The following is a 55,063-nucleotide window of genomic DNA, read 5'->3' as shown; positions in this document are numbered from 1 at the left end:
TCGGCCAGGCCTGCTTCGAGCCCGGCATGCTGAAATCCACCTATGGCACCGGCTGCTTCGCGCTTTTGAATACCGGCTCCGACATGGTGCGCTCGAGGAACCGGCTGTTGACGACGATCGCCTATCGGCTGGATGGCGAGACGACCTATGCCTTGGAAGGTTCGATCTTCATCGCCGGGGCGGCCGTCCAGTGGCTGCGCGACGGTCTCGGCATCATCGACACGGCCGGCGAGACCGGCAAGCTTGCCGAAAGTGCCGATCCCTCGCAGGAGGTCTATCTGGTGCCTGCTTTCACGGGTCTCGGCGCTCCGCACTGGGACCCGAAGGCGCGCGGGGCGATCTTCGGCCTGACACGCAACAGCGGCCCGGCGGAGTTCGCCCGCGCCGCGCTGGAAGCCGTCTGCTACCAGACCCGCGATCTTCTCGATGCGATGCAGAAGGACTGGAAGAACGGCAGCGACGACACGGTGCTGCGCGTCGATGGCGGCATGGTCGCCTCGGACTGGACGATGCAGCGGCTCTCCGACCTGCTCGACGCACCCGTCGACCGGCCGGTGATCCTGGAGACGACGGCGCTCGGAGCTGCCTGGCTTGCCGGCAGCCGCGCCGGTGTCTGGCCGGACCGGAAGAGTTTCTCGGCCAAGTGGAAGCGCAACCGCCGCTTCGAGCCCGACATGGATGAGAAGACCCGTTCCGCCAAGCTCAAGGGGTGGAAGAATGCGGTTAAGCGGACGCTGAGCGATGCCTGATCAGGCCGCCGCCACCGCCCGCTCGCGCCTGACCGGCGGGCTGTAGAGCCAGCTGGCGCCGGAGCGGTCGGCGGCTGCCTTTATTGCCAGCGACAGCGTGATGGCGGTGACGCAGATCAGCGGTGCCGCGAGATAGCCGATCGATGGTGAGGGCTCGACCAGGGTGGCGATCAGGCCGGCTATGCCGGCGACGATCATCACATGGGTGACGTAGACCGGCAGCGTGTTGCGGCCGAAATAGGAAAAGACGTCGCGCAGGGCCTTCAGCCGCGACATCAGCACGGCCATGCCGCACAGCCATGAGAGACCTGCGATCGACGAAGCGAAGGCCCAGAGGCCGGGCTCGATCGGCTGCAGGCGGCTGCGCAGCGCAAGCAGCAGGATGAAGGCGGAAAAGCCACCGGCTGCGAAGGGGAGAGGGCGCTCTGTCAGCGTTTCGGCGATCAGCCTGCCATACCAGCAGCCGAAGGCGAAGAAGACGAAGTATTGCAGCACATTGCGGTGGGTGAAGAGATCGATCGGCAGATAGCCGCCGAAGGTGAGGATCGAGAGAATCGTGCCGATCGCAATGACCGGGATGCGCGGCGCCGAGGAGAGCAGCTTGGTGACGGTCATGAAGATCGCCAGCGCCCAGATGAACCAGATGCCGGTATTCGGCGCCCACCACATTTCGATGAGCTGATAGGAATCCGACCCCTCCGAGGGCACGAGGCCGTTGGTGTGGACATAGCGGAAATAAAGCCAGCGCGCCGTGCTCCAGACGCCGAAGAGCCAGACGAAGGTCCAGATCTTCTTCCTAAAGAAATCCGGCCATGTGGCCCGCATCGCCGAAGCGGCCAGGAAACCCGATACCGAGAAGAACAGCGGCATGCGGATCGGCGCCATGATGTTGCTGATCTTGGTGTAGAGGGCCGGGGCCATCTCGTGGAAGTTCAGGTAGAGCAGGGTGTGGTAGACGACCACGAGGATGATCGAAAGGCCCTTGGCGATATCCAGCCATTCGATGCGGGTCTTCTGCTGGTGCATGGTTTCCCCTTCCGATTGTGCGCTGCGGCAGGAACAAACCGTCCAATTGCGTCAGAAACGTGGGCGCGACGGCATTCTTCTATCCGTGCGCGAATGCCGCAGGCGCGTCCCTTGCTTCTTTTGTACTGATTGGTACAATGCATTCCTATTGGTACAGGAGATATGACAATGACTGCACTTATCCCCCCATTCACGCTTGAAACCGCCACCCAGAAGGTCCGCCTTGCCGAGGACGGCTGGAACAGCCGCAACCCGGAAAAGGTGTCGCTCGCCTACACGCCCGACAGCGCCTGGAGAAATCGCGCCGAGTTTGTCAACGGCCGGCCGGAGATCGTCGCCTTCCTGAGCCGCAAGTGGGCCAAGGAGCTGGATTACCGGCTGATCAAGGAGCTCTGGGCGTTCCGCGAAAACCGCATCGCCGTTCGCTATGCCTATGAATGGCACGACGACAGCGGCAACTGGTTCCGCTCCTATGGCAACGAGAACTGGGAATATGATGCCGATGGCTTGATGCAGCGCCGTTTCGCCTGCATCAACGACATGCCGATCAAGGAATCGGACCGCAAGTTCCACTGGCCGCTCGGCCGCCGTCCGGATGACCATCCGGGGCTGTCAGAGCTCGGCCTCTAAGGACGCAAGGCTCTGAAAACCGTCTACGAACGCCACGATGTCGTGCCCCTGCTTGCCGAGATCTTCCGGGAACTCGGCTATGAGGGCGCGACGCTCAGCCGGATCACCGAACGCACCGGGATCGGCAAGGGCAGCCTCTATCATTTCTTCCCCGGCGGGAAGGAAGAGATGGCGGCTGCCGTACTCTCCGAGGTCGATCGCTGGTTCGAGGATTTCATCTACGAGCCGCTGCGCCGCGATGAGCCCTCGGCTGCGATCGAGGCGATGTGGCGGGGCGCCGACGATTATTTCCGCTCCGGAGGGCGCATCTGCCTCGTCGGTGCCTTTGCGCTCGATGGTACGCGGGAGCGTTTCAGCGAGGCGATCAACGGCTATTTCCGGCGGTGGGTGGATGCGCTGGTCAGCGCTCTTCTCCGCAGCGGGGTAGAGCAGGGTACTGCACAGCAGGAGGCGGAGGCTGCGGTTCTCGGTATCCAGGGCGCGCTGGTTCTGTCGCGCGCCCTCGACGATCATGATGTCTTCCGCCGGGCTATTGCCGGGATGAAGGCGAGGCTTTCGGCTACTTCTTGAGCCAGGGGCTCTTCGTGCTCCAAAAGATGACGCTTGCGCCGAGATAGTCGTTGGCGAAAGCGGTGAATTCTTCCTTGGTGAAGGGCTTCTTGGTCTGCGGGTTCCTGTAGGTCAGCGTCGGCTCCTGCACGGCCATGCCGACATAGGCGAGCTTGCCCTTGTACTGGTTGAAGAACGGATAGGAGTTCTTCATCTGCGCCTTGCGGTTCGGCACGATATCCGGGCCGCCGAGGCCGATATTGTTCTTCGCGGCGAAGTCGAAGAGACGGCTCATGTATTTGTGGTCGTTTTCCCATTCGCAGGGCCAGAAGTTGACGTACTGGACGACCATCGACTTGGCGAAGGCCTTGCGCGCGAAGCCGAGATTTTCCATCTCGCCAGCGAAATAGGCATCGCAGGAGAAATCCTTCGGCTCGTTCTTCGGATCGAGATCGATCGAGGTCTCCGGCAGGTTGATGCCGTAGACGCGGCCATCGAACTTGGCTGCGAGCGCCGAGATCAGCGCCTGATAGCGCTCCCGCACCGCCGGGTTCCACTGCTGTGCCACCCAGCCGGAGCCGATGCCCTTGTTCTCGCCGGGATTGTCGAACTGGGGCGCGAGACCGCCGCCATATTCGGCGCCTTCAAGCATGTAATCGGGGATGTTGCGGGCCTTGGGGCTGAAGAAGCGGTCCTGCACCTGGATGAACAGCTTCTTGTTCAGGCTCTCGGCGATCGCCAGGTCCTTCTCGATCGGCGAGAAGTCGTATTCGCCCTTGGCCTTCTCCAGCATCTTCCAGTTATAGACCACCTGCGCGCCGCCGATATCGGCGCGCGACAGCAGCTCCTTGAGGCCGTCGAGCTCACCGGCGCCGGTATAGATGAAATTCTGGGGCGCTGCGGAGGCGGCAGTGGCTGCGCCGGCAAGTGCGGCAGCCAGGAACAGGCGTTTGAAAAGATGCATGTTTCGTCCTGAAATATGATGTTGGAAATCCAGCCGCGCGAGAAATCGGAGCCGAAGGTGGCAACTCGATGGCGAAGAGCGGAGCGGCCGATACAATCCCCAATGCTAATTTTGCCCCACGGCTCATTTGTGAAGCGTAATTTTTTGCTGCGCCCTGTCGGATGGCGGGTTACTCCTTCGTCATTGAGGAAGAGGAGTAACAGATGCTTTATGCGATCCTTTGCTATGCCAACGAAGAAACCGTCTTCTCCTGGTCGAAGGAGGAGGAGGATGCCGTCATGGCGAAGCTCTACGCCGTGCAGGAGCCGCTCGCCAAGTCCGGCAAACTCGGCCCGACCGGGCGGCTGATGCCGACGACGTCGGCGACGACGCTGCGCAAGGGCAAGGAAGAGCCGCTGGTGCTCGACGGCCCCTTTGCCGAGACCAAGGAAGCGCTGCTCGGCTTCTATTGCATCGATTTCGACACGCTGGACGAGGCGATCGCCTTCGCCAAGGAGCTGTCGGCCGTCAATCCGGGCTCGACCTCCTACGAGATCCGGCCCTTCTACGTTTTCCATCCGGGAGATAAAGCCAAATGACCGACATTGCCTGGATCGACGTGACGCTGGCTTCTGCCCGGCCGAAGGCGCTGGGCGCGCTGCTTCGCTATTTCCGCGATCTCGATATCGCGGAAGAGGCCTTTCAGGAGGCCTGCCTGCGCGCCATCCGCACCTGGCCGGACAAGGGTCCGCCACGCGATCCGACGGCATGGCTGATCTTCGTCGGCCGCAACAGCGGCATCGACGCGGTGCGCAAGCAGAAGAAGACGCAGGCGCTGCCGGACGAGGAACTGATTTCCGATAGAGAGGATGCCGAGAGCGATATCGCCGAGCGGCTGGATGAATCCAACTACCGCGACGACATCCTGCGCCTGCTGTTCATCTGCTGCCATCCGGATCTGCCGGCAACGCAGCAGATCGCGCTCGCCCTGCGCATCGTCTCCGGTCTTTCGGTGCAACAGATCGCCAGGGCGTTTCTCGTCGGCGAAAGCGCCATGGAGCAGCGCATCACCCGCGCCAAGGCCCGCGTCGCCAAGGCTGGCGTTCCCTTCGAAACGCCAGGGCCGGAGGAGAGGGCGGAGCGGCTGACCATCGTCTCGACGATGATCTATCTGGTCTTCAACGAGGGCTATTCGCAGGGCGACCCGAAACGCGATGCGGCCGCCTTCGCCGACGAGGCGATCCGCCTCGGGCGGCTGATGCTGCGGATCTTTCCGGCCGAGCCTGAGATCATGGGCCTGCTGGCGCTGATGCTGCTGCAGATCTCGCGGCGCGATGCGCGCTTCGACGGCAATGGCGAGCTGGTTCTTCTCGAGGATCAGGACCGGACGCGCTGGAACCATGCGCTGATCAACGAGGCGCTGAACCTGCTCGACAAGGCGATCCGTCACCGCCAGCCGGGGCCTTATCAGCTGCAGGCGGCGATCGCCGCCATCCATTCCCGCGCCAAGCGCGCCGAGGATACCGATTGGGAAGAGATCGAGATCCTCTATCGTGTGCTGGAGCGGGTGCAGCCATCGCCGGTCATCACGCTCAACCGTGCCGTTGCCGTTTCGAAGCTCAAGGGGCCGGAGGAGGCCTTGGCGCTGGTCGATACGCTTGCCGAAAAGCTCGACGGCTATTTCTATTTTCATGGACTGCGCGGCGGATTGCTGAAGCAGATGGGCGAGGTGCGCCGTGCCCGCGAAGCCTTCGACCGGGCGATCGCGCTCGCCAATTCGGCGGCGGAAGCGGCCCATATCCGCCTGCAGCTCGACAAGCTGCAGAACGAGCAAGCGATGCCCGCCGTCAGATAATTTTCGGAAAATCATCAGGCGATGTCGGAACGGAGGATGCTGCGGCGTCCTTGTAACAGCCTGAGGATAAACAGCTTTGGCTTCAACAGGAGGAATGCCGAAATGACCGCCACGACGCAACACGAACTGGTTCTCGTCCGCGAAATGGATGTGCCGCGCGAGAAGATCTACAAGGCCTGGACCGACGAGAATTCGATCAAGGAATGGTTCGTGCCGCGGCCCTGGACGATTGCCGAAGCGAAGCTCGACGCGCGCCCGGGCGGCTCCAGCTACATCGTCATGCAGGATCCCGACGGTAACAAGTATCCGAATTCCGGCGTCTATCTGGAGCTCGTCGAAAACGAGAAGATCGTCTTCACCGACGCTTATACCAGCGCCTGGGTACCCTCGGAAAAGCCCTTCTTCACCGGCGTTATCCTGCTCGAAGATCTCGGCAACGGCCGCACCAAGTACACCGCCAAGGCGCTGCACTGGCGCGCCGAGGACAAGGAAGCGCACGAGAAGATGGGTTTTCACGAAGGCTGGGGCACGGTCGCCGGACAGCTTGAGGAGTATCTGAAGCGCGGCTGACGCACTTCAAGCGGGCGCTGAAGCGGCTTCGATTCCGATTCCGCCGGCGCCCGCAAGCCGTTGAATTTGGATTCGGATTGATGGACGGTTATATATGTAGTAACGTATCTACATTGAGGTGTTTGCCGTGACAGTTATGACCAGCAGGGAATTCAATCAGGATAGCAGCGGCGCTAAGAAGGCAGCAGCCGACGGGCCTGTTTTTATAACTGACCGCGGAAAGCCCTCGCATGTCCTGCTGACCATCGAAGAGTATACGGCTCTAAAAAAGACAAAGCCGAGCATTGTCGATTTGCTGTCCATGCATGATGTTGCCGACATCGAGTTCGATCCGCCAAAGCTCGATGAGCTGGGCGCCAAACCTGTCGACTTTTCCTGATGTATCTTCTCGATACCAATGTTGTTTCCGAGATAAAGAAAGCCGGAAGCGGAAGAGAGAATATCGATGTCGTCAATTGGGTTCGCGGTGTTGCGGATGAGCTGCTCTATCTGTCTGCAATAACTCTTTTCGAACTCGAGGTTGGCGCTTTGCAGGTCGCACGCCGGGATCCTCGCCAGGGGCAGGCGCTTCGAGCGTGGATCGATGGCGGCGTTCGCCAAGCTTTCAGGGGGCGAATACTTTCGGCAGGCGAGGGAGTGGCGTTGCGGGCGGCGGCATTCAACGTCCCCAACCCAAAGCCGATGCATGATGCATTCATTGGTGCCACTGCCGCAGAGCATGGATTGTCGCTTGTGACCCGCAATGTCCGCGATTTCCAGGGCATGGGAGTCCAGATCATCAATCCCTGGGATCTCACGGCCTAACTCACCCATCAACTTTATCGAACGATCCGTTCCAGAATTTCCGTTTGCCCGGGGGCTTGCCGATCCTTATCTGAGAGGCAAGTTCAATAGGATGCCGATGATGGAACTGGGCCTTTATACTTTTGCCGACGTCAATCCCAACCCGGGCCGCAGCAAGGGCGCGGAAGGGGCGGAGCGGTTGAAGCATCTGATCGAGGAAATCGAGCTCGCCGATCAGGTCGGCCTCGATGTCTTCGGGCTTGGCGAGCATCACCGGCCTGACTATGCCGCTTCGGTTCCGGCCATGGCGCTTGCCGCGGCCGCGGTGAAGACCAAGAACATCCGGCTGACGAGCGCCGTGACGGTCTTGTCGTCGGAAGATCCGGTCCGTGTCTTCCAGCAATTTGCGACGCTCGATCTCATCTCCAACGGCCGTGCCGAGATCATGGCCGGGCGCGGCTCCTTCATCGAGTCCTTCCCGCTGTTTGGCTACAACCTCGAAGATTACGATCAGCTGTTCGAAGAGAAGCTCGATCTCCTGATGGCGTTGCGCGAGAGCGAGGTCGTCAGCTGGAAGGGCGAGCTTCGGGCGCCGATCAATGGCCGCGGCGTCTATCCGCGCCCGCTGCAGGATCCGCTGCCGCTGTGGATCGCCGTCGGCGGCACGCCGCAATCGGTGGCGCGGGCGGGTGCGATGGGCCTGCCGGTGGCGCTGGCGATCATCGGCGGGGAATATCCGCGCTTTGCGCCGCTTCTTGAACTCTATCGCGAAGCAGCGCGCCGGGCAGGGCAGGATGCGTCGAAGCTGAAGACCAGCATCAACGTCCACGGCTTCATTGCCGATACGACGGAAGCGGCCGCCGACCAGTTCTACGGGCCGCAGGCCGAAGTGATGAACCGCATTGGCCGCGAGCGCGGCTGGGGACCGACGAACCGGGCGCATTTCGACATGGCGCGCGGGCCGACCGGCAATCTCTTCCTCGGCGATCCGGAACTCGTGGCCGAGAAGATCGTTGCGGCTCACAAGGTCTTCAGGAACGACCGTTTCCTGCTGCAGATGGCGATCGGCCTGATGCCGCACGATCAGATCATGCGCGGCATCGAGCTTTACGGCACGAAAGTCGCGCCGCTTGTCAGAAAGGCATTGACTGGGGGGGGCGAAGGGGCGAAAGCCACGGCCTGAACCCACAAGGCCAGCCGCCTTGGCGGCAGCCGGGATGAACGATGGTAATCGAGAACGACGACGAACTGGAAAAGCTGAAGGAAATCGGACGGATTTGCGCCAACGCGATCCAGGTGATGTCTGCAGCGCTGGAGCCGGGGATCACCACCCTCGAGCTCGATCAGATCGGCCGCAAGGTGCTTGAGGATGCCGGTGCGCGTTCGGCGCCGGAATTCTGCTACCAGTTTCCGGGTGCGACCTGCATCAGCGTCAACGAGGAAATCGCCCACGGCATTCCCGGTCCGCGGGTGATCCGCCCCGGCGATCTCGTCAATATCGATGTCTCCGCCGAGAAGAACGGCTTCTTTGCCGATACCGGCGCCTCCTTCACCGTGCCGCCCGTCAAGCCGAAGATCGAGCGGCTCTGCCGCGATGGCAAGCGGGCGCTGTTCGTCGGTCTCAACCAGATCAAGGCGGGCGAGCCGCTCGCCAAGATCGGCAATGCCGTCGGCGCCTTTGCGGCGAAGAACCGCTATACGCTGGTTGCCAATCTGGCGAGCCACGGCGTCGGCCGTTCGCTTCATGAGGAACCTGGCGAGCTTTCGACCTGGCCGGATCCTTCCGAAAAGCGGATCATGACCGAAGGCCTGGTCTTCACCGTCGAGCCCTTCCTGTCGCTTGGGGCCACCTGGGCCGAAGGCGGCGACGATGCCTGGACGCTCTATGCCGATCCGCAGGCGCCGACCGTGCAATACGAACATACCGTCGTTGCGACGCGCAACGGACCGCTGATCCTGACGCTGCCGGATCTGGCAGCTTAAGAGCTTCATCCTTTCGGCGGCCGGGCTCCGCCTCTACCCGTCCTTTCGTCCGAATATCCGGCGGCCTACCGCCTATGGCCAGTTAGCGGGCGCAGCAATTCCGGGTTACCGCTTGGTATCCGGCTCCATTCTCTTGTCCGCCGGTCTTCATGGAGGTCGGCGGAATGCTCGAGAGGGATCGCAGCAGTGCCAAGGCGATGCAGCACAATTACCGGCCGGATATCGACGGATTGCGGGCGGTTGCGGTTCTCTCCGTGGTGATCTTCCATGCCTTTCCGACCTGGCTGCCCGGCGGCCTTGTCGGCGTCGATATCTTCTTCGTCATCTCCGGCTACCTGATCAGCGGCCATATCCTGCAGCAGCTGCACGACAACAAGTTCTCGATCTTCGATTTCTACAGCCGCCGCATCCGCCGCATCTTTCCGGCTTTGATCCTGGTGCTGCTCTTCTGTCTGGCGGTCGGCGCGGTGGCGCTCTCGGCGGCCGATAACAGGGAGCTCGGCGAGCATGTTGCCGGTGGTGCGGGCTTTGTTGCCAATCTGCTCTTCTGGTTCGAGGTCGGAAGCACCAAGGATGGCGGCATTTCCAATCCGCTTCTGCATCTCTGGTCGCTCGGCGTCGAGGAGCAGTTCTACATCGTCTGGCCGCTCGCCGCCTGGATTGCCTGGCGGCGCGGCATAAGCGTCATCAAGACGATCGCGGCGGTGGCGCTGGTGTCGATGATCTTCAATCTCGTCATCGTCTATATCGACCGGACGACGGCCTTTTATCTGCCGGTGACGCGCTTCTGGGAGCTGCTGGCCGGTGCTGCGCTCGCCGAGCTGGAGCGCTCCTACGGCGGGCTGTCGCGGCCGGCGGCGAACCTTGCGGCAATCGCCGGTATCGTGCTGCTGGTGCTGAGCTTTGCGCTGATCCGGGAAAAGCAGGCCTTTCCGGGTATTATCGCGGCGGCGCCGGTTCTCGGTGCGGTGCTGGTCATCGCTGCGGGGCGGACGGCGGTATTCAAGACCCTGATCTTCAGCAACCGGATTGCTGTGGCGATCGGGCTGATCAGCTATCCGCTCTATCTCTGGCACTGGCCGCTTCTGTCCTTCGGCTACATCATCGGCCACGATACGCCCGCCAAGGAGGTGCGTTTCGCATTGCTGGCGGCGAGCGTGGTGCTGGCGGGGCTGACCTATATGATCATCGAGAAGCCGATCCGTTTTGGGCGCTTCCGGAAATCGGCGGTGGCCGTGCCGCTGTTTGCGATCATGACTTTCATCGGCGCGGCAGGCTTTTGGGTGTCGGAGCACGCGCTGCCGCGCGATGTGGCGCAGGTGGGCGTGCCGGTCGCCGAAAATGCCGCGCCGCTGCAAAAAGAAGGCCGCCACGTGATACGTGACGGCCGTTCGCTCTGACGGTTGCGGATCATCAGATCTGGGGCTTGCCGCCCTGCAGGATCTCCATCGCGGCGCGCTCCAGGATGCCGGAGATACGGGCGGCTTCCTCAGCCGACCAGGGATGACGCATGCGCAGGGCCGAGCGCAGCAGCTGGCGGGCGGCGCGCACGTCGCGGTCGTCGCGCATGAATTCTTCGTCTTCCTCTTCACGGCGGCGGCCGTGCTGTTCGGGATCGAACATGCGGTTGACGAAGGCCATCTTCTCGCCGACGCGCTCGAGCTTGCTGAAAATGCCGTCGATCATGGCGCGGTTCTCCTCGACCTTGCGCTTGCCGCTTTCGGTGATCTTGTAGAGCTTCTTGGTGCCCTCGGCCTCGACTTCGGCCAGGCCGGTTTCTTCGAGATAGGTGAGCGCCGGATAGATGACGCCCGGGCTCGGCACGTAGAAGCCGCCGGAGCGCTCTTCCAGAACCTTGATCAGTTCGTAGCCGTGGCGCGGCTGTTCGTTCAGCAGTGCCAGAAGCACGATCTGCAGATCGCCGGCCGAAAACTTCCGGCCCATTCCCATGCGGATCGCGTCGCCGAACATGCCGCCGCCACCGCCTCTAAAGCCTCTCATAGCTTCTTCCTTTCATCGTTAATCATATCGAATGCTATGTCGTAAAACATATATCGTAAGATATTACGTTTCAAGGGGAGCCCAAGAATTTCCGGAATTGAACCGATCGATCAGAATTTCTTGTTTGCGGTGCAGCAGGGGGCGGGCGATAAGCGCATCATGTTGGCACGCAATGAGAATGAGCCAGTCAATCTGGTCCGCACGGCCCTTGCCGGGATGATCGCCATGGCCGCTGCGATGGGCTTCGGGCGCTTCTCCTACACACCGATCCTGCCGAGCATGATGAGCGGCGTTCCGCTCTCCGCCTCCGATGCCGGGTTCATCGCCTCGGCGAATTTCGTCGGCTATCTCGCAGGCGCCGTGCTGGCTGCCTATGGCTGGGCGGCCGGGCGGGAGAGGGCGGTGGCGCTTGCGGCACTCGCCGCCAACGCGCTGCTTCTCGCGGCGATGGCGGCGACCACATCCGTTCCCGTCTTTGCGGTGATCCGCTTCCTCGCCGGGCTCGCAAGCGCCTTTTCGATGGTCTTCACCTCGTCGATCGTGCTCAGCCATGGGGCGGCGGCCGGCAACGACCATGTCCAGTCGGCGCATTTCGGCGGACCGGGCGCAGGTATCGCGCTGTCGTCGCTGATGGTGCTGCTGATCGGCATCGCCTTTCCCGATGCGGGCGGCTGGCGGGCGGACTGGATCGGCGGCGCGCTGTTCTCCGCACTCGGTCTTGCCGCGGCCTGGGCTTTGCTGCCGGCGGGACCCGCAGCGGCGGCGCGCAAGGGGCCGGAACCGGCCATCGCCTGGACACCGCCGATGCTGCTCGTGACGCTCTCCTACGGCATTTTCGGCTTCGGCTATGTCATCACCGCCACCTTCCTCGTGGCGATCGCCCGCATGGATGCGGCGGGCGCTTTCGTCGAGTTCCTCTGCTGGTTCATTGCGGGCGTCACCGCCGCGGTGGCGCTCTTTGCCTGGAAGCCGTTCGTGCGCGCTCTCGGGCTCGGCGGCGTCTATGTCGCGGCTGTTGTCATCGAGGTGGCCGGTGTGCTGGCGACCGTCATGCTGCCGCATTCGCTGGCGCCGTTAATCGGCGGGGCGCTGTTCGGCGCCACCTTCCTGGCGATCACCGCCTACGGCCTGCAGATCGGCCGCAAGCTTTCGCCCGAAAGCCCGAGGCGCGTCATGGCGCTGATGACGGCGGCCTTCGGTCTCGGCCAGATCGTCGGGCCGCTGGTGGCGGGCTGGGTGGCGGAGGGTACCGGAAGCTTCACGCTGCCCACCTATATTGCCGCCGCCGCCCTCGGCATTTGCGCGCTCCTCGTGCTGCCGGTCATCAAGAAACTGGGATAAGCCGTTACAAATACGTAAGAATGGCCCCCGGCCATTGCTGCCTTCTTCGAACTGCCTTAATTTCCCGCACAATCAGTGTTTGCTGATGCTCCCGAGATTCCAGTTCAGGAAAGCGCCTCCCAGTGTTTCATTCCTTCTTTCCGCAGCCGAAGCTGTTTTTCCCTTCGATTGTCATTTGGACGCTCATCGCCATCGCGGTCTGGTATCTGTTTGCCGCAGATCTCGGCCTGTCGCTGGGGTTTACACCAGTGCCGGAAGAGCAGCAGCCCATCGACCTGTCATTCTTCCTGCTGCCTGAGAACATGTGGTTCTACGGATACTTTTTCCTTACAGCGATGCTGTTCTGCGGTTTCTGGCATCTCAAGGCTGCAGATCATCCTTGGAAGGTATGGTCCGTCTGGGGTTCGGCGCTTATCATTTTCGTCACATACTTTGGCGTGCAGATCAGCGTCGTGATCAATAACTGGCGCCGACCTTTTGGCGACCTTCTGGTGAATGCGCTAAACAAGAAACCCGGCATCACGGTCGAAAACTTCTACGACCTATTCCTAATCTTCGCGCAAATCGCGTTCCTGAGCATGTTCGTCTCGATCCTGACGGACTTTTTCACCAGCCATTATATTTTCCGCTGGCGGACAGCGATGAACAATTTCTACATGGCAAACTGGGAAAAACTTCGGCATATCGAAGGCGCGTCCCAGCGCGTGCAGGAAGACACAATGCGGTTCTCCAGCACACTAGAAAGCCTAGGTATTAGCCTGATCAACTCCGTTATGACGTTGGTGGTGTTTCTGCCGATTATGCTGGCGCTGTCGCACTATGTTACCAGCATACCGATATTCGGAGAGGTGGCTAACTCTCTGTTCTGGCTCGCTATTTTCTGGTCGGTGTTTGGTACGGTCCTGCTCGCCTTTGCAGGTATCAAGCTGCCGGGATTGAATTTCAAGAACCAGCGCGTGGAAGCAGCGTATCGCAAGGAACTGGTTTACGGGGAAGACCACGCCGACCGTGCGCAGCCGTTGACTGTACAGGAACTGTTCTCACGGGTTCGCAAAAACTACTTCACGCTGTATTTCCACTATATGTACTTCAACGTGGCGCGCTCATTCTACTTGCAGGCAGATAACCTGTTTGTCTACTTTTTCATGACGCCGACGTTCGTCGCAGGGGCTATCACGTACGGCATCTTTCAGCAGATATCGACGGCTTTCGGGCAGGTCAGCAACTCGTTCCAGTATCTCATCAATTCTTGGACGACGATCATTGAATTGCTTTCTATTCACAAGCGCTTGAAGGCGTTCGAAGCAGCAATTGACGATGAGCCTTTGCCAAGCATCGATCAGCGCTATCTGGAGCAAGAGGGCAGCGTCGCCCATCCCGATGGTTAGTGGCGGATTGTAGATGGCTTCAAGCGAGCGGCCCCCTCATCCGGCTGCCGCCACCTTCTCCCCGCTGGGAAGAAGGGAACGAGCCTTAAACGCTCGCTTCCACGCGACTTTAGTTGTGGGGAATGACGGTGCCCAACATCCCTTCTCCCCAGCGGGGAGAAGGTGGCGGCAGCCGGATGAGGGGCCGCTAGCGCTGATCTAGCCGACGCTACAGCGCCGAATTATCCTGCGCCTTCAGCTTGCCCCTGGCCTCGATCATCGGGATCGCCTCCGAATAGCTGACGCAGGCGACGTCGGCCCGGTGGCAGACGTCGCTGACCAGCCGGTCGAGCGCCCGCCAGTAGGCGCCGCCGTTCATTTCGACGAAGTGGAAGCCGAGCTGAAGGGGGATGCGGTCGCCCGCATATTGCTTGTCGAAGGCTTCCTTGAAGGCGGCGTAGGAGCGCTCCTCGAAGGTCTTGCTGTCGGCGGCGTCTTCCTCGCCCTTGGAGTGGCGCACGAAGAGATTGTAGTCCATGCCGATGATCGGGCGGTCCTTGGGTCCCTCGGGGATCAGCGGCAGGCCGAAGCGGATGACGCCGTCTTCGACGACGGGCATGGCCGGTCCCTTCGTCACCAGGCTGGCGTCATAGGTGAAGCCGGCCTTTTTCTCCGCGGCGATCATGTCGCTGCCTTCGCTCGCCGAAAGGTAGGGGGCGCGAAAACCCTTGATGCCGTGCTCGACGAGATCCTGCCAGCCATCGGGCTCGGCGAGGCCGACGCCTTTCCAGGCGTTCTTCAGCGTCGCCTTGAAGGTCGCATATTCTTCAGACCAGTCGGCCGTACTCCACTGCCGGCCGTCGAAATGGCCGCAGGCATGGCTCGAGATATCGTGGCCCTCGAGATGCGCATGCCAGATATTGCCGAGGCGCTCGCGGATCTCGTCGTCGCTCTGGGCGAAGCCGACATTGGATTTTCCGCGTTTCTGATGAGGCGCTTGATAGGCTTTCTTCGCATCCTGATTCATCAGGAAGGTGCAGGAGAGGAAATAGGTGAAATGCGCGCCGTTCTTCGCCGCCATCTCGCGGCTCTTCTGCCAGAGCGCGTTGTCATGGGCGCCGTCGAAGGAAATGATGACGAGCTGCTTCGGCTGGTCGGCCGCCGAGGCGGCGGCGGGCAGGGCAACGGAAAGGGCGAGACAGGCAGAGGAAATGGAACGAAACATGGGCACCGCGACAATTTGTTTGCGGCTTTCCTGTTACAGAATTGCGGCGAAGCTGCGGTGTCGCTGGCATTTTTCCCGCCCAGCCGGTATCGAACATTGTTAGTTATCGATCAGGAATATCATCATGGCTTTGCTTGCCTTAAGTCTTGTTCTCTTTCTCGGCCTTCATCTTATCCGCGTCGTCGTTCCCGGTTTCCGGCTGGCGATGATCGACAAGCTCGGCAAGCCGGTCTGGATCGCGTTCCATTCGATCGCCAGCATCCTGACGCTCGTCTTCGTTGCCTATGCCTTCGCCGCCGCCCGCAGCGAGCCGATCGGCATGCTCTACAATCCGCCTGCCGGCATGGCGCATCTGACGGTGACGCTGATGCTGATCGCCGTCATCTGTTTCGTCGCCGGCTTCCTGCCGGCAGGCCATATCCGGGCAAAGACCAAGCATCCGGTGGTGCTGTCGGTGAAGATCTGGGCGCTCGCCCATCTGCTGTCGAATGGCGAGGCCTATTCGGTCCTGCTGTTTGCGGCGTTTCTTGCCTGGGGCGTCATCCTGCGCATCTCGCTGAAGCGGCGCCTGCGCCGCGGCGAGATCACGCTGCCGGTCTTCGTTTCGGCGAAATACGACCTCTATGCCGTCGTCATCGGCGTCATCGTCTGGGCACTAATGATCTGGCGCGTGCATGAATGGCTGATCGGCGTCGCGCCGCTGCCGATGCTCGCTTCCTGAGGAATCTCAGATATCCCCCTTACATCGGCCGCAAAATGGAGTAGAAGGCCCAACAATATGCGAAAACGCATGAATTGGGCTTTCCCTGCCGGAGACGAGAATGGCATTCAACGACGACAGCTTCATTCGTGAAGTCAATGAGGAACTGCGTTCCGACCAGATGAAGGGCGCATGGCGCCGCTTTGGCCGCTACCTGATCGCGCTCGCCGTCCTGATCGTTCTCGGCACCGTCGGCTTCAAGGTCTACCAGTACTGGGATGACAATGCGTCTTCCAGCACCGGCGACCAGTTCCTGGCGGCGATGAAGCTCGCCGACGAGAACAAGAATGACGAGGCGCTCGCCGCTCTCGACAAGCTGGAAAAGGAAGGCCACGGCGCCTATCCGGTTCTCGCCCGCATGCGCGCAGCCACGGTGCTCGCCGCCAAGGGCGACAATGCAGGTGCCGTTGCCGCTTTCCAGACGATCGGCAAGGACCAGTCGGTTCCGGAAGCCGTCCGCAATGCTGCCAAGCTGCGCGCCGGCTGGATGCTGATCGATACCGGCACCTATGACCAGGTCGTTGCCGAGCTGGAAGAGATGGCGATCCCCGCCAACGCCTTCCGTCATTCGGCCCGCGAAGCGCTCGGCATTGCCGCCTACAAGGCCGGGAATATGGCGCAGGCCCGCACCTGGTTCACCCAGATCACCGAAGATGCCGCGAGCCCGCGCAATGTTGCCAACCGCGCGCAGATGATGCTTGATAACATCACTGCGTCTGGCAAGGCGCCTGCCGCACAGGGCTGAGTTTAAGGAAACCTGATGAGTTTTACGGTCGCCATCGTCGGTCGCCCGAATGTCGGCAAGTCGACGCTTTTCAACCGCCTGGTTGGGAAGAAGCTGGCGCTTGTCGATGACACGCCAGGCGTTACCCGCGACCGTCGTCCGGGCGACGCGCGGCTGATGGGCCTGAATTTCACGATCATCGATACCGCCGGTCTCGAGGAGGCCGACGAGGAGAGCCTGCAGGGCCGCATGCGCGCGCAGACGGAAGCAGCGATTGACGAGGCGGATCTTTCGCTCTTCGTCGTCGACGCCAAAACCGGCCTAACGCCCGTCGACAAGGACCTGGCGGAGATGCTGCGCCGTCGCGGCAAGCCGGTCGTGCTCGTCGCCAACAAGTCCGAAGCGCGCGGTTCCGACGGCGGCTTCTATGACGCCTTCACGCTCGGCCTCGGTGAACCGACGCCGATCTCGGCCGAACACGGGCAGGGCATGCTCGATCTGCGCGACGCCATCGTCGAGGCGATCGGCAAGGACCGCGCCTATCCGCCGAAGGAAGACGTGGCCGAAACCAATGTCGACATCCGCCACGAGCTGGAAGAAGACGAGGATTACGAGCCGGAATATGACGACACGAAGCCGCTGCGCGTGGCGATCGTCGGCCGTCCGAATGCCGGCAAGTCGACGCTGATCAACCGCTTTCTCGGCGAAGACCGTCTCCTGACCGGGCCGGAAGCAGGCATCACCCGCGATTCCATCTCGGTCGAGTGGGACTGGCGCGGCCGCACCATCAAGATGTTCGATACGGCGGGCATGCGCCGCAAGGCGAAGGTCATCGAGAAGCTGGAGAAGCTTTCGGTTGCCGATACGCTGCGCGCCATCCGCTTTGCCGAACTCGTGGTCATCGTCTTCGATGCGACGATCCCCTTCGAGAAGCAGGACCTGCACATCGTCGATCTGGTGCTGCGCGAGGGACGCGCCGCCGTTCTCGCCTTCAACAAGTGGGACATGATCGAGGATCAGCAGGCCGTGCTCGCCGACCTGCGCGAAAAGACCGACCGGCTGCTGCCGCAGGCCCGTGGAATCCGCGCCGTGCCGATTTCCGGCCAGACCGGCCGCGGCCTCGACAAGCTGATGCAGTCGATCATCGACACCGACAAGGTGTGGAACAAGCGCATCTCGACCGCCAAGCTCAATCGCTGGCTCGAGCAGCAGCAGGTGCAGCATCCGCCGCCCGCCGTCTCCGGCCGCCGCCTGAAGCTCAAGTATATGACGCAGGTCAAGGCCCGCCCGCCGGCCTTCATGATCTCCTGCACGCGCTCCGACGCGCTGCCGGAATCCTACACGCGCTACCTGATCAACAGCCTGCGCGTCGACTTCGACATGCCGAGCGTGCCGATCCGCATCCACTACCGCGAGAAGGAAAACCCCTTCGAGGGGAAGAAGCGGCGGACTTAGTTCCTTTGAGGTTGAGCGTGCAGCCCCCTTATCCGGCTGTCGCCACCCACCGGGGTCGAGCCGACGGTCTCGACCCGTCCTTCGGACCCCCGCTGGGAAGAAGGGAACTGCCGCACTCGCTCGCTTCCTCGCAACATCAGAGATGGAATGCGGCAATCGCCGCGAATCCCTTCTTCCCACCGGGGAGAAGGTGCCCGGAGGGCGGATGAGGGGGCTGCTCCCGCCTCGCTCGCCGCTAAGCCGCACTCTTGTTCAGTGCATCCCTCAGCGCAATGATCTCGGCCCGCAGCCGTTTCAGCTGATCGAATTCGCTGCCGGTCGCATCGACGATGCAGTTCGGCACCGTTGCCGCCTTGGTTTTCAAGGCCTTGCCCTCATCGCTGAGCCTGATGACGACGACGCGTTCGTCTTCCTTGCTGCGCTCGCGGCGGATGAGGCCGGCGGCTTCCAGGCGCTTCAACAGCGGCGTCAGCGTGCTCGATTCCAGAAACAGCTTGTCGCCGATGCCGCCGACGGTCTGGCCGTCTTCTTCCCATAGCGCCACCATGACGAGATATTGCGGGTAGGTGAGGCCGAGCTCGTCGAGCAGGGGCTTATAGACGCGGTTCATCGCGTGGTTTGCCGTGTACATGGCAAAGCAGATGAAATTTTCGAGTTTCAGGTCGTCACTCATGTGGGCATCTCCAGAACCGGATGAATTTATATCGCGCGATAACTAATCGCAAGCGCTTATTTCGCATGCCGGCTATGCGTCAATTTTGATTGTGAGATAAATAATCGTGCGCGATATAAAAGCCGTGTTCACGACGAACCGCAACCGAAGAGGACAAGACGATGTCGACCATCAAGACCGCACTTTCCGCAGCAACCATCCTGGCAGCCACGACGCTCGGCGCCGCTGCCGACCCGGTTCTGGAACCGGCGACCCAGAAGTTCATCGATGCACTGGCGGGCTCCAAGCCGATCTACACACTCTCGCCCGCCGATGCCCGCAACGTGCTGGCCGGCGCTCAGAAAGGTGACGTCAAGAAGCTCGCGGCACAGGAAGAGAACCTGACGATCAAGGCTGGTCCGACCGGCGAGATCAAGCTGCGTATCGTGCGTCCTGCCCATGCCAAGGGCACGCTGCCTGTCGTGATGTATTTCCACGGCGGCGGCTGGGTGCTCGGCGACGCCGATACGCATGACCGGCTGGTCCGCGAGATCGCCAATGGCGCCGATGCCGCTGTTGTCTTCGTCGATTACGAGCGGTCGCCCGAGGCCCGCTATCCCATCGCCATCGAACAGGCCTATGCGGCGACCAAATATGTCGCCGAGCATGCCAAGCAGTTCAAGGTTGATGCCAGCCGCCTGGCAGTCGCAGGTGACAGCGTTGGCGGCAACATGACGGCTGCGGTGACGCTGATGGCCAAGGAACGCGGTGGTCCTGCCATCGATCAGCAGGTGATGTTCTATCCGGTGACCGACGCCAATTTCGACACCGGCTCCTACAATCAGTTCGCCAACGGTCCGTGGCTCACCAAGGATGCGATGAAGTGGTTCTGGAACGCTTATCTGCCTGATGAAGCCAAGCGCAAGGAGCCGACCGCTTCGCCGCTGCAGGCTTCGCTCGATCAGCTGAACGGCCTGCCGCCGGCACTGATCATCACCGATGAGAACGACGTGCTGCGCGACGAGGGCGAGGCCTATGGCCGCAAGCTCAGCCAGGCAGGCGTCAGGGTCACGTCAGTCCGCTTCAACGGCACCATCCATGACTTCGTACTGCTGAACGCCATCAGCGAAACACCCGCCGTGCGCGGTGCGATCAAGCTTGCTAGCGATACGCTGCGGGCAGCGCTGCACCAGTAAGCGGCATCAGGCGCCAGATTTCATCGGGCCGGCGGCATCGCCGGCCTTTCTGCGTGGTAGCGTCTTGGCATATTGCCAGGCGCGCTTCCATTTTGGGGCGATGACGCCGTTGGCGGCGCGGATGTTGTTGATGAACTGCTGCGTCGCCGCTTCCCAGGAATAGGTGAGCGCCAGTTCGCGAGCCCTTTCGCGCGAGGCGGAGAGGGCGGCGAGGCAGGCGGCGCGCAGGTCCTCGTCCAATGCGCCAACTTCGCCTTCGTCTCCGATGATGTCGAGCGGGCCGGTGACTGGGTAGGCCGCGACCGGAACGCCGGATGCCAGCGCCTCGAGGATCGTGTTGCCGAAGGTGTCGGTCAGCGATGGGAAGACGAAGACGTCGGCCTGGGCGTAGATATCGGCCAGTTCAGTGCCGAATTTCAAACCGGTGAAGAGCACGTCGGGATAGCGCTTGGAAAGCTCGGCGCGCGCCGGGCCATCGCCGACGACGACCTTGGAGCCGGGGAGATCGAGATCCAGGAAGGCCGGGAGGTTCTTTTCGAGCGCGACGCGGCCGACGGTCATGAAGATGGGGCGCTGCAGGCCGAAGGGCTTTTCCTCGAGTTCGGCCGGATGGAACTGCGAGGCGTCGATGCCGCGGCTCCAGGGCATCAGGTTACGGATGCCTTTCTCCGACAGTTCGCGCGCCAGGCTCGGCGTCGCCACCATGCAGCCGGCGCCGGAATTGTGGAACCATTTGACGAACGCATAGAGCCAGCTTTTCGGCACCGGCAGGCGGGCCGAGACATATTCCGGGAAGCGGGTGTGATAGCTGGTGGAGAAGGGCATGCGGTTCTTCAGGCACCAGCGCCGGGCGGTCAGCCCGAGCGGGCCCTCGGTGGCGATGTGGACATAGGATGGCTTGTGCTTTTCGATCTCGCGGGCGACGCGGCGGTAGCTGGTGATCGACAGGCGAATCTCGGGATAGGTCGGGCAGGGAATGCTGTTGAACCGCTCTGGCGTCACCATCGAGACATCGACGCCCATCCGGGCGAGCTCGCGATTGGTGTTCTCGATCGAGCGCACGACGCCGTTCACCTGCGGATGCCAGGCATCGGTGACGATGACAAGCCGCTCAGGCACCGCGCCCGGGGCGGCATTCGCCCAGCTCTCGCCAGTCAGGCTCTTCGAAGGATGTTGAAGCATATCCCGTTTCCATCCAGGCCGCCGGCTTCGGCGGACACGACCCCAGGCGGGGACAGCAAGCCGATTCCCGCGTGCCTTCTATTTTGAGGCCTCTCCGTGATGGATTTATTACAGGGCTGTGGACGTGCTCTCTCAGAGCCCGAGCTTGTCCTTCGGCACCAGCGCGCCGTGCTCGCTGACGACGCGGGCGGCGACTTTGGCGGCGAAGCGGGCGCTTTGTTCGGCGTCTTTGATTTCCAGGTACTTGGCCAGGAAGGAGCCGTTGAAGCTGTCGCCGGCGCTGGTTGTGTCGACGACGGTCTCGACCTTTTCGGCGGGCACGAGCGAGCGATTGCCTTCGAAATCGAGCGTCGCGCCGTCGGCGCCGTTCTTGACGACGATGTTGGGAGCGCCGAGGGCGCGGTAGCGCTGGATCGTCGCCTCGATCGAATCGTCGCCGAAATGCGAGGCTTCGTCGTCGAAGCTCGGCATCACCAGCGTCGAGGAGCGGGCGCCCTCGCTGATGACGGTATGCATCACGTCATAGCTCGACCAGAGGCGCGGGCGGATGTTCGGATCGAAAACCACGAATTTTCCGGCCGCCTTGGCGCGGCGGGTTTCGGCGAGCAGCGTGTCGACATCCTCGCGCGGCAGGATGGCAAGCGTGATGCCGGAGAAATAGACGACATCGGAGGCTTCGACCGCCTCGCGCAGATAATCGGGATCGGCGGCGAGCTGTTTGGCGGCGGAGCTGTCGCGCCAGTAGCTGAAGGAGCGCTCGCCGTTCCTCAGGTTGATCATGTAGAGGCCGGGCGCCTTGCCCTTGATGCGGCGGATATAGGAGGTGCCGATGCCGTGGCTGTTGAAGAAGGCGGCCATCTCGTCGGACATGGCGTCATCGCCGAGTGCGGTGAAATAATCGACGGTCCAGGAGGAGGGCATGCAGGCGCGGGCATACCAGGCGGTGTTCAGCGTATCGCCGGCAAAGCCCTTTCTCAGCAGGCCGTCGCCAGCCTGCGACAGCTCCACCATGCATTCACCGATCGAAAGAAAGCGTCCGCTCAAATCAGCCTCCCGGAAATCTCAAGCGTCTGCTGCTTACGCGCAGCGGACCGGGGTGGCAAGCCATCCCTGGGGTGGCAAGCGCACAGAACGCGCAAACGGGCTTTGAGCCGGGCCGTCCGTATTCTCTCGCATCTTCTCGGGGCTTAGCCGATTTCCGGGCAACCGCGGCGGTTGGCGAAGGTGATGCGGTCCGGGCCGCTGCGCGTCCAGCCGCGGACGGTGACGCTGCGATCGGTGACGCGGACCACTTCGGCGCGGCGGAAGCCGGCGTCGCGGGCGGCGTAGACGGCCTCGCGCGGGCTGCAGCCGCGGCGGAAATCGCGGTCGCCATAGCGGTCGCGATCCCTGTCACGGTCGTAGATGCGCACACCATCGGGGCCGATGCGGAACTGGACGTCCTGCGCCTGCGCAAAGCTGACGGGCAGCGCGACGCTGCCGAGGGTGAGAGCCAGCGCCAGGCCAGCATTGGAGATGAGTTTCAGCATGTTTTCCTCCATTTCGGAGCCCTACCAAGACCCGGAACATGTCGTTTTACGGAGGAGGAACTGCCCCGGAGCGAAAAATGTTCCGCTCCGGGGCATGCACTGGAGCATGCCGCGTGTTGCGCGCAGCAGCCGCCAGGGCGGACGCGATATCAGCGATCCATGTGGTAGCAGGCGGCCGTCTGGTTCGGCCGGACCTGCTCTGTCGGCGGCATTTCCGTGCGACAGATGTCGGTCGCCTTCCAGCAGCGGGGCGAGAAGACGCAGCCCTTCGGCGGGTTCAGCGGCGAGGGTGGATCGCCCTGCAGCAGAATGCGCTTGCGCTGGCGGGCGAGCTTCGGATCGGGGATCGGGGCTGCCGAGAACAGCGCCTGCGTATAGGGATGCGCCGGGTTTTCGAACACAGTGGCGCAATCGCCGGCTTCGACCACCTTGCCGAGATAGAGCACCAGCACGTCATCGGAGATCAGGCGCACGACCGAGAGGTCGTGGCTGATGAAGATCAGCGTCAGGCCGAATTCCTTGCGCAGTTTGCGCAGGAGGGTGATGACCTGGCCCTGGATCGAGACGTCGAGGGCCGAGACCGGCTCGTCGCAGATGATCAGCTTCGGCTTGGTGACGACAGCGCGGGCAATGCCGATACGCTGCGCCTGGCCGCCCGAGAACTCGTGCGGGTAGCGGTTGATCATTTCCGGCACGAGGCCGACGGCACTCATGATCTCGCGGACGCGCTCCAGGCGCTGGGCCTTGGAGAGCTTCGGCTCGAACACGGTCAGCGGTTCGGCGATGATATCGCCCACCGTCATGCGCGGATCGAGCGAGGCGATCGGATCCTGGAAGATGATCTGCATGTCGCGGCGGGCGGCGCGCATTTCTTCTTCGGAGAGATCGAGCAGGTTGCGGCCCTGCCAGAGGATGCGGCCCTTCTGGGAGGTCAGCAGGCGCAGGATCGAGCGGCCGAGCGTGGACTTGCCACAGCCGGATTCGCCGACGATGCCGAGCGTGCGGCCTTCCTTGAGGTCGAAGCTCACATTGTTGACTGCCGTCAGCATGACCGGCGGCTTGAAGAAGCCCTTGGCGGGCAGTTCGAACTGGGTCGTCAGGTTTTCGACCCGGAGCAGGGAACGGTCAGCCATGGATCATCAGCTCCTCGCGGCGCGGGAAGGGGTGGAAGCAGGCGGCGCAATGGCGCGGCGCCAGCGTTTCGAGCGACGGCGGGCGATCGATGCAATCGTCCTGAACCTGGGAACAGCGCGGCGAAAAATTGCAGCCCTTCGGCAGATGCTGCAGGTTCGGCGGCCGGCCGGGGATGACGACTAGATCGTCGACATCCTGATCCGGACGGGGGATCGAGGCGTGCAGTGCCGCGGTATAGGGATGCGCCGGGTTTTCGAAGAGTTCGTCGACCGGGGCTTCCTCGACGATGCGGCCGGCATACATGACGGCGACGCGATCGGCGAGGCCGGCAACGACGCCGAGATCGTGGGTGATCATCACCAGCGCCGTATTCATCTCCGAGGTCAGATCGTTGAAGAGATCGAGGATCTGCGCCTGGATGGTGACGTCGAGCGCCGTCGTCGGTTCGTCGGCAATCAGGAGCTTCGGCTTGGTCAGCAACGCCATGGCGATGACGATGCGCTGGCGCATGCCGCCGGAGAGCTCGTGCGGATAGAGGTTGAAGCGCCTGGTCGGATCAGGAATGCCGACACGCCTCAGCATATCGAGCGCCTCAGCGGAGGCCGCACGCGCCGTATAGCCGCGATGAACCTCAAGCTGTTCCGTCAGTTGCCGGGAAATCCTCAGAGACGGATTCAAGGCGGTCATCGGGTCCTGGAAGACCATCGCCATGTCCTTGCCACGGACATGATCGAGCTCCTTCGGCTTCAGCGCCAGGACGTCCTTGCCCTCGAGCAGGGCCTGGCCGGTGGTGCGGCCGTTCTTGGCGAGCAGGCCCATGACGCCTAGGAAGGTCTGGCTCTTGCCGGAACCGGACTCGCCGACGATCGCGACGCGTTCGCCACGCTTGATCGTCAGGTTCATGCCGGAGACGGCCTTCACCTGTCCGTCGGGGGTCTCGAAGGTGATCGAATAGTCTTTCAGTTCGAGAAGGGTTTCTTGTGGTTGCTGGGACATGTCAGCGATCCTTCGGGTCGAACGCATCGCGCAGGCCATCGCCGATGAACAGCAGGCTGAGCAGCAGGGCGACGAGGAAGCAGGCCGGGAAGATCAACAGCCATGGCATGCTTTCCATGGCGTCTGTGCCTTCCGCAATCAGCGTGCCGAGCGAGGTCAGCGGCTCCTGAACGCCGAAGCCGAGATAGGAGAGGAAGCTCTCCGTGGCGATGATTTCGGGGACGGTGAGGGCCGCGAAGATCACGACCGGGCCGATCAGGTTCGGGATGATGTGCTTGATGATGATCTTGAGCGGCCGCTGGCCGGAGGCGCGTGCCGCCTCGATGAACTCGCGGTGCTTGATCGACAGCGTCTGGCCGCGAACGATACGGGCCATGGTCAGCCATTCGAGCGCGCCGATCGCTGCAAAGAGCAGGTAGACGTTGCGGCCGAAGATGACCATCAGCAGGATGACGAAGAGGATGTAGGGGAAGGCGTACATGATGTCGACGAAGCGCATCATGATCGAATCCAGCCTGCCGCCGATATAGCCGGAAATGGCGCCATAGAGCACGCCGATGACGACGGAGACCAGCGTGGCGGTGAAGGCGACGGCAAGCGAGATGCGGGTGCCGTAGAGCACGCGGGCCAGCAGGTCGCGGCCGTTCGGATCGGTGCCGAAATAGTGGCCGGTTTCGAAGGACGGCGGGATGCGGAAAGCTGCCCAATCCGGATCCTCGTAGTTGTAGGGAATGAACCACGGGCCGGCGAAGGCGACGAGGATCAAAAGAACGAGGACGACGATCGAGACGACCGCGGCCTTGTTGCGCGACAGGCGGCGCAACGCATCCCTGGTGAGCGAGCGCCCCTCGGGCGCCAGGCCTTCGGCCTCCAGCAGCTCGGCTGCCAGCAATTCGCGTTTGGCAGGATTGAGGATCATCGGTTTCTCACTTTCGGATCGAGCCACGCATAGGCGATGTCGACGAGAAGGTTCAAAAAGACGATCAGCACCATGTAGAAGATGACCGTGCCGAGAACCATGCCGTAGTCGCGATTGAGCGCTGCGTTGATGAAATAGCGGCCGATGCCGGGCAGTCCGAAGACGCTTTCGACGACCAGCGAGCCGGTGAGAAGATAACTGGCCGCCGGGCCGAGATAGGAGACGACGGGCATCATGGCGGGCTTCAGCGCATGGCGCATGATCGTCAGGCGCGGGCCGATGCCCTTGGCCTTGGCGGTGCGGATATAGTTCTGGCCCATCACCTCGATCATCGAGCCGCGGGTGATGCGCGAGATGCGCCCCGCATGTGGCAGCGCCAGCACGACGACGGGCAGGACGAGGAATTTCAGCGAGCCGTCACCCCAGCCGCCGACCGGAAGCCAGGCGAGATGGATGCCGAAGACAAGCTGCAGGATCGGCGCGATCAGGAAGTTCGGCAGAACGACGCCTACCAGGATCAGGGCGCCCAGAATGTAATCCGGCGTCTTGTTCTGATAGAGCGCCCCAAGACAGCCGACGAAGACGCCGACGATGATGGCGAGCAGGAAGGCAGCGGTGCCGATGGTGAAGGTATAGGGCAGGCCGATCATGATCTGCTGCGCGACGGTGAAGTCTTCGCTGGCAAATGACGGGCCGAGGTCGCCTCTCAGGAGGTCGCCCACATAGATGAGGTACTGCTGAACCAGCGGCTTATCCAGATTGTAGTGGACGGCCAGGTTCTTCAGGATCACCGGCGGCAATGGCCTTTCGCCATCGAAGGGGCCGCCGGGAGCAAGGCGCAAAACGAAAAAGCAGGCTGTGACGGCGATCCACAGGACGGGGATCGTCGACAGCAATCGACGGAGTGCATATTTGATCATGATCGTGAACCGGCCCCTTCCGCCAGGAGCGGAAGGGGCCGTTTTCCCTTATTCTTTCATCGACAGCCAGCGGGTGCGGTGGATGTCCTGGACGTTGTCGACGAAGCCCTCGATCTTGGGCGAAACGACGTTCTTGGAAACGTAATAGTAGATCGGCAGCGCGGCGGAATCATCCAGCGCGATCTGCTCGGCCTTCTTGAACATTTCGGCACGCTTGGTGAGATCGGTCTGGGCGTTGCCGTCCTTGATCAGCTTGTCGTATTCCGGGTTCGACCAACGGCCGTAGTTCATCTGGACGCCGGTGACGAGCAGGTTCAGGAAGTTGTCCGGATCGTTATAGTCGGCGAGCCAGCCGGCACGGCCGATCTGCACTTCGCCGCGCTGCAGCTGGTCGTAATGGACCTTGGTTTCGGCATTGACGAGCTCGACATTGACGCCCAGCGGCTTCCACATGGAGGCGATCGCGACGGCGATGCGCTTGTGGTTGTCGTTGGTGTTGTACTTGAGCTCGGCGGTCAGCGGATGATCCGGGCCGAAGCCTGCTTCCTTGAGCAGCTTCTTGGCTTCTTCGACCTTGTCCTTATAGGGCATGTCCTTCCAGGACACGTAGGCCGGATCGCCGTAATTCGCCGTGCCCGGCGGGACCCAGGAATAGGCCGGCAGTTCGCCGGTGCCGAGGATCTGCGGGCCGATGACTTCGCGGTTGATCGCCATGGAAAGAGCCTGGCGGACGCGCTTGTCGCTGAAGGGCGGCTTCTGCGAGTTGATGACGTAGTAGTAGAGACCCGAGAACGGGGCGACATGCGCCTGGCCCGGCAGGTTCTTCTTCATCCACTCGTACTGGTCGGTCGGGAAGTCGGTCAGGATGTCGAATTCGCCGGCGCGGTAGCGCTTCAGCGCGGCTTCCTGGTCTTCGAGAACGAAGAACTTGGCGCCATCGATCTTCAGGTCCTTGGCACCGTAATACTGGTCGTTCTTGACGGTGGTGACGTGCGAACCCGGAACCCATTCGGTCGGCTTATAGGGACCGTTGGTGACGATGTTGCCGATCTTCACCCAGTCGGCGCCCTTGGCTTCCACCACATGCTTCGGCAGCGGATAGGCCGTGTAGTGCATCAGCGCGTTGATGAAATAGGGAGTCGGGTTTTCGAGAGTGATCTCGAGCGTCTTGTCGTCGATTGCCTTGACGCCGAGCTGGTTGAGATCGGTGATCTCGCCCTTGTTGATCTTTTCGGCGTTCTTGATGGTGAACTGCAGATAGGCGTAGTCGGCGGCGTTCTTCGGGTCGACGAGGCGCTGGAAGGCGAAGACGAAGTCTCCGGCCGTTACCGGCTGGCCATCGGACCACTTGATGCCGTCACGAAGCTTGAAGGTGTAGACCTTGCCGTCGTCGGAGACTTTCCAGCTTTCGGCCTGGCCGGGAATCGGATTGTCCTTGGCGTCTTCGGTCACGAGACCTTCAAAAATGTCGCCGGCGATACGGTTTTCCCAGTCGCCGGAGAGCTTCTGCGGGTCGAGCGACGTCGGGTCGCCGCCGTTATGGATGTTGATCGTGGCCGCGTGGGCCGAGAAAGCCAGCAATGTGCCAAACATTGCAGAGGCTAGAATTTTTTTCGTTATATGGTTCATGGTTGGGCCACCTTTCCAGGCTTTGTCGCCTGTTTTTAGTCATTTGTTCCCGGTTTTGACCTGTTACGTGCAGGTCAACGCGCACCTTATCGCAAAGGTTTGGCGTTGCAACCCCCCTTGCAGAGGGGTCGCTAAGGGTGTGGACAAGCCTATATGCGGCGCGAATTTGCCTTTCCGCGTCTACCCCAGAATAGGCTGTTAACGCAGTTGTTTTTTGTTTTCACGGCTTTAGTCTGTCCGCAATCAGACTATTCGGAGAGAGCATTCATGGCAGGCAAGACGGCGGACTGGTGGCGGGGCGCGGTAATCTATCAGGTCTATCCACGCTCTTTTCAGGATACGAATGGCGATGGTCTCGGTGACCTCAAGGGAATAACCCGCCGCCTGCCGCATATTGCCAACCTCGGCGTCGACGCGATCTGGCTGTCGCCCTTCTTCAAGTCGCCGATGGCCGACATGGGCTACGACGTCTCGGATTATTGCGATGTCGATCCGATCTTCGGCACGCTCGAAGATTTCGACGAGATGATGAGGGCGGCGCATGCGCTGGGCCTGAAGATCATCATCGACCAGGTGATCTCGCATACATCCGACCAGCACCCCTGGTTCATCGAGAGCCGGGCGAGCCGGAACAATCCGAAATCCGACTGGTATGTCTGGGCCGATCCGAAGCGCGACGGCACGGCGCCGAACAACTGGCTGTCGATCTTCGGCGGACCGGGCTGGGAATGGGACGGCGTGCGCCGCCAATATTATCAGCACAACTTCCTGACCTCGCAGCCCGACCTCAATTTCCACAGCAAGGAGGTTCAGGACGCGGTGCTGAAGACGGTGAAATTCTGGCTCGACCGTGGCGTCGACGGCTTCCGCCTCGATACGGTCAACTATTACTTCTGCGACAAGCTGTTGCGCGACAACCCTGCGCACGAGCCGGACGAGAGCGACGCCGGGCTTGATGCGCCTGACAGCAATCCCTACGGCATGCAGAATCACCTCTACGACAAGACGCAGCCGGAGAATATCGACTTCCTGAAGCGCTTCCGGGCGCTGCTCGACCAGTACGAGGACCGCACGACGGTTGGCGAAGTGGGCGATGGCGCCCGCTCGCTGAAGACGGTGGCCGCCTATGTCAGCGGCGGCGACAAGCTGCACATGTGCTATACGTTCGACCTGCTCGGACCGGATTTCACCGCCGCCCATATCCGCAATTGCGTCGATACGTTCCAGCGGATGGTGAAGGACGGGTGGGTCTGCTGGGCCTTCTCCAACCACGACGTCAACCGCCATGTCAGCCGCTTCGCCAAGACCGAGGCCGAGCGTCCCGTCATCGCCAAGCTGGCGATCTCCGTTCTGGCGGCGCTGCGCGGCTCGATCTGCCTCTACCAGGGCGAGGAACTCGGCCTTCCCGAGGCGGAACTCGCCTTCGAGGACCTGCGTGACCCCTACGGCATCCGCTTCTGGCCGGCCTTCAAGGGCCGCGACGGATGCCGCACGCCGATGCCCTGGGAGGCCGCCAAGGCGCATGCAGGCTTCACCTCGGCCGAGAAAAGCTGGCTGCCGGTGCCTTATGAGCAGGCAGCGCTATCGGTCGATGCGCAGCAGACGGACAGCAACTCGGTTCTGACGCACTACCGCCAGACGCTCGAATTCCGCAAACAGCATCCGGCCCTGATCGACGGCGACATGGAGTTCATCGGCACCAACCAGGACCTCCTGGCTTTCACCCGCCAGAAGGGCGAGGAGAAGCTGCTCTTCGTCTTCAACCTGACGCGCGAGGCGGCGGAGTTCAAATTGCCTGCGGGCGTGAAGGTCGCCGGTGCGGTCGCCGTGCCGGGGCTGAAGGGCGAGGTGTCGGGTGGGGCGATCAGGCTTGGGCCGCTCAGCGGGTATTGCGGAGCGCTTGGCTGATCAGGCGGCGGACGGGCGCTTGGTCGTCTGGTCTCCGCGGCCGGTGATCAGCCCTTCGATCGAAATGTCCTCGTCGAGTTCATCCCAATGGAGGCCCATCGGGCTGATCTCGATAGCGGCGCGCTGTGCGGCAGTTGCCGATAGCAGGCGCGGAAACCAGGCGAGCGGCACGCCGAGCGTGCGGCCGTCGTCGAGCGCGACCCACATGGTGCTTTCGTCGAAGCTGACCTCAGTTGCTGAAATGCTCATGCCAGGCTCTCTCGATGGCTGGTTTGTTCTTCGCCACTTCTCGAATGATATCAGCTAGCTCCCTCGGATTGAAGCCTTTGCTCTCGGCAATCCCGATTGCCGGCGAAAGCCATACTTTCGCTTCGCCATCCGGTCCGCGGACATGAATGTGGAGCGGCTCGCGCGGATCGCCTTCGTTTGAATAGAAGAAAAACTTCAAGCTTCCGGATCTGAAGACGACAGGCATCGCTCACCCAATCAGCATGAAGCGATCGACATCCACCATGCCCTTATCCGAAATCTTCAGGTGCGGGATGACCGGGAGCGGCAGGAAGGCGACCTGGAGGAAGGGCTCTTCGAGAGTCGTTCCAAGGGCATAGGCCGCTTTTCTCAAGTGATGCAGCGTGTCGCGGACGCTCTCGTAGGGCTCGAGGCTCATCAGGCCGGCGACGGGGAGCGGGATTTCGCCGGTGACCTTGCCGTCCTCGACGACGACGAAGCCGCCCTTGATTTCGCCGAGGCGGTTGGCCGCAAGCGCCATGTCGTCCTCGTTGACGCCGACGACGCAGATATTGTGGCTGTCATGGCCGACGGTGGAGGCGATCGCGCCCTTCTTCAGCCCGAAACCCTGGACGAAGCCGTTGGCGTGGTTGCCGTTCTTGCCGTGGCGCTCGATGACGGCGACCTTGATGATGTCGTTTGCGAGATCGAGGTCGGTCTGGTTGCCCTTGACGGGAAGGCGGTAGCGGCGGTGCTCGGTGATGATCTTGCCGGGCATGACGCCGATGACCGGCGTTTCGCCTTCGGCAACCGGGACGCCGAAATGCATGGCCTGGACGGGGCGGGCCTTGACGCTGTCGAGGCCGACGGGGGCGACCGGTTTGCGGGTGGCAAACAGGGCGTCGGTGACGCGCCGGCCGGCGGCGAAGACCATCTCGGCCTTGCAGTTTTCGAGACTGTCGATGACGGCGAGATCGGCGCGCCAGCCGGGCGCCACGAGGCCGCGGTCTCGCAGACCGAAGGCGCGGGCGGCGGAGATCGAGGCGGCGCGGTAGACGGCGAGGGGCTCGACGCCGTTGGCGATCGCCGTGCGGATCATGTAGTCGAGATGGCCCTGTTCGGCAATATCGAGCGGATTGCGGTCGTCGGTGCAGAGCGCGAGGTAAGGTGAGAGACGTTCGGTAATGATCGGCAGCAGGGCGTGGAGATCCTTCGAAACCGAGCCTTCGCGCACCAGGATATGCATGCCCTTGCGGATCTTTTCGAGCGCTTCCCCGGCGGTGGTGCATTCATGCTCGGTGCGGATGCCGGCCGAGAGATAGCCGTTGAGATTGGTGCCGCTCAGCAGCGGCGCGTGGCCATCGATATGGCCGCCCTGGAACGCTTCGAGCTTGGCGAGGCAGATCGGGTCCTTGTGGATGACGCCTGGGAAATTCATGAATTCGGCAAGACCGATGACCTTCGGGTGATCGCGGAAGGGCAGGAGCTTTTCGATCGGCAGATCGGCGCCGGCGGTTTCCAGATGGGTCGCGGGAACGCAGGAGGAGAGCTGGACGCGGATGTCCATGATCGTCTCGAGCGCGGAATCCAGGAAGAAGCGGATGCCGTCCTCGCCGATGACATTGGCGATCTCGTGCGGATCGCAGATCACCGTCGTGACGCCATAGGGCAGGACGCAGCGGTCGAATTCATGCGGGGTGACGAGCGAGGATTCGATGTGGAGATGCGTGTCGATGAAACCGGGGACGACGATCTTGCCGGAGATGTCGATCTCCTCGACGCCCTGATAATCGGCGCAGGTGCCGACGATGCGGTCACCGGAGATGGCAATGTCGGAGGAGACGAGTTCGCCGGTGACGAGATCGAAGAAGCGGCCGCCCTTCAGGACGATGTCCGCCGGGATGCGGCCGGTGCCCTGGTCGATCATCGTTTCGAGACGTTTGGTCATGGCGGCTTCCTCGTACTGAATCGGTTGCCTAGCCTAAACGTTCTCCGGCGCGACGGGGAGAGGCGTTCACGCGATGTCGGCCCTGACATTGGCGCCGCAGAGGATGGTGGCGACGGTGACGCCTTCCAGCGCCTCACCATGCCGGATGAGGCCGGCGAGACCGGCGGCTCCGGCCTCCTCGACGACGAGGCCGTAGTGCAGGCGGCAGAAATCGCGCGCCGCGCTGATGTCGGCCTCGCTGACCTCCCAGACGTCGTCGACGGTCGCCTCCATGCAGTCGAGCGCATAGGGCACGCATTCGCGCACGGCGATGCCGTCGGCGGCGGTCGCCGCCGTTTCGGTCGAGACGGGATGACCGGTTTCCCAGGAGCGCTTCATCGCCGGGGCATTCGAGGCGACGATGCCGATGACCTTGCATTCCGGCGCATGCGCCCTGATCCAGGTGCCGACGCCCGTCAGGAGCGCGCCGTTGCCGAGCGGCACGACGATGGCATCGAGGCGGACGGCGCTTCGGGCGAGCTGTTCGGTGACCTCCAGCGCGATGGTGCCGGCGCCCTCGGCGATCGTCCTCAACGCGCCGTCTTCCACGAAGGGGCAGTCATGCTCCTCAGCGTAACGGCGGGCGGCGGCCTTGGCGGCGTCGAAATCGGCTCCCTCCAGCCGCACTTCGGCGCCGAGCTTTCGCATCGCGTCGACCTTGCCGGGATTGGCGGTCGTGGCGGAGAAGATGACGACGCGGCGGCCCCGCGCCCGCCCGGCATAGGCGAGGCCCTGGCCGAAATTTCCCGCCGAGGCGGAGACGATCGGGGTGTCGCCCGGCGGCTCGTTGTGCAGCCACCAGCTGGTGCCGCGGCCCTTGAACGAGCGGATCGGATTGAGCGTCTCGATCTTGGCGAAGAGCCGGAGGCCGAGGGCGGCGTTGGCGCTTTGCTGCTCGATGAGCGGACTGTTGAGGAAAACGGGATCGATCGCCTTGTATGCGGCGAGAATACCATCGGCGGAGGGGTGTTGCTGGCTGTTCGTCATGCGATAAGGATGCCAGTGAAAACTTGCGAATAATCCCGTATTCTCTTCACTGGGCGGGAGTATTTCCTGATTTTCGAGATTTTGTGGGAATTTCTATCATGACGCTGACCAAGGCGGATCGCGAGATCCTCAAGCTGATGCAGCAGGATGCGACGATCACGCTGGCGGCGCTGTCCGAGCGCGTCGGGCTTTCGCAATCCTCGACGCAGCGGCGGCTGCAGAAACTCCGGGACGACAAGGTGATCCTCCGCGACGTCTCCGTCGTCGATCCCAAGGCGATCGGCTCGGCGGTTTCGATGCTGGTCGAGGTGGAGCTGGAGCGCGACCGGCCGGAACTGCTGCAGCCGTTCATGCGCTGGATCGCCGAGACGCCGGAAGTGCAGGAGGCGTGGTGCACGTCGGGGCGGGGCGACTATACGCTGGTGATCCTGGCGCAGTCGGTGGAGCATTTCGATGTGCTGGCCGACCGGATGATGGAGCTCAACCGCAACATCCGCAAGTTCACGACGAGCGTCGTCCTGAAGACGCTGAAGCGGACGCTTGCCGTGCATATCGACTAGGACCGGCTCAGCCTGAACGGAATGCCGATTGCTCCTGGCTGCAAACAGAAAGGGCGCCTCGCGGCGCCCAATCCTTCAGTCTCTCGCTTGTGAAAAGCTTATTCGACCGGAACGGCCTTGCCGGATTCCCACTTGTAGAGCTCGAAGCTCTTCGAGGAGAGGTCGCCGGTTTCGCCGTAAGTCAGCTTGCCGATGGCGGTCGGGATCGCTTCGCCGCCCTTGAGGGCTTTTGCGACGGCTTCCGCGTCTTCGGCGCTCTTGGCCTTTTCGATGCCGGCCTTGATGACTTCGACAGCGGCGTAGGCGTTCAGCGTGAAGGCTTCGGCCGGGATGTTCTTGGCGGCCAGCGCTGCGGCTGCTGCCTTGGAATCCGGGCTCTTCGTCGCGTCGGAGGCGTTGGTGAAAATCGTGCCGACAGCAGCTTCCGTACCGATGTTCCAGAATTCGCTGTTCGACAGGCCGTCACCGCCGATGATCGTCGCCTTGACCGAGAGGTCGGCGAGCTGGCGGGCGAGCAGGCCGCCTTCCGGGTGGTAGCCGCCGAAATAGACGACGTCGACCTTTTCGGCCTTCAGGCGGGTGGTGAGCGCCGAGAAGTCCTTGTCGCCGGGGGTGACGGCGTCGTCGATGACTTCCTTGACACCGCCGGCATTCAGCGTTGCCTTGAAGTTGTCGGCGAGGCCCTTACCGTAGGCGCCCTTGTCGTTGATGATGGCGATACGCTTGTCCTTGAAATGCTTCAGGGCGTATTCGGCAGCAACGGCAGCCTGCTGGTCGTCACGGCCGCAGGTGCGCAGGACGTTGGTGAGGCCGCGCTTGGTGAGGTCCGGCGACGTTGCCGTCGGGGTGACCATCAGCACGCCGTTTTCTGCGAGCACGTCGGAAGCCGGAATGGCAACGCCCGAGGTGACCGGACCGACGACGTACTTGATGCCTTCGCCGACCAGCTGGTTGGCGGCGGAAACGCCCTGCTTCGGTTCGCCGGCGTCGTCAGCGGTCTTCAGGATGACCTTCTCGCCGAGGATGCCGCCGTTCTTGTTGATTTCGTCAACGGCGGTCTGCGCGCCGTTCTTCACCTGATCGCCGTAAGCGGCAACCGGGCCGGTCAGTGGGGCGATGAGGCCGATGGTGATATCGGCATGGGCAAGCGGTGCAAAAGCCAGCGATGCGAGCATCGCGCCAGTCAAAGTCTTCAGACTCATTTTTCGTTCTCCTTGGGTTGGGCTTTCGGCCCGCGTGACTGCCGCGACATCGAAACCGGTGCGTACAACAACCCTTTTGAGTTGCGCCAAGACGGCGGCTTCGGTGCGGTCAATGCGCCCGTCCGGTCATCTTTGACTTCAGCAGGCGCACGGCGATTTTCTAGGAATTCTCGCTTGATTTCGCAAGGAAATAACAAAACCACAGGCAAAATTGTTCTGGATTGCGCTGTGGGGACCGCCTTCGGCGCCATTTTCTTAAAAAATCACCGAATTTTTCTCATCGCTAGCCGGCATCTACCTTTGGCTATGTAGTCGCAACGGTTTAATCCGAGAGTTGCAAATAATGCTTGGACTATACAAAGAATAACTACTGAATCTTTGTGTCTGAGAATATTCGTAAAATAGAACCGATTAACATTTGCATGCTATGAAGGTTGTAGAGGGGTGGCCGATCGCGAGTGTGTCTCAAGAATAAACTCCGGCCGGCAAGTGTAACCGTGCGTTGGGAATAAGCGTCTGAATGCTAAAGCGCATTGAAGCGAACCAGGTCAGGCCTGGGATGTTTATCGAGGCTGTCGAAGGGAGCTGGAACGACCCGTTGCTCGGGCGCCACCGGTTTCTCGTCAGACGCGAATCCGATGCCCAGCGGTTGCGCGGCAGCGGCGCTGCCGGCGTGGTCATCAATACAGCCAAGGGTGTAGATACCAACGGCTTGCGCTCCAACGTGCCCGCCTATGCATCCGAGGACCCGCGCGCCGTCGAGGCGCAGACCAAGGCCGCCCGCGAAACCATCCAGAAATCCGCCGAGCAGCTGGAGGATGTGTTCAGCAGGGTGCAGGGCGGGGCGGGCGTCGCGCTCGACGATATCGCGCCTGTCATCTCCGGGCTTTCAACGTCGCTCGACGACAATCCGGCGATCTTCCTCAGCGTCACCCGGCTGAAGTCGAAGGACGAGACGACCTTCCTGCACTCGCTGTCCGTCAGCGCTCTGATGATCCATTTTGCCCGCTATCTCGATTTCGACGAGGAGACGGTGCGTGTTCTCGGCATCGGCGGGCTACTGCACGATGTCGGCAAGCTTGAGATTCCGCAGGAGATCCTTTCCAAGGAAGGCAAGCTCGACGACGAGGAGATGAAGCTGATCCGCAGCCATCCCGAGCTCGGCCACGCCATCCTGCAGCGGCAGGCGGGGATGCCAGAGATCGTCCTCGACGTCTGCCTGAACCACCATGAGCGGATCGACGGCCGCGGATATCCGAACATGCTGCCGGGATCGAAGCTCAGCATCTATGCGCGGCTGGCGGCGATCTGCGACGTCTATGACGCGATCACCTCGATCCGGCCTTACAAGCAGCCCTGGTCGCCTGCCGAGGCGCTGAAATGGATGCTCGGCCGCGAGGGCCATTTCGACACGAAGCTGCTGAAGCGCTTCGCGCTCTGCCTGTCGGTGTCCTCGGCGCCAAAAGCCTGAGACCGAGAAACGAAAAAGGCCCGCCGGAGATCAGCTCCGGCGGGCCTTTTCGTTTGTCTGGTGACGATCAGATGTTGTTCTGCAGGATTTCGCGCAGCTTGCCGAACAGCTCGTCGATATGGTGCTTCTCGATAATCAGCGGCGGCGACAGCGCGATGATATCGCCGGTGGTGCGGATCAGCAGGCCCTTCTCGTAAGCCTTCAGGAAGGCGGTGAAGGCGCGCTTGGTGGGCTCGCCGGCGATCGGGTCGAGCTCGATGGCGCCGATCAGGCCGGTGTTTCTGATGTCGATGACATTCGGGCAGTCCTTCAGCGAATGCAGCGCATCCGCCCAGTAGTCGGAAAGCTCGGCAGCGCGGGTCAGCAGGCCTTCTTCCTTGTAGGTGTCGAGCGTCGCGAGTGCGGCGGCGGAGGCGATCGGGTTGCCCGAATAGGTGTAGCCGTGGAAGAACTCGATCATGTGCTCGGGGCCGTTCATGAAGGCATCATGAATTTCCGAGGTGACGAACACCGCGCCCATCGGGATGACGCCGTTGGTCAGGCCCTTGGCGGTGGTGATCATGTCAGGCTTGACGTCGTAATACTGGGCGGCGAACGGGGCACCGAGGCGGCCGAAGCCAGTGATGACTTCGTCGAAGATCAACAGGATGCCGTGCTTGGTGCAGATCTCGCGCAGCTTCTGCAGGTAGCCCTTCGGCGGGATGAGAACGCCGGTGGAGCCGGCGACCGGCTCGACGATGACGGCAGCGATCGTCGAGGCATCGTGCAGGGTGACGATGCGTTCCAGTTCGCTGGCGATATCGCCGCCATGCTCGGGCTCGCCACGTGTGAAGTTGTTCTTGCCGGGCTGATGGGTGTGCGGCATGTGGTCGACGCCGGTGAGCAGCGTGCCGAACATCTTGCGGTTGGAGACGATGCCGCCGACGGAGATGCCGCCGAAATTGACGCCGTGATAGCCGCGCTCGCGGCCGATCAGGCGGAAGCGCGAGCCGTTGCCCTTCACGCGGTGATAGGCGAGCGCCACCTTGAGGGCGGTCTCGACAGATTCAGAGCCCGAATTGGTGTAGAGAACGTGGTTCATGCCTTCAGGCGCGATATCGACCAGGCGGTTGGCCAGTTCGAAGGCCTTGGGGTGGCCGAGCTGGAAGGCCGGGGCGTAGTCGAGCTCGCCCGCCTGCTCGCGGATCGCTTCGGTGATCTTCGGGCGGCAGTGGCCGGCATTGACGCACCAGAGACCGGCGGTGCCGTCGAGCACCTGGCGGCCGTCATGGGTGGTGTAATACATGTCCTTGGCGCCGACGAACATGCGCGGCTCCTTCTTGAACTGGCGGTTTGCCGTAAACGGCATCCAGAAGGCGCGAAGGTCGTTCGGGGTATTGAGGCGATTGGACATGCTGTTCTCCTGGCCGCGAGGCCCGTTCCCCGGGCTTGAGCCCGTATTTTTACCGTTCGGTCAAACTATCAGCGCGCATCGGGGCGTCAAGCCACCGCGCGCGTCTGCGACCAGAGTTTACCGCTCATTGCTACGCGCTTCGACGGCGGAGGGAAATACCGCCAGGACGGTATCATCAGGAACGAAAAAACCGGCAGATTGGGAAATCTGCCGGTCAAAGGAGTAGGGTTGACGTGCTGAAATACTGCGCCCGGTCCATTCCGGATTTATTCCATCGGCGGACCGGTTTTTGGCCAACGTTATGTCGGCGTGATCGTCAAGCCGCGGAACGGCTCCGGTTCTGGACAGCGTAGATGTCTTCGAGCGTTGCGAGGATCTTCATGACCGGCTCGGAATTGCTCGAGTAATAGATGGTCTGCGCGTCGCGGCGGGTCTTGACCAGCTTCTGGGCACGAAGCTTGGAGAGATGCTGCGACAGGGCGGACTGGCTGAGGCCAACCTGCGTTGCGAGAACGCCGACTGGAACTTCACCCTTCACGAGGCTCACGAGGATGAGCAGTCGCTTGGGGTTTGCCATTGCTGACAGAAGCGCGGCCGCCACATTAGCATGATCTGACAAGTCAGTAGTTTCCATTATTCCAATCTTCCTAATGCGAATTTTTCCGTATAGGCGCAGGGCGTTAGACGGGGTTTTGGCGGACGCCCGAAAAGTAGCAATTGGGCATGAAGATTGTATATACCTAAATTTCGGGTATCGAGTATGCTATTTTAGATATGTGTGGAATAATTTCCCCGGGATTTGTGACGGGCTCTTCAAATTCACAACGTGACAAGTAATCGCCCGAAATCACGTCAAAACCAGCACTATCCACGCCACAAACCCTCAAAGTCCCGTCATTTTGCCCTTGAAACGGGTTTCAAGCGCCCTAAGCAGGTCCGGATGGTTGTCTACTAAATCTCGCACTATGTCGTCGGCCCTGGCCGCCACCGCATCGTTTGCCGGGGAGAGAATCGTCAGGTCCGAACCCTCCAGAATATAGGCCCGTCCGAAGCCGCCATTGAGGCTGGCGGACTGCGGAAGCAGCCGGAAAAACCGGAAGTCGGGGAAGTCGATATAGAGCTTGGCCTTGGCATGGCGGTTCAGGAAACGGGTCCTGATGCGCTCGTGCAGCGGGGTGCCGCGCTCGACGCTTTCGGCAAGGCACTGGGTCGTCAGCCGCGCGTAAGCCAGCGGATCGCCCTTGCCGGGTTCACCCGTCAGCAGCGAGGCGCGGGGATCGTTCTCTAGCGCCTTGGTGTGGGTCGAGAGCGCCGAGACGAGGATAACAGGCACGCCATCGATATCGGTGCCGAGAAGCACGCGGCTGACGAAGGGAAAGCCGGTCGCCGGATCGAGAACGGCGAGGCCGGCATAGCGGGCGGAGCGCAGAAGCGTACGGGCAAGCGTGCGAGCCTGCCCGTCGGTTTCCCGCAATACGGAAGCTTGATCTTTCATGTCCACTTTTCTGGCGGAAGCGGACGGAAGGATCAAGCCTGTTCTTTGCGCCGGTGGCGGGTGAGGCCGCTGACGATATCCTGCGCCGAAATCGTGCCGACGATCGCGCCGTTATCGACGACGCCGATACTGCCGGGCTGGCGGGCGAGCGCGTCGAGAATATCGACGAGCGGCGTTGCCGGCTTTGCCGTTGCGCTGACGGTGCTGCCGGCGGCGGACTGGCCGAGACCGGGCTGCATGACGTCCTGCGCCGTCAGCATGTTGATCGGGTTCATGTTCTGCACGAAATCCGCGACATACTGGTCGGCCGGGTTCTTGACGATTTCCTGTGGCGTGCCGCACTGGATGATACGGCCGCCTTCCATGATGGCGATGCGGTTACCGATGCGGAAGGCTTCGTCGAGGTCGTGGCTGACGAAGAGGATGGTCTTCTTCAGACGGCGCTGGAATTCGAGGAGCTCGTCCTGCAGGCGGGTGCGGATCAACGGGTCGAGGGCCGAGAACGGCTCGTCCATCAACAGGATCGGTGCGCCGGTCGCAAAGGCGCGGGCAAGGCCGACGCGCTGCTGCATGCCGCCCGAGAGCTCGTTGACCTTGCGGTTTGCCCATTTCGTCAGGTTGACGAGTTCGAGCTGCTCGTCGACGCGCTTCTTGCGCTCGGCATCCGGCATGCCCGCCAGTTCGAGGCCGAAGCCGACATTGTCGGCGACGGTGCGCCAGGGCAGGAGGGCGAACTGCTGGAAGACCATCGAGACGGTGTGCATACGCAGGTCGCGCAGACCCTTGGCGTTGCACTTGTAGGGATCGACGGTGCCGGTCGCCGTGGAGACGCTGACGGAACCGCGCACCACCGGCGCCAGACCGTTGACGGCGCGCAGCAGCGTCGATTTGCCGGAACCGGAAAGACCCATCAGGACGAGAATCTCGCCCTCCTGGATTTCGAGCGACGCATCGGCGACACCGAGGACGAGGCCGGTGGCGGCGCCGATCTCGTCGCGGGTCTTGCCCTGATCGACCATCTGCAGGGCGGTTTCCGGCTTGTCGCCGAAGATGATGCTGACATTATCGAAACGAACAGCGGTCATGCGCCGTCTCCTTCACCCGTTACGCGGAACATGCGGTCGAGGATGATCGCCAGGATGACGATGCAGAGACCGGCTTCGAAGCCCTTGGCGACGTTGACGGTGTTCAGCGCGCGCACGACCGGCACGCCGAGACCATCGGCGCCGACGAGCGCGGCGATGACCACCATCGACAGCGACAGCATGATGGTCTGGGTCAGACCCGCCATGATCTGCGGCGTGGCGAAGGGCAGTTCCACCTTGCGCAGCACCTGCATCGGCGTGGCGCCGAAGGATTCGGCGGCTTCGACCAGCGAGGGCGGGGTGGAGATGATGCCGAGGCGGGTGAGGCGGATCGGCGCCGGGATCGCGAAGATCACGGTGGCGATCAGGCCCGGAACCATGCCGAGACCGAACAGGATGAGCGCCGGGATCAGGTAGACGAAGGTCGGGATCGTCTGCATCAGATCGAGGATCGGCCGCAGTACGGAATAGACCCAGGCACGGCGGGCAGCGGCGATGCCGAGCGGAATGCCGACCAGCATGGAGACGAAGGTGGAGGCGAGCACGAGTGCCAGCGTTTCCGTCGTTTCCTTCCAGTAGCCCTGGTTGGCGATCAGCAGCAGCCCAAGACAGGTGAAGACCGCGACGATGACCGACCGGCGGATCCAGTAGGCAATGCCTGCGATCGCGAGGATCACGATCAGCGGATGCGGCGCCTGCAGCACGAAGAGCATGCCATCGATGACATGCGAGAGGATGAAGGCGAGTTGGTTGAAGAACCAGTCGGCATTGGTCGTGAGCCAATCCACGAAGGATTTGGCCCAGGCGCCAATCGGAATTTTAAAGTCAGTGATCCAGTTCAAGGGCTCGCCTATCCAAAAAAGGTGCAGAAATCAGATACGAAAGGGGCAGGGCGGCGAACCGCCCTGCATCTGCCAATCAGAGGCCGAGGCTCTTCTTGACGGCGGGCAGGCCATCGGCGCTGCCATCACGCGTCTTGACGCCTGCGAGCCACGGATCGAGCGCCGACGGGTTGGCCTTCAGCCATTCCGTTGCTGCCTTTTCCGGTTCTTCGCCGTCGTTCATGATCTTGCCCATGATCTGGTTTTCCATCTCGAGCGAGAAGACCATGTTCTTGATCAGGGTGCCGGTGTTCGGGCATTCGCCGAAATAGCCCGCACGGACGTTGGTGAACACCTTGGCGCCGCCGAAATCCGGACCGAAGACGTCGTCGCCGCCGGTCAGGTAGGTCAGCTTGAAGTTGGTGTTCATCGGGTGCGGTTCCCAGCCGAGGAAGACGACCGGCTTGCCGGCCTTCTCGGCGCGGGCGACCTGCGCCAGCATGCCCTGTTCGGAGGACTCGACGACTTCCATGCCCTTCATGCCGAAGGTGTCCTTGTCGATCATGTCGATGACGAGGCGGTTGCCGTCATTGCCCGGTTCGATGCCGTAGATCTTGCCGTCCAGGTCATCCTTGTGGGCTGCGATGTCCTTGAAATCCTTGATGCCGAGTTCGGCACCCTTGGCATTGGTCGCCAGCGTGTACTTGGCGCCGACCAGGTTCGGACCGTAGGATTCGACCGACTTGTCGTCGAGGAAGGGACGGACGTCCTTTTCCTGGGTCGGCATCCAGTTGCCAAGGAACACGTCGATGTCCTTGTTCTTCAGCGACTGGTAGGTGACCGGTACCGAAAGGACGGTGGTCTTCGGCTCATAGCCGAGGCCCTTCAATACGACGGAGGCGGTTGCGGTGGTTGCGGTAATATCCGTCCAGCCTACGTCCGAAAAACGGACGGTGGAGCAGCTGTCAGGGTCTGCGGCAAATGCGGCTGTCGCTACGGAAAGAGCGGCGACGGCGGTGGCTGTAATCAGTTTGGATGCGCTTGTCGTTCTCATTTATATAGACTCCCAGTCTTACGTCCCCAAGCCAACCATCAATAGCTGACATTTACAAGCAACCTCAGTGCATTTGCGGCGGTTTGGCATACTCGATTGCGACGTCGCGCAATTTTCCGTGAGGGCCGGGAAATCAAGGATTCCGGCCGTTTCCGACGCGCGATTTCCTGTGATTATCAGCGCTGCGGTCTTTTCTTTCGCGATTCGAGCTTTCAAAAGCGGAGGACGGAGAAAACCATGGCCAAACTCTACTTCAATTACTCGACGATGAACGCCGGCAAGACGACGATGCTGCTGCAGGCCTCCTACAATTACCAGGAGCGCGGCATGCGGACGGTTCTGCTGATCGCCGCCTTCGACGAGCGTACCGGCAAGGGCATCATCGGCTCGCGCATCGGGCTGGAAGCCGAGGCCATCCCGTTCGAGGCGGAGACGGACCTCCTGCGTCTCGTCAAGGGTCTCTCCGGAGAGGGCGAGCCGATCGCCTGCATCTTTGTCGACGAGGCGCATTTCATGACGCGTGATCACGTCTGGCAGCTGGCCCGCATCGTCGATCGTCTCGGCATTCCTGTGATGGTCTATGGCCTGAGGACCGATTTTCAGGGCAAGCTGTTTCCGGCATCGGAAGAGCTGCTGGCGATCTCCGACGAGATGCGCGAAGTGCGCACCATCTGCCATTGTGGCCGCAAGGCGACGATGGTGGTGCGGCTCGACGCCGAGGGCAAGGTGCTGCACGAGGGCGCGCAGATCGATGTCGGCGGCAACGAGAAATATGTCTCGCTCTGCCGCAGGCACTGGGACGACGAGATGAACGGGCGCTTCGTCGCCGAGGCCATCTAAAAGGGCGGATTTTCATCGGGCTTCCGACCGGCTAGCTTGAGGCCAACGATTCCCGGGAGAAGCTGGTGCGCAAGGCTCCATCATTCGACAGCCTATTGGAGAGTGCCGCGGCGCTGGCCGGCGAGTTGCGCGACGAGGCCGCCGGCTGCGCCGCCTTCATCGCCGATTTCGCCCGCAACGAGGCGCAATCGGGCGACGAGGAGTTTCTGGCCGAGAACCAGCGCTTCCAGAGCGCCGGTGCGAAGCGGCAGGCGCTCGACGGTCTGCTCGGCGAGCTCGCGGCAGAGCTCGACCGCCTTTCCGACGAGGTTTCCGAGGATCTCGACAGTTTTCGCGGGCTGACGCAGCGCGAGCGGCTGACCGGCTGGTTTTCGCGTCAGCGCATGTGGCGCCAGCATAGCCAGCGGGTCAGAGAGGCGCCCGTCGTCGAGCGGCTGCTCGATCTCTTCGCGAAGAGCGATGCGCTTTCCGGCCTTGTTTCGGCCCATCGGGGCTTCGCCGCCGAATGCCACAAGGCGGCCGAAAGCGGCGTGGTCGACATCATCGAACACCGGCGCCGCCTGGTGGACGCGATCGATATCGCCCGGATGCGGATGAAGGAGCTGAATGCCAAGGCGCTGACGACGCAGGGGCGCATCGGCGTCTATGGCGGCAAGGCGGATTGGGAACGGCTGGAAGAGGAACGCCGGGCACTGAAGGCCGAGGCGGAGCGGATTTCCAGCGAGGAGCAGGTGATGCGCGACGAGAGCCATCGCCGCGAACGCTTCATCACCATGTTCCAGATCTTCGTCGATGCGCTGAACGGCCAGATCGCGCTCTGCAACGTGCTGACGCGCAAGCTGATGGTCGATACCGAGGAGCGGCTGGTGCTCTATAGGGCGCAGGTCGATACCGACCGGCCGGGCGCCAAGGCCAAGATCAGCCAGACGATCTTTCCGCATATCGCAGCACCGATCTCGCTCTTCGAGCGGGGCATGCTGGTGCCGCAGGATATCGAGCAGCGCAAGAATGCCGCCGATCTCGCCTTCGAGAAGAAGTTCTCCGCCTTCGCACCCGCCGTCAGCATCGAGCACGATACGCCGCTGATCGACCTGACGAAGAAGCTGCCGCGGCTGCGATTGCGGTTCGGGCGTTCCTAAACGCGGAAATGCGACCCGGCGATCTCGAAGAGCTCTGACACTGCCGGATTCTTCGTGGCGATCGGGGCGCAGAGCACCACATCGAATTCCGGCGGGTCTTGCAGCGGCCGCGAGACGATCGCTTCGCCGAGATCGGTGCAGAGCGATTGCGGGATCAGCCCGACACCCAGACCCTCGCCGACGAGGCGGATGATCGTATGCTGCAGCCGCGGCTCGAAGGCGAAATGCGGGACGGTGCCGCCGGTGGCGCAGAAGATGCCGATTGCCGAGCGCAGCGTTGGTGCGACTGAGGCGGGGGCTGCGATCAGCCGCTCGCCCTCCAGCCTTTCCGGCTTTACGAGATCGGCTTTGGCCAGGGGATGGTCCTTGTGGACGATCAGGCGCAGGCTGTCTCGGGAGAGGAGCTGCGTTCTCAGATGCGGCGAATAAGCCGCGCCGAAGGTGACGGCGGCATCGAGCCTGCCTTCGACCAGCATCTCGTCGATGTCTGTCGGGATGCGCTCTTCGAGGATCAGCCGGACATCGGGCCGCGCCTCGGAATGCAGCCGCACCAGCGCCGGAACGATGCTGTGGGCGGCATGCATCATGAAGCCGAGCTTCAACTCGCCCTTGATGCCGCTCGCCACCAGCTGCACGTCGCGGCAGGCGGCATCGAAGCTCGCGAGCACAGCGCGGCAGTCCTTCAGGAAGTGCTTTCCGGCCGAGGTCAGCGTCACATTACGGGAATTGCGATCGAACAGTTTGGCGCCGAGCGCCGTCTCGATCGCCGAGATCTGGCGGCTGAAGGGCGGCTGGCTCATGTTCATCCGCGCCGCCGCCTGGCCGAAATGAAGGGTCTCGGCCAGCGCCACGAAATAGCGCATGTGGCGCGTATCCATTCGATACCTCCAAGGTATTGATGAGCGATCCAATCGGCATTGGAATATATCGATCGGCGGGCGTATCGACAATCTCGGATCTATCGAGTGCCGAGATGCTGACGAACCTGCTTATCGTATTGCCGATTTTCGCCCTGATTTTTGCCGGCTGGGTGGCCCGCAAGGCGGGGGCTCTCGGGCCGAACGCCACCCGCGAAGTCAACCGTCTCGTCGTCTATCTGGCGCTTCCGGCGCTGCTCTTCGACATCATGGCGAATGCGAAGCCTGCGGAGATCTGGCAGCCCGGTTTCATCGCCGCATTCACGCTCGGCTGCGCCGTGATCTTCGGCGGGACGCTGTGGTGGCGGATGGCGAAGGGGCGGCACCTTGCCGATGCGGCAATCGATGCTCTCAACGCCAGCTACGCCAATACCGGCTTCGTCGGCTTTCCGCTCATTCTGTCGTTGATGGGCGATACCGGCATGGGGCCGACGCTGATCGCGACCATCCTGACGGTCTGCGTGCTCTTTGCGCTGGCGATCGTGTTGATCGAAGGCGGGCTGCAATCGGAAACCCGCCGCCGCGACATCGCCCTCAAGACCTTCCTGTCGCTGTCGAAGAACCCGCTATTGGTGGCGCCGGTGCTCGGCGCGCTGGTGATGATCTCGGGCCTGCCGCTGCCGGCGCCGGTTCATGCTTTCCTGAAGCTGCTCGGGGGCGCCGCGTCTCCCTGCGCGCTGATTGCGCTCGGGCTGTTCCTGGCGGGAACGCAGGCGGGCAAGGCGAGCGGCCGCCTGTCGACGGCGGGCATCCTCGTCGGGTTGAAGCTCATCGCCCAGCCTGTCGTGACCTGGGTGATCGCCGGGCCGGTGCTGCAGCTTCCAGCAATTGCCACGCATACGGCGGTGCTGCTCGCCGCGCTGCCGACGGGCACCGGGCCGTTCATGCTGGCGGAATTCTATAACCGCGAGGCCAGCCTGACGGGCAGGGTGGTTCTCGCCTCCACGGTTCTCTCGGTCGTGACGATCTCCATGCTGCTCGCCGTCAGCGGCACAGGCGTCTAGCTGCGGTCAACCGAGCGCGCTCTGCGCGGCGCAGATCCGGTCGATCAGCGCATCGAGCTCGCCCTTCGGCGGACGGTTCTTCGCCAGACGCTGCTTCAGATGCATGATCGGTTCGGCCAGGATCTCATCCAGGCTTTCGGCGCAGGTGAAATCGCCAGCGACGCGCTTGACCTTGGAATTGTCGAAGATCGCCGTCCAGGCCTTGTCGCCGGTCAGCGGGCCGATCCAGTCAGGATTGTATTTGACCAGCGTGTCGGTCGGCACATGGACGATTTTGGCCTCGACGCCGAGGAGGCGGGCGATCGCCTTCTGGATATCGTCCCAGATATGGGCGCGGTCGGATGTGATGTGGAAGATGTCGTTGAGCGCCGCCTGCTTGCCGAACAGGCCGACGAAGGGCACGGCGAAATCCACCGAGCGGGTCAGCGTCCAGGGCGTGTGGCCGTCGCCGGCCACGATCGTCGGCTCGCCGTCCAGCATGCGCCGGGCCATGACATCGCTGTCACCCATCATGATCGGCAGTCCGGTGCGTACCGTGTGGCTGGGGCGGACGATCGTCCAGGCGAGATTGGTGGACTTCTTCAGCAGCTGCTCGCAGGCGATCTTCGCCTGGCTATAGGGCCAATAGGGATTGATCGCAGGGGTTTCCTCGGTGATCACGTAATGGCGGGCCGGCTTCTCGTAGACCGAGGCCGATGAGATGAAGATGTACTGGCCGCAATTGCCGGAGAATACCTCGATATCCCTGGCGATCTGATCCGGCGTGAATGCGATGAACTGGCAGACGACGTCGTATTTGGCCTTGGCGAGATCGGCATAGGCGGCCGAGCCGAGTTCACCTGTTATCGAGGCCACGCCGGATGGCAGCGGGTCGCCCCGGAGGCCACGGTTGAAGACGCTGACCTTGTGGCCCTGCGCGACCGCGCGCTCGACGCAGGGGTAGGAAATCTGGCCGGTACCGCCGATGAAAAGCACGTTCAAAGCCATGTTGGGGACCTCGGTTTTCTCGGAAATGATGGTCGCATTTCATAGCCTGAAAGAGAGCGAGCGTCTCCCTCAATACCATGGGGCGTTGCAAAAATCGGCCAAGCCGCTATTGCCTCGATAGGGAATTCTGTGGGCTGCCAGGTAGGGTGACGATGGAAACGAACGAGACGGTGAGTGCTTCAAACCCGGTTTTGCCGATCGGCTATTCGCTGGTTCCCAAGGGCAAGCTCGCCAATGCCGTCACCTGCCTGGAGATGCGGGAAAGGCCGGCTGGCGCGCCTTCAGGCGAACGGCCGGACCTGTCGCTCGATCGGATGAGCGTGCCTGACATTGCCACCTATCGCCAGCTCTTCCGGGCGATCGGCGAAGAGTGGATGTGGGTGTCGCGGCTGGTCATGAGCGATGAGGAGCTCACCGCAACCCTCGGCGATCCCAAGATAGAGGTCCACGTTCTCTTCTCCGGCGGCAAGCCCTCCGGCATGCTGGAACTCGATTTCCGGCAGGCGGGTGAGTGTGAGCTCGTCTTCTTCGGCGTGACCAACGACATGATCGGCACCGGCGCCGGCCGGCATCTGATGAACCAGGTCCTGTCGATCGCCTGGGCGCATCCGATCGAACGGCTGTGGCTCCATACCTGCCATTTCGACCACCCGAACGCGCTGACCTTCTACCGCCGCTCCGGCTTCACGCCCTACGCCTTCATGGTCGAGGTCGCCGACGACCCACGCGTCACCGGCGTCCTGCCGCGCAACGTCGCGCCGCATATCCCGATCATCGAGTAAGGTCTCAGGGCAGTGCGAAGATGCGGACCTCGCGGCCGATGCCGTGGATTTCCTCCATGCGCGATACCGAGGTGATGCCGCGCTGGCGCAGGATTTCGGAGACTTCTTCGTTGCCGACGATCGCCTCGGTCGTCAGGATGACGTGCGGGTCGGCGAGGCCCTGGACGCGGGAGGCGATATTGACGGTCTGGCCGAAATAATCCTGGCGGTCGTTGAGGCTGACGGCGAGGCAGGGGCCTTCGTGGATGCCTATCTTCAACAGCAGGTCCTCGCTGCCGCGCTCGGCATTCAGGCGCAGCATCGCCTCGCGCATCCTGAGCGCTGCCGCAACCGCTCGGTCGGGGCTCGGGAAGGTCGCCATGACCGCGTCGCCGATGGTCTTGACCACGGCGCCGGCTTCCATCGCGACGATCTCCTGCAGCACTCTAAAATGCGCCCGCACCAGATCGAAGGCGGCGAGATCGCCGACGCGTTCGTAAAGCGCCGTCGAGCCGCGCAGATCGGTGAAGAGGAAGGTCAGGCTGGTGATCTGCAGGCGCTGATCGACATCCAGCGTATCGGTCCGGTAGATATCGCGAAAACTCTGGTTGGTGAGCAGCCGCTTGGCGGTCAGGAACGGGCGGCGGTGACCCAATATGTCGTGCAGATCGTCATTGGCGATGCAGACATTCGGCAGAACGCGCCGGTCGCTATGGTTTTCGAGCGTCAGCCGCAGCAGGCCGGGGCGCAGCGTCAGTGTCTCGTTGGTGGCGTGCGCCTGGCTGATGACCATCGACAGGTTCTGCCGTTCGCCGGTCGGCTCCCCCTGGACATCGATGAACTGCGCCGAATGCGTGACCGCGTCGAAGATGATGACGAATTGCTGCGGCAGCTGCACCGAGACGAAGGCCTTTTCGCCGGGATCGAGCTCGATGATCTCAAGCAGGATGCGGCCGAAGCGCTCTTCCAGATCGTCGGGCAGATCGACGCCGGAACTGAAGAAGACCTGCCGGTAATATTCGAGCGGCGGCAGCCGGTCCGGGTCATGGGCGGCGATGCGGCGCACCCGCGGATTGACGGTGAAGGTGACCTCGACCATCTCGTCGAGCGTCGGCTCGTAGCCGGCGGCACACAGCGCGCAATGATAGCTGTCGCGATCGACCGCCTTCAGCGTCGCGCCGGTATCGAGAACGCCGCCGCATCCCGGACAGAGCACGTTCCAGGTCATCTCGAAGGCGCCGATGCGGGCGGCATGCAGGAAGGCGGCGATGGTCTTTTCCGGATCGAGACCATGGGCGTCGGCAAAGGCCAGCGCATTGATGCGGTTGAGATCGCGGTCGGAGCCGTCGCGGACGGTTTTTTCGATGCACTCCGCCGTCTGCGGGTCCGCCGCATGTCCAAGATTGGCAAAAAGCACGTCCACTTCGCTCATCAGACAAGCCTCTGCACGAAAGACCACGGCGGACGACGCCAGTAGGGAGGCGGATTATATCACGGGAGCGGGCCAGTCGAAAACTTGGCCGTTTGGGTGCTGCCCTCGCCACCGGGCATTGCGGCGGGCGAAGCAAATTTCTCTTGCTCTTGTTGTGCTCGTTCCGGCAAGCACTTATGTGGATGGGGAAAATCTGCGCAAGGGGAGACGGCAATGCTCGACCGGATTACCGGTTTCTTCAGGTCCATCGGAAGCGCCATCGGCCGCGGCTTCAGCGTTCTTGCCGCCGGCATCCTCTGGCCGTTCATGGCGGCGCATGGCTGGTACCAGCGGCGCACCTGGCTTGTCCGCCTGCCGGTGATCGCTGTCATCGCGCTGTTTGCCGTGCTCTACGGCTATTTCGTCTGGCAGACGCAGGTCTGGAGCGGCTTCAACCCGAATTTCGTCGACCAGTACCGTTTCTCGGAGCGCAAGGTTGCCGCCGGTCAGGAAATCCCGCCCGATGCATCCGCTGCCGCAACGACGACGGCTGCGGCGCCGAAGACCTGCCAGCGTTCGGCGATCGTCGACGTGACCGCCGATCTGATCGATTCCAACGTCAACCAGAATGCCTGGATCTCCTCCATGCTGCTCTATCGCATGGGGCTTTTCGGCATGGACTGGGATCACACGCCCTTCCTCGATAACAAGGCTTCGTTCCAGCGCGGCGTCAATCAGGCGGTGCGCCGCACCTCTGCCGAGCTCGTCGATACGCTGGGGCGCGTGCGTGGCACATCGGGGATCAACAGCGATCTTCAGGATGCCCGCGGCTATCTGCAATATGACGAGTACAGCTGGTATTTCGGCCTCGACCCGTTCGGCCCGAAGACGCCGACGCCGAGCTACTACCGCACCGCGATCGAGAAGCTGCGCAAGTTCAACACCGATCTCTCCGGCTGCAACGCCGTCTTTGACGGCCGCGCCGACAACCTGCTGCAGTTCGTCGACCGTATCGCCAACGACCTCGGCGGCACGTCGGATATCCTGGCGGAGCGCTCCGAGAACCACAATTTTGGCTGGTTCGACACGCGCGCCGACGACCGCTTCTGGTTCGCCTATGGCCAGCTCTACGGCTATTACGCCATCCTGACGGCGGCGCGGGCGGACTTCTCGCAGGTGGTGGCCGAGCGCAATCTCGGCGCCCTGTTCGGCGGCACGACCAAGCAGTTCCAGGCGGCGCTGCGCATCCAGCCGGCGATTATTTCGAACGGCCGCGAAGATGGCTGGATCATGCCGAGCCATCTGGCGACGATGGGCTTCTACATGCTGAGGGTACGCTCGAACCTGGTCGAGATGCGCGCGGTGCTGGGGCGCTGACGGCGCCTCAGGCGCCGTTATCCTCGAAGCCGACGACCCTCAGCTGCTCGACGAATTCGTAGGTGATGCCGACGATCTCTTCGTCGCGGAACTTGCCGACGGAGCGCACCATCTTATAGCCGCCGAGACCGTTTTCGACGCGGTAGGCGTAATGGAAGCCTGCCTTATGCAGGCTCGCCTGCTCGAATGTTTCGGCGATCAGGACGCGGTCTTCGGGGTGAATGCGCGACAGGATTTCGACGAGATTGGCCGGGCCCGCCGTGAAAGGCATGCGGAAGATCGCAAAGATGTCTTCGCTGGCAAAGAAATGCCCGGTTTCCACCTCGATGCGCCAGAAGCCGAAATTTCGGTAGGCCGCGACCATCTGCACGATCTCTAGATCGGTAATGCCGATATGATCGCGGGTCTGCTTTTCCTTGCCGTCTGCCGGCTGTTCAAATCGAAGAGGCACGTTCCCTCCCATTGAGGTTTGCGCGCTGATTCTCTTCTGATTTCTCAGCTGATCAGCTTCAGGCGAATGGCTTTAGCTACCAACTGGGTCCGATTGACGCAATCGAGTTTTTTGATCGCGTTGGTCATGTAGGCGTTCACGGTGTGGTCGGAGAGAGCGAGGATCTGGCCGATCTCGACGGAGGTCTTGCCCTGCGCCGTCCAGCGCACGACTTCGAGCTCGCGGGCCGACAGCGCGTTATAGGCATTGTCCTCGTTGCGGCGCACGGCGTTATAGGCATCGAGCGCATGCAGCATGATCATCGACAGCTCGTTGATCTCGTTCTGCGCGAAGGGCGCCCGCTCGCCGCCGAACCAGAAGACCAGGCGATGGCCATCCACAGCATTGATGGGGAAAGCGATGCCGGTTGGCATGTTGTAGGCGAGGACGAGGCTGCGCAGCTCCGACGGAAAGCTGAGGCCCTGCATCGTTTCGGCCATGTTCCAGTGCTGGGGCACGGCCGATTCGCGCAGCTTCGGCACGAAGGGGCAACTGCGCAGCATGTGCGAGCGGTCGAATTCGCGGATGAAGGAGGCGGGCAGGGAGCTTTCGATGATCAGGGACTTGAGGAGCAGGTCTTCGGCCGAAGGGGTATGAAACAAGGTGGTTTGCGACAGGCCGAAGGCGCCCGCGATCCTGTGCAGCGCGTGGACAAACAAGACGCGCGTTCGGGCCGCCGCCAGTTCACCTGTCAGCAGCGATTGCCGTTCTGAGGTAGTCATGTAAGACATAATGCGCCTCGATCACCCGAATGTTACCGCTAACACATACGTAAAACTGAGCGGGATGCTAGCCACAATTCGCAGATGCCATGCTGATTAATTTACAGTGTTAAAAATTAATCACACCAACACCCTTAATGGTTGTATAATGTATTATTAAGGTAGCGAATGCGGAAGGTTTACTTGTCTTATTACTGAAGCAATCAAGTTTCCCCTCCGTGTTGTGAGGGTAAGAATCACTGGTGAAACCTGTTTCAATCGAAGTTTTATTCCTGCCTTGCGGGCCTTGGCGGGATATTCCGGCTGTTCATCGCGATGCCGCTTGCTGCACGAAATCCGCCTTGCTAGCGTTTGCAAATCCAAACCGGAGACGGCCGACCCGTGCGCAACGCCATCCTTTTCGTCGTCAAACAGCTGTTGATTTTCTCGCTCGTCTTCGCCTTCCAACCGGTGCTTTCGGCCGGCAGCGAGGCGTGGGCGGCAAAGCCGAAGCAGACAGGGCCGGAGACGCAGGCGAAGAAGCCTGCGCAGCCGGCGATGAGCTTCATCCTGGTGCGCAGCGCCGACTGCACGGATGACTGTCCCGAATGGATTTCGGCCGAGGGGCTGATCACCCAGGCGACGCCGGGGCGGCTGAAGAAATTTCTGAAGACGCTCGGCGGCAAGAAGGTGCCGATTGTCTTTCACTCCGAAGGCGGGGAGGTGAATGCCGCCTATGCGATGGGCCGGATGATCCGCAAGGGCGGGTTCGAGACGGCTGTCGGCGGCACGCGGCTCGAGGGATGCCCGCTGACCGACATGCGCTGCAAGGCGTCGATCGCCAAGAAGGGGCCATCGACCGGCCGCAGCTATTCCGGCGGCGCTTATTGCGTCTCCGCCTGTCCGCTGGCGCTGGCGGGCGGCACCTCACGCGTCGCCTCGCAATGGGCCTATATCGGCGTCCACCAGTTCACGACGATCTACAGCAAGGTGACGGTGTCCTACCGCATCGAGTACCGGATGGTGAACGGCCGCAAGCAGGAAGTTTCCCGCCAGGAGATCGGCCGCAAGAATGCCGGGCAGAGCAAGTCCACCAAGCTTGGCAAGCAGGCCGAGGCGGTGCTCTCCGCCTATCTGACCGAAATGGGTGTCAGCCAGGATCTGATCGAGCGGATCCTGAGCGCCTCGCCGGAGACGCTGCGGCTTCTGCCCTCCGTCGAGGCGATGAAGCTCGGGCTGCTGACCGACATGTTGGCCTCGAACGAAAGCCCGGGGATCCGGCTCTGCCGGGCGGATGATCCGGCAAGTGCTCGCTGCCACCGGCATGCGGATGCGCCGGCGGCCGAGCCTGCCACGCCAGCGGCGCAGCCGGTTGCGGCCGCACCCGTTGCCTCAGGCGGCTAGTCCTTGTCCTTCAGGTCGTTCTTCTTCGTCGAGCTCATCAGCTTCTCGAGGAAGCCGAGCATGACGGCGGAGACGACGAAGGCGATGTGGATCAGCGTCAGCCACATGATCTTGCCGTCTTCGTACTGATCGACATTCAGGAAGACCTGCAGCAGGTGGATCGAGGAGATGGCGACGATCGAGGAGGCGACCTTGATCTTCAGGCTGCCAGAATCGAGCTTGCCGAGGAAGGAGACCTCGTTCTCCGCGTCAGCCTCCGCTTCGTCGAAGCGGCTGACGAAATTCTCATAGCCGGAGATCATCACCATGACGATGAGGCTGGCGACCAGCGCGGCATCGATAAGGCCGAGCATGGCGAGGATCATCTCGTCTTCGCCGAGCGTGAAAACGCCACCGGCGACCTTGATGAACTTGTAGCAGAAGGACACCGCATAGACGGCGAGCGAGGCCACGAGGCCGAGATAGAAGACGACCAGCAGCCAGCGGCTGGAAAGGATGATGCGCTCGACGAGAAGTTCGAGTGATTTCATTTTGAGGTGCCCCCGCACGCAGAAAAGATGAGGCCGACATAGCCTATCCCGATGTGCCGCATCAAGGATGAAAGGCCGTTTCCGGCGGCAGGCGCAGCGCCGATTGTCGTGGAACGGCGTGAAAAGCGGCATGCGGGGTCTTGTTTCCGACGCGGGCTTGGCGGCATGGTCGGACAATAACACCATTCCGAGGAACATCCCCGTGGCCATCAAATCCGACATCGAAATCGCCCGTGCGGCAGAGAAGAAACCGATCTTCGAAATCGGCGCCAAGCTCGGCATTCCCGACCAGGATCTGGTGCCTTATGGCCACGACAAGGCGAAGATCAGCGCCGGCTTCATCGCCGCCCAGGCCGACAAGCCGGATGGCAAGCTGATCCTGGTGACCGCCATCAACCCGACGCCGGCCGGCGAGGGGAAGACGACGACCACCGTCGGCCTCGGCGATGGTCTGAACCGCATCGGCAAGAAGGCAATCGTCTGCATCCGCGAGGCCTCGCTCGGCCCCTGCTTCGGCGTCAAGGGCGGGGCGGCCGGCGGCGGCTATGCCCAGGTCGTGCCGATGGAAGACATCAACCTGCATTTCACCGGCGATTTCCACGCGATCACCTCGGCGCATAATCTGCTGGCGGCGATGATCGACAACCATATCTATTGGGGCAACGAGCTCGATATCGACATCCGCCGCATCACCTGGCGCCGCGTGATGGACATGAACGACCGGGCGCTGCGCTCGATGGTCAGTTCGCTCGGCGGCGTCGCCAACGGCTTTCCGCGTGAGGGCGGCTTCGACATCACCGTCGCCTCCGAGGTGATGGCGATCCTCTGCCTTGCCTCCGATCTCAAGGATCTGGAAAAGCGCCTTGGCAACATCATCGTCGCCTATCGCCGCGACAAGACACCTGTCTATGCCCGCGACCTGAAGGCGGATGGCGCCATGGCCGTTCTCCTCAAGGACGCGATGCAGCCGAACCTGGTGCAGACACTGGAGAACAATCCGGCCTTCGTGCATGGCGGCCCCTTCGCCAATATCGCCCATGGCTGCAACTCGGTCGTCGCCACCAAGACGGCGCTGAAGCTCGGCGATTACGTGGTGACCGAGGCAGGTTTCGGCGCCGATCTGGGTGCCGAGAAATTCTTCGACATCAAGTGCCGCAAGGCGGGGCTGAAGCCGGCCGCTGCCGTCATTGTCG

At 62.2% G+C, this 55,063-nt stretch carries 56 protein-coding genes and 1 pseudogene (2 of these 57 only partly in view); 27 read left to right on the top strand and 30 right to left on the bottom strand.

Annotated features, from left to right (window positions below):
• Window positions 1-749: the 3' portion of a glycerol kinase GlpK gene (glpK, locus tag ABIE40_RS13710; RefSeq protein WP_199627325.1), read on the top strand. 745 nt of this gene lie to the left of the window's left edge; 749 of the gene's 1,494 nt are visible here — the last part of the coding sequence; its start codon lies off the left edge, out of view; the stop codon is at window positions 747-749.
• On the opposite strand, the gene ABIE40_RS13705 is transcribed toward glpK, so the two are convergent.
• Window positions 750-1,775: an acyltransferase family protein gene (locus ABIE40_RS13705; protein WP_199627323.1), complete on the bottom strand. Its 1,026-nt coding sequence runs from the start codon at window positions 1,773-1,775 to the stop codon at window positions 750-752.
• Between the two features lie 168 nt (window positions 1,776-1,943).
• On the opposite strand from ABIE40_RS13705, the gene ABIE40_RS13700 reads away from it, so the two are divergent.
• Both ABIE40_RS13700 and ABIE40_RS13695 read left to right on the top strand, forming a co-directional pair.
• Window positions 1,944-2,405: a nuclear transport factor 2 family protein gene (locus ABIE40_RS13700; RefSeq protein WP_130277752.1), complete on the top strand. Its 462-nt coding sequence runs from the start codon at window positions 1,944-1,946 to the stop codon at window positions 2,403-2,405.
• Window positions 2,406-2,417: 12 nt separating this feature from the next.
• Entirely contained in the window at window positions 2,418-2,975 is a 558-nt protein-coding gene (locus tag ABIE40_RS13695; RefSeq protein ID WP_199627778.1) for a TetR/AcrR family transcriptional regulator, read from the top strand.
• Here ABIE40_RS13695 and ABIE40_RS13690 read toward each other — a convergent pair.
• Complete coding sequence (locus ABIE40_RS13690; RefSeq protein WP_199627321.1) at window positions 2,965-3,918, bottom strand: hypothetical protein; 954 nt, start codon at window positions 3,916-3,918, stop codon at window positions 2,965-2,967. The genes ABIE40_RS13695 and ABIE40_RS13690 overlap by 11 nt on opposite strands.
• A 203-nt stretch (window positions 3,919-4,121) precedes the next feature.
• Between ABIE40_RS13690 and ABIE40_RS13685 the strand changes: the two genes are divergently transcribed.
• From ABIE40_RS13685 to ABIE40_RS13650, 8 genes are all read left to right on the top strand, one after another.
• Window positions 4,122-4,496, top strand: coding sequence for a YciI family protein (locus ABIE40_RS13685; protein ID WP_112719436.1), 375 nt, complete (start codon window positions 4,122-4,124; stop codon window positions 4,494-4,496).
• Window positions 4,493-5,752, top strand: a complete 1,260-nt coding sequence (locus ABIE40_RS13680) for an RNA polymerase sigma factor (RefSeq protein ID WP_199627319.1) — start codon at window positions 4,493-4,495, stop codon at window positions 5,750-5,752. The genes ABIE40_RS13685 and ABIE40_RS13680 overlap by 4 nt, the downstream gene beginning before the upstream one ends.
• A gap of 102 nt (window positions 5,753-5,854) precedes the next feature.
• On the top strand, window positions 5,855-6,322 hold the full coding sequence (locus ABIE40_RS13675; protein ID WP_199627317.1) for an SRPBCC family protein: 468 nt from the start codon (window positions 5,855-5,857) through the stop codon (window positions 6,320-6,322).
• A gap of 136 nt (window positions 6,323-6,458) precedes the next feature.
• A complete protein-coding gene (locus tag ABIE40_RS13670; protein ID WP_199627777.1) occupies window positions 6,459-6,701 on the top strand; it encodes a type II toxin-antitoxin system prevent-host-death family antitoxin in 243 nt (80 codons plus the stop codon).
• Window positions 6,701-7,126 (top strand): type II toxin-antitoxin system VapC family toxin, encoded by a 426-nt coding sequence (locus ABIE40_RS13665; RefSeq protein ID WP_348652507.1) that lies wholly within the window; start codon window positions 6,701-6,703, stop codon window positions 7,124-7,126. Before ABIE40_RS13670 ends, ABIE40_RS13665 begins: the two co-directional genes overlap by 1 nt.
• A gap of 100 nt (window positions 7,127-7,226) precedes the next feature.
• On the top strand, window positions 7,227-8,288 hold the full coding sequence (locus ABIE40_RS13660; RefSeq protein ID WP_199627315.1) for an LLM class flavin-dependent oxidoreductase: 1,062 nt from the start codon (window positions 7,227-7,229) through the stop codon (window positions 8,286-8,288).
• A gap of 41 nt (window positions 8,289-8,329) precedes the next feature.
• Complete coding sequence (gene map / locus ABIE40_RS13655) at window positions 8,330-9,088, top strand: type I methionyl aminopeptidase (protein ID WP_112719433.1); 759 nt, start codon at window positions 8,330-8,332, stop codon at window positions 9,086-9,088.
• A 164-nt stretch (window positions 9,089-9,252) separates the two neighbouring features.
• Entirely contained in the window at window positions 9,253-10,488 is a 1,236-nt protein-coding gene (locus ABIE40_RS13650) for an acyltransferase family protein (protein WP_199627306.1), read from the top strand.
• Window positions 10,489-10,501: 13 nt separating this feature from the next.
• Here the strand turns inward: ABIE40_RS13650 and ABIE40_RS13645 are convergent, their stop codons facing one another.
• On the bottom strand, window positions 10,502-11,089 hold the full coding sequence (locus ABIE40_RS13645) for a PadR family transcriptional regulator (protein WP_199627304.1): 588 nt from the start codon (window positions 11,087-11,089) through the stop codon (window positions 10,502-10,504).
• Window positions 11,090-11,248: 159 nt separating this feature from the next.
• Here ABIE40_RS13645 and ABIE40_RS13640 point away from each other — a divergent pair, with 159 nt between their 5' ends.
• Together ABIE40_RS13640 and sbmA are read left to right on the top strand one after the other, a co-directional pair.
• On the top strand, window positions 11,249-12,430 hold the full coding sequence (locus ABIE40_RS13640; RefSeq protein WP_199627302.1) for a YbfB/YjiJ family MFS transporter: 1,182 nt from the start codon (window positions 11,249-11,251) through the stop codon (window positions 12,428-12,430).
• A 122-nt stretch (window positions 12,431-12,552) separates the two neighbouring features.
• A complete protein-coding gene (gene sbmA / locus ABIE40_RS13635) occupies window positions 12,553-13,818 on the top strand; it encodes a peptide antibiotic transporter SbmA (RefSeq protein ID WP_199627300.1) in 1,266 nt (421 codons plus the stop codon).
• A 208-nt stretch (window positions 13,819-14,026) separates the two neighbouring features.
• Here sbmA and ABIE40_RS13630 read toward each other — a convergent pair whose 3' ends face one another.
• Window positions 14,027-15,022 carry a polysaccharide deacetylase family protein gene (locus tag ABIE40_RS13630; protein WP_199627293.1) on the bottom strand — a complete coding sequence of 332 codons (996 nt, stop codon included), beginning with the start codon at window positions 15,020-15,022 and terminating at the stop codon, window positions 14,027-14,029.
• Between the two features lie 124 nt (window positions 15,023-15,146).
• On the opposite strand from ABIE40_RS13630, the gene ABIE40_RS13625 reads away from it, so the two are divergent.
• From ABIE40_RS13625 to der, 3 genes are all read left to right on the top strand, one after another.
• Window positions 15,147-15,743 carry an NnrU family protein gene (locus tag ABIE40_RS13625; protein WP_199627291.1) on the top strand — a complete coding sequence of 199 codons (597 nt, stop codon included), beginning with the start codon at window positions 15,147-15,149 and terminating at the stop codon, window positions 15,741-15,743.
• A 100-nt stretch (window positions 15,744-15,843) separates the two neighbouring features.
• Window positions 15,844-16,527, top strand: a complete 684-nt coding sequence (locus ABIE40_RS13620) for a tetratricopeptide repeat protein (protein WP_199627284.1) — start codon at window positions 15,844-15,846, stop codon at window positions 16,525-16,527.
• Between the two features lie 15 nt (window positions 16,528-16,542).
• Complete coding sequence (gene der / locus ABIE40_RS13615; RefSeq protein ID WP_130277765.1) at window positions 16,543-17,961, top strand: ribosome biogenesis GTPase Der; 1,419 nt, start codon at window positions 16,543-16,545, stop codon at window positions 17,959-17,961.
• Between the two features lie 235 nt (window positions 17,962-18,196).
• Here der and ABIE40_RS13610 read toward each other — a convergent pair whose 3' ends face one another.
• Window positions 18,197-18,634 carry a MarR family winged helix-turn-helix transcriptional regulator gene (locus ABIE40_RS13610; protein WP_112719425.1) on the bottom strand — a complete coding sequence of 146 codons (438 nt, stop codon included), beginning with the start codon at window positions 18,632-18,634 and terminating at the stop codon, window positions 18,197-18,199.
• A gap of 161 nt (window positions 18,635-18,795) precedes the next feature.
• Between ABIE40_RS13610 and ABIE40_RS13605 the strand changes: the two genes are divergently transcribed.
• Window positions 18,796-19,809, top strand: coding sequence for an alpha/beta hydrolase (locus ABIE40_RS13605; RefSeq protein ID WP_199627282.1), 1,014 nt, complete (start codon window positions 18,796-18,798; stop codon window positions 19,807-19,809).
• A 6-nt stretch (window positions 19,810-19,815) separates the two neighbouring features.
• Here ABIE40_RS13605 and ABIE40_RS13600 read toward each other — a convergent pair whose 3' ends face one another.
• From ABIE40_RS13600 to ABIE40_RS13565, 8 genes are all read right to left on the bottom strand, one after another.
• Entirely contained in the window at window positions 19,816-20,991 is a 1,176-nt protein-coding gene (locus tag ABIE40_RS13600; protein WP_199627280.1) for a glycosyltransferase family 4 protein, read from the bottom strand.
• Window positions 20,992-21,123: 132 nt separating this feature from the next.
• A complete protein-coding gene (locus tag ABIE40_RS13595; RefSeq protein ID WP_199627278.1) occupies window positions 21,124-22,035 on the bottom strand; it encodes a sugar kinase in 912 nt (303 codons plus the stop codon).
• Window positions 22,036-22,178: 143 nt separating this feature from the next.
• Complete coding sequence (locus ABIE40_RS13590) at window positions 22,179-22,520, bottom strand: hypothetical protein (RefSeq protein WP_199627276.1); 342 nt, start codon at window positions 22,518-22,520, stop codon at window positions 22,179-22,181.
• A 149-nt stretch (window positions 22,521-22,669) separates the two neighbouring features.
• On the bottom strand, window positions 22,670-23,653 hold the full coding sequence (locus ABIE40_RS13585; protein ID WP_199627274.1) for an ABC transporter ATP-binding protein: 984 nt from the start codon (window positions 23,651-23,653) through the stop codon (window positions 22,670-22,672).
• Window positions 23,646-24,650 (bottom strand): ABC transporter ATP-binding protein, encoded by a 1,005-nt coding sequence (locus tag ABIE40_RS13580; protein ID WP_199627265.1) that lies wholly within the window; start codon window positions 24,648-24,650, stop codon window positions 23,646-23,648. Before ABIE40_RS13580 ends, ABIE40_RS13585 begins: the two co-directional genes overlap by 8 nt.
• A gap of 1 nt (window position 24,651) precedes the next feature.
• On the bottom strand, window positions 24,652-25,569 hold the full coding sequence (locus ABIE40_RS13575; protein ID WP_130277771.1) for an ABC transporter permease: 918 nt from the start codon (window positions 25,567-25,569) through the stop codon (window positions 24,652-24,654).
• Window positions 25,566-26,489, bottom strand: a complete 924-nt coding sequence (locus tag ABIE40_RS13570) for an ABC transporter permease subunit (protein ID WP_199627263.1) — start codon at window positions 26,487-26,489, stop codon at window positions 25,566-25,568. The genes ABIE40_RS13575 and ABIE40_RS13570 overlap by 4 nt, the downstream gene beginning before the upstream one ends.
• A gap of 48 nt (window positions 26,490-26,537) precedes the next feature.
• Window positions 26,538-28,118: a peptide ABC transporter substrate-binding protein gene (locus ABIE40_RS13565; RefSeq protein ID WP_199627261.1), complete on the bottom strand. Its 1,581-nt coding sequence runs from the start codon at window positions 28,116-28,118 to the stop codon at window positions 26,538-26,540.
• 267 nt (window positions 28,119-28,385) lie between these two features.
• On the opposite strand from ABIE40_RS13565, the gene bglA reads away from it, so the two are divergent.
• A complete protein-coding gene (bglA, locus tag ABIE40_RS13560; RefSeq protein ID WP_199627259.1) occupies window positions 28,386-30,026 on the top strand; it encodes a beta-galactosidase BglA in 1,641 nt (546 codons plus the stop codon).
• Here bglA and ABIE40_RS13555 read toward each other — a convergent pair whose 3' ends face one another.
• The 4 genes from ABIE40_RS13555 to ABIE40_RS13540 all read right to left on the bottom strand — a co-directional run bounded on the left by ABIE40_RS13555 (window position 30,027) and on the right by ABIE40_RS13540 (window position 33,228).
• Entirely contained in the window at window positions 30,027-30,275 is a 249-nt protein-coding gene (locus tag ABIE40_RS13555) for a DUF2442 domain-containing protein (RefSeq protein ID WP_199627257.1), read from the bottom strand.
• Complete coding sequence (locus ABIE40_RS13550) at window positions 30,256-30,474, bottom strand: DUF4160 domain-containing protein (RefSeq protein WP_354541029.1); 219 nt, start codon at window positions 30,472-30,474, stop codon at window positions 30,256-30,258. The genes ABIE40_RS13555 and ABIE40_RS13550 overlap by 20 nt, the downstream gene beginning before the upstream one ends.
• Window positions 30,475-30,504: 30 nt before the next feature.
• A complete protein-coding gene (gene ade / locus ABIE40_RS13545; protein ID WP_199627253.1) occupies window positions 30,505-32,202 on the bottom strand; it encodes an adenine deaminase in 1,698 nt (565 codons plus the stop codon).
• A 66-nt stretch (window positions 32,203-32,268) separates the two neighbouring features.
• Window positions 32,269-33,228, bottom strand: coding sequence for a threonine ammonia-lyase (locus ABIE40_RS13540; protein ID WP_199627251.1), 960 nt, complete (start codon window positions 33,226-33,228; stop codon window positions 32,269-32,271).
• A gap of 98 nt (window positions 33,229-33,326) precedes the next feature.
• On the opposite strand from ABIE40_RS13540, the gene ABIE40_RS13535 reads away from it, so the two are divergent.
• The gene (locus ABIE40_RS13535) at window positions 33,327-33,788 is read left to right on the top strand and encodes an Lrp/AsnC family transcriptional regulator (RefSeq protein WP_199627249.1); all 462 of its coding nucleotides are present in this window, start codon (window positions 33,327-33,329) and stop codon (window positions 33,786-33,788) included.
• 98 nt (window positions 33,789-33,886) lie between these two features.
• Here the strand turns inward: ABIE40_RS13535 and ABIE40_RS13530 are convergent, their stop codons facing one another.
• Entirely contained in the window at window positions 33,887-34,990 is a 1,104-nt protein-coding gene (locus ABIE40_RS13530) for a branched-chain amino acid ABC transporter substrate-binding protein (RefSeq protein ID WP_199627241.1), read from the bottom strand.
• 520 nt (window positions 34,991-35,510) lie between these two features.
• Between ABIE40_RS13530 and ABIE40_RS13525 the strand changes: the two genes are divergently transcribed.
• The gene (locus ABIE40_RS13525) at window positions 35,511-36,461 is read left to right on the top strand and encodes an HD-GYP domain-containing protein (protein WP_199627239.1); all 951 of its coding nucleotides are present in this window, start codon (window positions 35,511-35,513) and stop codon (window positions 36,459-36,461) included.
• A 67-nt stretch (window positions 36,462-36,528) separates the two neighbouring features.
• Here the strand turns inward: ABIE40_RS13525 and aptA are convergent, their stop codons facing one another.
• The 6 genes and pseudogenes from aptA to ABIE40_RS13495 all read right to left on the bottom strand — a co-directional run bounded on the left by aptA (window position 36,529) and on the right by ABIE40_RS13495 (window position 42,309).
• A complete protein-coding gene (aptA, locus tag ABIE40_RS13520) occupies window positions 36,529-37,854 on the bottom strand; it encodes an omega-aminotransferase AptA (RefSeq protein ID WP_112719407.1) in 1,326 nt (441 codons plus the stop codon).
• A gap of 316 nt (window positions 37,855-38,170) precedes the next feature.
• Window positions 38,171-38,488 carry an ArsR/SmtB family transcription factor gene (locus ABIE40_RS13515; protein ID WP_112719406.1) on the bottom strand — a complete coding sequence of 106 codons (318 nt, stop codon included), beginning with the start codon at window positions 38,486-38,488 and terminating at the stop codon, window positions 38,171-38,173.
• Between the two features lie 106 nt (window positions 38,489-38,594).
• Window positions 38,595-39,349 (bottom strand): annotated as a pseudogene (locus ABIE40_RS13510) (HugZ family pyridoxamine 5'-phosphate oxidase).
• A 32-nt stretch (window positions 39,350-39,381) separates the two neighbouring features.
• Window positions 39,382-40,434: a choline ABC transporter ATP-binding protein gene (gene choV, locus ABIE40_RS13505; RefSeq protein WP_199627237.1), complete on the bottom strand. Its 1,053-nt coding sequence runs from the start codon at window positions 40,432-40,434 to the stop codon at window positions 39,382-39,384.
• A complete protein-coding gene (gene choW / locus ABIE40_RS13500; protein WP_112719403.1) occupies window positions 40,431-41,276 on the bottom strand; it encodes a choline ABC transporter permease subunit in 846 nt (281 codons plus the stop codon). The genes choV and choW overlap by 4 nt, the downstream gene beginning before the upstream one ends.
• Before the next feature lie 76 nt (window positions 41,277-41,352).
• Window positions 41,353-42,309 carry a choline ABC transporter substrate-binding protein gene (locus ABIE40_RS13495; RefSeq protein WP_112719402.1) on the bottom strand — a complete coding sequence of 319 codons (957 nt, stop codon included), beginning with the start codon at window positions 42,307-42,309 and terminating at the stop codon, window positions 41,353-41,355.
• A 237-nt stretch (window positions 42,310-42,546) separates the two neighbouring features.
• Between ABIE40_RS13495 and ABIE40_RS13490 the strand changes: the two genes are divergently transcribed.
• Both ABIE40_RS13490 and ABIE40_RS13485 read left to right on the top strand, forming a co-directional pair.
• Window positions 42,547-43,149 (top strand): thymidine kinase, encoded by a 603-nt coding sequence (locus ABIE40_RS13490; protein ID WP_130277781.1) that lies wholly within the window; start codon window positions 42,547-42,549, stop codon window positions 43,147-43,149.
• A 65-nt stretch (window positions 43,150-43,214) separates the two neighbouring features.
• The gene (locus ABIE40_RS13485; RefSeq protein ID WP_199627229.1) at window positions 43,215-44,288 is read left to right on the top strand and encodes a hypothetical protein; all 1,074 of its coding nucleotides are present in this window, start codon (window positions 43,215-43,217) and stop codon (window positions 44,286-44,288) included.
• Here the strand turns inward: ABIE40_RS13485 and ABIE40_RS13480 are convergent.
• Window positions 44,285-45,166: a LysR family transcriptional regulator gene (locus ABIE40_RS13480; RefSeq protein ID WP_199627227.1), complete on the bottom strand. Its 882-nt coding sequence runs from the start codon at window positions 45,164-45,166 to the stop codon at window positions 44,285-44,287. The two genes, ABIE40_RS13485 and ABIE40_RS13480, sit on opposite strands and share 4 nt — an antisense overlap.
• A 95-nt stretch (window positions 45,167-45,261) precedes the next feature.
• On the opposite strand from ABIE40_RS13480, the gene ABIE40_RS13475 reads away from it, so the two are divergent.
• The gene (locus ABIE40_RS13475; RefSeq protein ID WP_199627775.1) at window positions 45,262-46,209 is read left to right on the top strand and encodes an AEC family transporter; all 948 of its coding nucleotides are present in this window, start codon (window positions 45,262-45,264) and stop codon (window positions 46,207-46,209) included.
• 6 nt (window positions 46,210-46,215) lie between these two features.
• Here the strand turns inward: ABIE40_RS13475 and ABIE40_RS13470 are convergent, their stop codons facing one another.
• A complete protein-coding gene (locus ABIE40_RS13470) occupies window positions 46,216-47,196 on the bottom strand; it encodes an SDR family oxidoreductase (protein WP_199627225.1) in 981 nt (326 codons plus the stop codon).
• Between the two features lie 152 nt (window positions 47,197-47,348).
• Here ABIE40_RS13470 and ABIE40_RS13465 point away from each other — a divergent pair, with 152 nt between their 5' ends.
• Window positions 47,349-47,978 carry a GNAT family N-acetyltransferase gene (locus ABIE40_RS13465; RefSeq protein WP_199627223.1) on the top strand — a complete coding sequence of 210 codons (630 nt, stop codon included), beginning with the start codon at window positions 47,349-47,351 and terminating at the stop codon, window positions 47,976-47,978.
• A 4-nt stretch (window positions 47,979-47,982) separates the two neighbouring features.
• On the opposite strand, the gene ABIE40_RS13460 is transcribed toward ABIE40_RS13465, so the two are convergent.
• Window positions 47,983-49,389: an adenylate/guanylate cyclase domain-containing protein gene (locus ABIE40_RS13460; protein WP_199627221.1), complete on the bottom strand. Its 1,407-nt coding sequence runs from the start codon at window positions 49,387-49,389 to the stop codon at window positions 47,983-47,985.
• Between the two features lie 213 nt (window positions 49,390-49,602).
• Here ABIE40_RS13460 and ABIE40_RS13455 point away from each other — a divergent pair, with 213 nt between their 5' ends.
• Window positions 49,603-50,745 (top strand): DUF2333 family protein, encoded by a 1,143-nt coding sequence (locus ABIE40_RS13455; protein ID WP_199627219.1) that lies wholly within the window; start codon window positions 49,603-49,605, stop codon window positions 50,743-50,745.
• Between the two features lie 7 nt (window positions 50,746-50,752).
• Here ABIE40_RS13455 and ABIE40_RS13450 read toward each other — a convergent pair whose 3' ends face one another.
• Window positions 50,753-51,196 (bottom strand): PAS domain-containing protein, encoded by a 444-nt coding sequence (locus tag ABIE40_RS13450; protein WP_112719518.1) that lies wholly within the window; start codon window positions 51,194-51,196, stop codon window positions 50,753-50,755.
• A 44-nt stretch (window positions 51,197-51,240) separates the two neighbouring features.
• The gene (locus ABIE40_RS13445) at window positions 51,241-51,966 is read right to left on the bottom strand and encodes a helix-turn-helix transcriptional regulator (protein WP_130277789.1); all 726 of its coding nucleotides are present in this window, start codon (window positions 51,964-51,966) and stop codon (window positions 51,241-51,243) included.
• Window positions 51,967-52,338: 372 nt separating this feature from the next.
• Between ABIE40_RS13445 and ABIE40_RS13440 the strand changes: the two genes are divergently transcribed.
• Entirely contained in the window at window positions 52,339-53,340 is a 1,002-nt protein-coding gene (locus tag ABIE40_RS13440; RefSeq protein ID WP_199627217.1) for a Clp protease/crotonase-like domain-containing protein, read from the top strand.
• Here the strand turns inward: ABIE40_RS13440 and ABIE40_RS13435 are convergent.
• The gene (locus ABIE40_RS13435; protein ID WP_112719393.1) at window positions 53,337-53,870 is read right to left on the bottom strand and encodes a TIGR00645 family protein; all 534 of its coding nucleotides are present in this window, start codon (window positions 53,868-53,870) and stop codon (window positions 53,337-53,339) included. The two genes, ABIE40_RS13440 and ABIE40_RS13435, sit on opposite strands and share 4 nt — an antisense overlap.
• A gap of 202 nt (window positions 53,871-54,072) precedes the next feature.
• Between ABIE40_RS13435 and ABIE40_RS13430 the strand changes: the two genes are divergently transcribed.
• Window positions 54,073-55,063: the 5' portion of a formate--tetrahydrofolate ligase gene (locus tag ABIE40_RS13430; RefSeq protein ID WP_502944789.1), read on the top strand. It continues 686 nt past the right edge of the window; only the first 991 of its 1,677 coding nucleotides appear in the window; it begins with the start codon at window positions 54,073-54,075; the stop codon falls past the right edge of the window.

The sequence above is a fragment of the Rhizobium sp. OAE497 genome, assembly GCF_040546565.1.
Classification (GTDB): Bacteria; Pseudomonadota; Alphaproteobacteria; order Rhizobiales; family Rhizobiaceae; genus Rhizobium.
Note: the sequence above shows the minus strand (reverse complement) of the source record. Positions and strands in the feature narration are given on the sequence as shown.

What these genes read in the sequence shown, in the direction of transcription:
- ABIE40_RS13705 (WP_199627323.1), bottom strand. Translation starts at nt 1,775, where the DNA reads ATGCACCAGCAGAAGACCCGCATCGAATGGCTGGATATCGCCAAGGGC.
- ABIE40_RS13700 (WP_130277752.1), top strand. Translation starts at nt 1,944, where the DNA reads ATGACTGCACTTATCCCCCCATTCACGCTTGAAACCGCCACCCAGAAG.
- ABIE40_RS13690 (WP_199627321.1), bottom strand. Translation starts at nt 3,918, where the DNA reads ATGCATCTTTTCAAACGCCTGTTCCTGGCTGCCGCACTTGCCGGCGCA.
- ABIE40_RS13685 (WP_112719436.1), top strand. Translation starts at nt 4,122, where the DNA reads ATGCTTTATGCGATCCTTTGCTATGCCAACGAAGAAACCGTCTTCTCC.
- ABIE40_RS13680 (WP_199627319.1), top strand. Translation starts at nt 4,493, where the DNA reads ATGACCGACATTGCCTGGATCGACGTGACGCTGGCTTCTGCCCGGCCG.
- ABIE40_RS13675 (WP_199627317.1), top strand. Translation starts at nt 5,855, where the DNA reads ATGACCGCCACGACGCAACACGAACTGGTTCTCGTCCGCGAAATGGAT.
- ABIE40_RS13670 (WP_199627777.1), top strand. Translation starts at nt 6,459, where the DNA reads ATGACCAGCAGGGAATTCAATCAGGATAGCAGCGGCGCTAAGAAGGCA.
- ABIE40_RS13665 (WP_348652507.1), top strand. Translation starts at nt 6,701, where the DNA reads ATGTATCTTCTCGATACCAATGTTGTTTCCGAGATAAAGAAAGCCGGA.
- ABIE40_RS13660 (WP_199627315.1), top strand. Translation starts at nt 7,227, where the DNA reads ATGGAACTGGGCCTTTATACTTTTGCCGACGTCAATCCCAACCCGGGC.
- map (WP_112719433.1), top strand. Translation starts at nt 8,330, where the DNA reads ATGGTAATCGAGAACGACGACGAACTGGAAAAGCTGAAGGAAATCGGA.
- ABIE40_RS13650 (WP_199627306.1), top strand. Translation starts at nt 9,253, where the DNA reads ATGCTCGAGAGGGATCGCAGCAGTGCCAAGGCGATGCAGCACAATTAC.
- ABIE40_RS13645 (WP_199627304.1), bottom strand. Translation starts at nt 11,089, where the DNA reads ATGAGAGGCTTTAGAGGCGGTGGCGGCGGCATGTTCGGCGACGCGATC.
- ABIE40_RS13640 (WP_199627302.1), top strand. Translation starts at nt 11,249, where the DNA reads ATGTTGGCACGCAATGAGAATGAGCCAGTCAATCTGGTCCGCACGGCC.
- ABIE40_RS13630 (WP_199627293.1), bottom strand. Translation starts at nt 15,022, where the DNA reads ATGTTTCGTTCCATTTCCTCTGCCTGTCTCGCCCTTTCCGTTGCCCTG.
- ABIE40_RS13625 (WP_199627291.1), top strand. Translation starts at nt 15,147, where the DNA reads ATGGCTTTGCTTGCCTTAAGTCTTGTTCTCTTTCTCGGCCTTCATCTT.
- ABIE40_RS13620 (WP_199627284.1), top strand. Translation starts at nt 15,844, where the DNA reads ATGGCATTCAACGACGACAGCTTCATTCGTGAAGTCAATGAGGAACTG.
- der (WP_130277765.1), top strand. Translation starts at nt 16,543, where the DNA reads ATGAGTTTTACGGTCGCCATCGTCGGTCGCCCGAATGTCGGCAAGTCG.
- ABIE40_RS13610 (WP_112719425.1), bottom strand. Translation starts at nt 18,634, where the DNA reads ATGAGTGACGACCTGAAACTCGAAAATTTCATCTGCTTTGCCATGTAC.
- ABIE40_RS13605 (WP_199627282.1), top strand. Translation starts at nt 18,796, where the DNA reads ATGTCGACCATCAAGACCGCACTTTCCGCAGCAACCATCCTGGCAGCC.
- ABIE40_RS13600 (WP_199627280.1), bottom strand. Translation starts at nt 20,991, where the DNA reads ATGCTTCAACATCCTTCGAAGAGCCTGACTGGCGAGAGCTGGGCGAAT.
- ABIE40_RS13590 (WP_199627276.1), bottom strand. Translation starts at nt 22,520, where the DNA reads ATGCTGAAACTCATCTCCAATGCTGGCCTGGCGCTGGCTCTCACCCTC.
- ABIE40_RS13585 (WP_199627274.1), bottom strand. Translation starts at nt 23,653, where the DNA reads ATGGCTGACCGTTCCCTGCTCCGGGTCGAAAACCTGACGACCCAGTTC.
- ABIE40_RS13580 (WP_199627265.1), bottom strand. Translation starts at nt 24,650, where the DNA reads ATGTCCCAGCAACCACAAGAAACCCTTCTCGAACTGAAAGACTATTCG.
- ABIE40_RS13575 (WP_130277771.1), bottom strand. Translation starts at nt 25,569, where the DNA reads ATGATCCTCAATCCTGCCAAACGCGAATTGCTGGCAGCCGAGCTGCTG.
- ABIE40_RS13570 (WP_199627263.1), bottom strand. Translation starts at nt 26,489, where the DNA reads ATGATCAAATATGCACTCCGTCGATTGCTGTCGACGATCCCCGTCCTG.
- ABIE40_RS13565 (WP_199627261.1), bottom strand. Translation starts at nt 28,118, where the DNA reads ATGAACCATATAACGAAAAAAATTCTAGCCTCTGCAATGTTTGGCACA.
- bglA (WP_199627259.1), top strand. Translation starts at nt 28,386, where the DNA reads ATGGCAGGCAAGACGGCGGACTGGTGGCGGGGCGCGGTAATCTATCAG.
- ABIE40_RS13555 (WP_199627257.1), bottom strand. Translation starts at nt 30,275, where the DNA reads ATGAGCATTTCAGCAACTGAGGTCAGCTTCGACGAAAGCACCATGTGG.
- ade (WP_199627253.1), bottom strand. Translation starts at nt 32,202, where the DNA reads ATGACCAAACGTCTCGAAACGATGATCGACCAGGGCACCGGCCGCATC.
- ABIE40_RS13540 (WP_199627251.1), bottom strand. Translation starts at nt 33,228, where the DNA reads ATGACGAACAGCCAGCAACACCCCTCCGCCGATGGTATTCTCGCCGCA.
- ABIE40_RS13535 (WP_199627249.1), top strand. Translation starts at nt 33,327, where the DNA reads ATGACGCTGACCAAGGCGGATCGCGAGATCCTCAAGCTGATGCAGCAG.
- ABIE40_RS13530 (WP_199627241.1), bottom strand. Translation starts at nt 34,990, where the DNA reads ATGAGTCTGAAGACTTTGACTGGCGCGATGCTCGCATCGCTGGCTTTT.
- ABIE40_RS13525 (WP_199627239.1), top strand. Translation starts at nt 35,511, where the DNA reads ATGCTAAAGCGCATTGAAGCGAACCAGGTCAGGCCTGGGATGTTTATC.
- aptA (WP_112719407.1), bottom strand. Translation starts at nt 37,854, where the DNA reads ATGTCCAATCGCCTCAATACCCCGAACGACCTTCGCGCCTTCTGGATG.
- ABIE40_RS13515 (WP_112719406.1), bottom strand. Translation starts at nt 38,488, where the DNA reads ATGGAAACTACTGACTTGTCAGATCATGCTAATGTGGCGGCCGCGCTT.
- choV (WP_199627237.1), bottom strand. Translation starts at nt 40,434, where the DNA reads ATGACCGCTGTTCGTTTCGATAATGTCAGCATCATCTTCGGCGACAAG.
- ABIE40_RS13495 (WP_112719402.1), bottom strand. Translation starts at nt 42,309, where the DNA reads ATGAGAACGACAAGCGCATCCAAACTGATTACAGCCACCGCCGTCGCC.
- ABIE40_RS13490 (WP_130277781.1), top strand. Translation starts at nt 42,547, where the DNA reads ATGGCCAAACTCTACTTCAATTACTCGACGATGAACGCCGGCAAGACG.
- ABIE40_RS13480 (WP_199627227.1), bottom strand. Translation starts at nt 45,166, where the DNA reads ATGGATACGCGCCACATGCGCTATTTCGTGGCGCTGGCCGAGACCCTT.
- ABIE40_RS13475 (WP_199627775.1), top strand. Translation starts at nt 45,262, where the DNA reads ATGCTGACGAACCTGCTTATCGTATTGCCGATTTTCGCCCTGATTTTT.
- ABIE40_RS13470 (WP_199627225.1), bottom strand. Translation starts at nt 47,196, where the DNA reads ATGGCTTTGAACGTGCTTTTCATCGGCGGTACCGGCCAGATTTCCTAC.
- ABIE40_RS13465 (WP_199627223.1), top strand. Translation starts at nt 47,349, where the DNA reads ATGGAAACGAACGAGACGGTGAGTGCTTCAAACCCGGTTTTGCCGATC.
- ABIE40_RS13460 (WP_199627221.1), bottom strand. Translation starts at nt 49,389, where the DNA reads ATGAGCGAAGTGGACGTGCTTTTTGCCAATCTTGGACATGCGGCGGAC.
- ABIE40_RS13455 (WP_199627219.1), top strand. Translation starts at nt 49,603, where the DNA reads ATGCTCGACCGGATTACCGGTTTCTTCAGGTCCATCGGAAGCGCCATC.
- ABIE40_RS13445 (WP_130277789.1), bottom strand. Translation starts at nt 51,966, where the DNA reads ATGTCTTACATGACTACCTCAGAACGGCAATCGCTGCTGACAGGTGAA.
- ABIE40_RS13435 (WP_112719393.1), bottom strand. Translation starts at nt 53,870, where the DNA reads ATGAAATCACTCGAACTTCTCGTCGAGCGCATCATCCTTTCCAGCCGC.